Genomic DNA, 57,671 nt, shown 5'->3' with positions numbered 1-57,671 from the left:
GCTGCGCTTTTAGACTTTACCATCAAGACCGCTAATCATATCCGTTATCAGGCTCAAGGTTATATTCATTATAGTTTTGACATCATTCGTTTTAACGGTTGCAACGTACAGCGCATCACTGATAGCAAGACTCAAGATGCCACGCTTGAGAATGTCATTAGCGATATCTTATTAAAGATAGAAGCGGCGACGTTAAAAGACAGTTTTATCAAAGAGCTGCGTCACACTTTAATTAATGAAACCCAAGCACAGCGACTGTCACCTCATTTATCAGTACCAAACATGCCAGCGGCTATTGATAGGCTAACTTACGAGCAACTCGAAGGCTATTTGATGGCCGGGCATCCCTATCATCCTTGTTTTAAGTCGCGTATCGGTTTTGATTTACAAGACAATCATGACTATGGGCCAGAATTTGCTCAAAATATCGAGGTGGTGTGGTTGGCGGTCAAAAAGGATTTGTTGGTCAGTAATACCGCTGCCAATATAGATGTCGATGAGTGGATTAAAGACTATGTGGATATGGATAAGTTTGCTGCATTGCATGACAAGCTAAATCATATCCTTACGACCACGAGTGAGCAAAGTGAAAATGAAGCCATTGTCGCCAATGCCAATACTGATGTTAAAGCCAATGCTTATGGTTTGATACCAGCGCATCCTTGGCAATGGCAAAAAACCTTAATTTTAGCGCTACAACCCCTCATTAAGACACAAGACGTCATCTATTTGGGTAGTACGGGTAACCAATATCGCGCCCAGCAGTCGATCCGCTCCTTGTCTATGTTGCAAGAAGACAAGGCTTACCTCAAGCTCAGTATGCATTTGATGAATACCTCAAGTACCCGTATTTTAGCCAAGCACACGGTGATGAACGCGGCGATCGTGACCAAATGGTTGAATCAATTGGTGGCAGAGGATGCGACAGCGCATGCGCTATCTATTGCCTTTTTGGGTGAAACGGTGGGTATCAGTCTAGATCATGAGGTGCTACAAGAGCGTGGCTATCAGAACCCTCATATCTATGGTGGACTGGGCGCAATTTGGCGTGAAAACGTGAGCCAGTATTTATCGAGCAATCAAACGGCCTTTCCTTTAAATGGGGTCAGCTATGTCAACATGGACGGCTCTATACTTATTGATCCTTGGATTAACAAGTACGGCATTGAGGCTTGGACGGCCCAGCTTATCAAGGTGACGGTGGCTCCGATACTGCATATCTTGTTTGGTCATGGCGTTGCCCTCGAGTGTCATGCGCAAAACATCGTGCTGGTACACGAAGCAGGCTTTCCTATAAAAGTCCTACTAAAAGACTTGCATGATGGGGTGCGCTATTCCCCAAAACATCTGGCTCGACAAGACTTAATTCCCAATTTTCATAGCCTGCCAGCTGTCCACGCGGCATTGAATCGCGGCTCATTTATTGAAACAGATGATACTGATGGCATTCGAGACATGACGGTTGCTTGCTTGTTTTTTGTGGCATTTGCGGACATTGCTATTTTTATGCAAACCCATTATCACTATCCTGAGACCGAATTTTGGCAACAGGTGTCTGACTGCGTCACAGAGTACCAATCTTGTCACCCAGAGCATGAGGCAAGGTTTGAGTTGTTTGATGTCTTCGCTCCGCAAACGCGTATTGAATCTTTGGCGAAGCGTCGCTTGTTCGGTGATCAGGTATTTCCAATCAAATACATCAATAACCCATTAGCCAAAAGCCGAGCACACGCATCATGTTAAGTACTCATTTAAGTAGCGGTTTAATTACTGAGAAAACAGCCAGTATAAAGACAATGCCAATCTTGCCAACTTTATTTCCGGTTCAGACTGATCATCCAGCTATAAAACCAGATGCGGCAAGAATACAAAGTGCATTAATCACATATCTGATCGAGTGTGTCTTGCTTGAGGAGTGGATAAAAGCACCTTTGATTGAGGTAACAACGACAACAGATTATCTTGTAAGTCAAAAGTTGCAACCGCATTTGACGTCATTACCAAGTGCTTATCAAACGTTTTTTGCTGAGGATAATCCACTTTTGGTGATTCAGACAAGCAAAGATGACCGCTTACTATTACCAGTAGAGCCGGGATATACGGCGCCGTGGCGATTGCATAAATCGCGCTTGCCCGTTTTATACCGCCAAAAAAATACGTCTTATCCCAACAGCTCTGACCACGATGGCGATAGCTCTCGCGATTATTCGTTTCAACCACTAAAGCCAGTAGAAACCGTAGAGACGCTGCTGGATATTTTACTGTTTGCGATGGATCGCTCCTCCTTAAGTGAGAGCGGAATACTAAAGCTAAAAGAGAGCTTACAGGCAGCGATCATTGCCAAGACCCAGTCTGCTCGTGCCAACATTACCACGACAGTTTATGGTCAACCACGTTGGTACCAAACCTTAATTGCCGCTGAGCAATGGGGTTCATTGATGGATCGACCTTTTCATCCATTGGCAAAGGGTAAGCTGGGTTTTACGATCACAGAGTATGAGCATTACATGGCAGAGTTTAATCAGCCCATTGCGTTGGCATGGGTAGCGGTTGCCAAAACCCATCTTATGGTGGCGGATCAGGTAGAGAACATTGACCAACAAAATCCAGCAGCTTATTTATTAGATACAGCGCAGCAGAAAAAATTGGCAGAGGAGATGGTAGAGCGTCATTTGAGCGATACGCATGTGGCACTACCTGTCCATCCTTGGCAACTGACTCAATTAAGTGAAGGTGCTTTCGCTACCGATTCTGTTGGCAATGATGCCATGAATAACAATACGGATAGCTATGCCAACGATCTGGTAGATGGCACGATTGTCAAACTCACGTTTGATGCCGCAGTGACTTATGCCAGTGCTTCAATGCGCAGTATGTTATTGAGTGCGGATACACCTCACAGTATCAAGCTACCGATCGGTGTGTATGCCTTAAACTCCAAACGGTATTTGCCAGCTCTAAAACTGATTAATGGTGAAAAAAACCAAGCCATTTTGATGCAGGCAAGACAGATAGACAAAGCATTAGCGGCGACGCTTAGGCTTTGGGATGAGCGTATTTGGTGGGATTATATGTCGCCGCTGCATCTACAAGATAAACGCTCGACCAACCCGTATTTCTATCAAGAAAAACCCACGCATCTGGGTGCAATGCTCAGAAGTTTGCCTGCCGATCTGTGCGAGGATCAAATCCGCCTGATGCCTATGGCAAGCTTAGGTATGTTGGTCTACAAAGATGGCGTCAGTCACCATCCTTTTGATGAGATGATTCAAGCGAAGTATTCAGGTCATCCGTCAGTGTCTAATCAATCAGCCTCCATAAACGCAGGATACATAAAATCTGCGGCTATCAAGTGCTTCAAAAACTTGTGTGATGTGTTTTTGGGTACGATGCTGCGCTGCTTACGTTTGGGGCTTGCACCCGAGATGCATGGGCAGAACGTTGTGATGGTCAGCAAACGCCATCTTTTTACCAGTGTGTTACTGCGCGACCATGATTCGTTACGCATTTACCTGCCGTGGCTTGCGCGTCATCAGATCGCAGACCCTGAGTATTTAAGCCTGCCCAATGTTAAAAACCGATTGTACCGAGACAGCCCGCAAGCACTGATATTTTATTTACAGTCATTGGGTATATTGGTCAATATCCGCGCCATTATTGAAGCCCTGTCTGAACATTATGAGCTTAGTGAAAAGGGGCTGTGGCTTGAGGCAACGAGCAGTCTCGACAATGCGCTGGCAAGTATCGATTTTGATACCGATCAAGCGCAGTTTGTCCGTGAGCAGCTACTGACCAATCCATACTATCCGCATAAAACCTTGCTGTTACCAGTCATTGAGCGTGGTGACGATCCCCATGGCAGTATGCCTGCAGGGGAGAGCAGAACCATCAATCCTTTTTTTAGGGCAAAAAATATTGAAGCAAACCTTATGGTGGATTCAATACAAAAGCATAATGGGGCAAAAATTAATGGATAACATCGATATTGAGACGCTAGTAGAGAGCTACAAAGACATCCCCACCTCGACGATTGGACATCTAAATGAGAGAGGATACTTACCAGATATCAAAGCGCTATATCCTTGTACGCACACGATCGCTGGCAAAATAGTGACAGTGGTTTTGAACTCTGATAACACAGAGGTCATCAATCAAGCCTTGATTCAAGCGCAGCCTAACGACGTCTTATGTATTGATGCCCAAGTATTAGGCAACAAAGCCTGTTGGGGTGCGCTGCGTACTTGCGCTGCTATTTATGAAAAGCTTGCAGGCGTTATTGTTATTGGACAGGCAACCGATTCGTTACAAATTCAGCAACTGGGTTTCCCTGTCTTTGCTCAGGGCGTGAGTGCGGTCACTACGTTTAAGAGTAATGATACAAAAGGCGTGCTGGGAGCTGATATCCGCTATCGTTTTGGCAAGCAAAGTACGCTTATTCACTCAGGTGATATCGCTATTATGGATAATGACGGGGTGTTTGTATTGCCGTTGGAGGTTGCGCAGCAGTTATTACCTAACTGCCAAGATAAGCATCAGCAAGATGAGACTAAGTTCCAGCTATTTTTTGAAGCCTATCAAAACGATCAGCTGGATTCATTGTTCAGACAATAGCCGTACTGTTTTTTAAATGAATAGACTATAAATCAACTGGTTAAACTACTCATGTATCTATCTAAAAAATTTATCAATCAATTATCTGCCAAAACAATGGCTTTGATAAAGAAAGACTAACAGGTAGGTTTGTAAACAAATGTGGAAATGAAAATAATTATCATTTACAATACGGTGTTCACAAACCTAGTACACTTTGTATTGTAAGCTAAACATAAATTTAACCCTTCTCCACTTATTCAGATCATAAGCGAAATAACAATGAAAAGTCATCATCAAGTTGCTCTCTCTCTTCTTACGCTATGTATCAGTCAGCAGTTATATGCACAAACTGATGTCAATGCCTCTACAGCAGACTCAGTTGAAAACGCGGCTATCAGTGACATGCCAAGCACGACATTGGATACCATTACGGTAACCGCGCGCGCTAAAACGGGCACGGCACTGGCACAAAAAATTAGTGAGATGCCAGCGGTCACACAAGTGATTGGTGAAGAAGATATTCAAGCACAGGCTACAGGCAACCGTACCACAGGCGATATATTGGCTCAGCTGATTCCAAGCTTGGGTGCTAGTAGTGGTTCAACCAGTAACTATGGTACGACCATGCGTGGTCGTCCGGTACAGTATTTGCTTAATGGTGTACCGTTATCAGGGTCACGTAGCTTATCACGAGAGCTAAACAGTATTGATCCTGCTCAGCTTGAGCGGGTAGAAGTGCTGTCTGGTGCGACAAGTATTTATGGGTCTGGCGCGGCAGGTGGTCTGATTAACTTAGTGACAAAATCAGCAGCAGGTGCTGGTTTTACAGGTCAAACTCGATTGGGTATCGACGGTAGTCGTGAATTTGAATCCGACTCCCTTGGTTATCACGTGGGGCAGAGCTTGGGTTATGGCGGCGAGCGTGTTTATGGCCGTTTGGATGTAGATTACGCCAGCAAAGGTGGTAAATTTGATAGCCACGGTGACCGTATCAGCTCAGATGTCAATCAAACCGACCAGCAAGATACCGAGTCATTAAGTGTCAATGCCAATTTAGGAATGGACATTGATGATAGCCAAAGCGTGAATCTGGCAGTGACCTATTATAACGATGAGCAAGATACTGACTATGGCCCAGATTACGGTAACAACTTAGGAGTGCTATTACTTGGTACGCCGCCATCCTTAAAAGCGATCGATGGTGCTCATATCGAAAAACAGCCTTCTACTACCAAAAAATCAGTGAACCTGAACTATAACAATGATGATATTTTTGGTTCTAATTTGAGCGTTACGGGTTACTACCGTGATGAACAAGGGCGTTTTTATCCTTCAGGCAAAGATGCCAGAGCGCAAGCTCGTGAAGTGCTGATGGCAAACGGTGCCGACAAAGACACAGCGAAAAAGCAGGCAGGCGGTGCGATATTCATTATGCAATCAGAAGCAGATATCGAAGTGATGGGTCTGCGCGCTGCCATGCAGACTGAAACGGAGCTTGCTGGCAAGCCAGTGCTGTTGAGCTACGGTACGGATTTTGAGCGTGAGAACAGTGAACAAACCTACCATGGTCAAGACTTTAACCAGTTCATAGCCAGTAATGGTCTAATCTCAAAAGCAAATGGCATGACCTATAATAGTGGGCCAGACACGACCATCGATAAAATTGGCGCGTTTGTCAACTCTGACATAGACATCACTGACAAATGGCATGCGAGTGCAGGTGTCCGTTATCAAAAGCTCAAATCAAAGACAGATACCTTTACCCCCTATTATGAGCAGCTGTTAGAAGAGTACTTTGATGGCTCTAATACTGACTACCAAGCAGGTGACGTCGCAAAGGGTAAGACGGATCATGACAAAACCTTATTTAATCTTGGTAGTAGTTATCAGTTAACACCGAACGATCAAATATTTGCCAACTTCTCTCAAGGTTTTACCACGGCTGACATACAGCGCGCGTTACGTGACGTACGCGCAGGTTTTGTGGTCAACTCAGACAACGTGCAGCCTATCGCAATCAATAATTACGATTTAGGGTGGCAAGGCAAGCGTGGTGACACGTCAGCAAGAGTAACGGGTTTTTATAATACTTCAGATAAAACCGTGCGCTTTACCAATGACTATACGGTAGAAGTGGTGGATACCGATGAGCGCGTCTATGGCGTCGAGGGTTCACTCACTCAAGATATCAGCGATAACTGGCAAGTGGGTGGCAGCGTGGCTTACACGCGTGGTCAGTATAAGAAAGATGGCGATTGGTTAGAGCTAGACGCGGTACGTTTGACTCCGCTCAAAGGTACTGCGTTTGCGCAATACAACTTTGATGAAGGCAGCAATATTCGTCTACAAGCACTGGCTATTGGCGGCGATGATAGAGCGTTCAAAGATCAACAAAACGACCCTGATGCTAGTGCGCAGCCAGTCACAGGATACATGACGTTAGATGTATTGGGTCAAGTAAAAATGCCAGTGGGCCGAGTGGGTTATGGGGTTTATAACGTACTCAATAAAGACTATCAAACGGTTTATCATCAAACCACATTTGGTGATTTAAATCGTCTGCCTGCAACAGGCACGACTTATGGTTTGAGTTATACGGTTGATTATTAATATATCTAAAGTACAGATTATAAAAATAAACCCCACCATTTAAACGTCTAAATGGTGGGGTTTTTACATTGCCGTTTATAACCATTAAAACATTAAAGCTTATGCTCTCTTGCTCGTGCAATGTCCAAAATTAATGCTTTTAATAGACTGATTGCCATTAAAATAATGATAAACGAGAAGGGAATTGCTGCCACAATCATGGCTGAGGTAATAGCGTCTAATCCGCCCGCCAGAATCAACGCGCCAACCACAGCAGTAACCGCAATGCTCCAAACGATGATATGTTTTGAGCCATTCTCGACTTGGACTTCACCCGCAGCATTGAGGGTATTAATTACCAGTAATGCAGAATCGGCTGACGTGACCAAATACGTCAATAGCAGCACCACAACCATCGATGATAAGACGCCTGCCATCGCTGGGTTGAGCATGAAACCTATAATTTCGAACAGCTGAGCGGTCAATCCTGAATCAAAAATCTTACCATTTGCAATACCGCTTAATTCTAAATCAATGCCAGTACCACCAATCAAAGAGAACCAAACAAACAACGTCAAACTTGGTGCAACAATCCCAATCAAACCAAACTCGCGAATTGTACGGTTTTTAGAAATACGTGCCAAGAACAGACCAACAAAGGGGGCAAACGCAATCCACCATGCCCAGTAAAAAATAGACCAGCTGGTTTGCCAAGCGCCCAGTTCGGTACTAGGGTCCCAAACTGTTACTGCCATTGCGGGCAGATGTATCACATAGCTAAAAATACCTTTGCCCAGCATCTCTAACGCAAACATCGTTGCGCCAAAGATTAAGAAGAAAGCGAGGAGTAAAAATGACAGTACCATGTTGATGTTACTGAGCCATTTAACGCCGCGTCCAACACCTGATAGGGCTGAAATCATAGAAAGACACATGACCACAAGCAACGACATCAATAATGCGCCTGTGGTTGGTTCAGGATTGACTGCATCCGTGACTAGCCACGAGATACCAGTAATACTATACAAGCCTGAGGCAAAAGAGCTGAGTCCAATACCAATGGTTTGCGCCACGCCAAAGATAGTCGCAATGACGGCAGCCACATCGATGATATTGCCAAGTGGTCCTTCTAAATGCTTGCCAAATAAAGGCGCAAGTGCCGAACGCATGGTGAGCGGCAAACCGCGTGTATAAGCAAAAAACGCCAAACAGATACCAACCAAACAATACGTCTCCCAAGCACCGATACCCCAGTGAAAAAACGCATAACGAAAGGCGGTGTCTAATGCTTCATCGCTTTTGGGTATGACGAGATTATCAATAGGAGCCAATGCGTTAGCCGCGACCTGATCTTGATAAAAGGCAAAGACATCAGCGCCTTGCGGCAGTGCGATACCATTGCTACTCATTGATGACAAAATTATCTCTTTTGACATAATGATGTCAGGGTTATTCATCAAATGCCAAAGGGGTTCTGCCGCACTATAGGTCAAAACACCAATACCAATACCTGCACCAAATATCATCGAGAACCAAGAAAAATTTGAAAATTCTGGTTTTCCATTAGGGTCAGAGCCAAGCTTAATACGGCCGAATGACGGCCATAAAATAACCGTCAGACAGACTAAAATATAAAAGGCGATAGAATAGGTGTAGTAGCCATTTAGATTGGCATACGACCAATTTTTCATGGCATCGAGCATAGCACCAGAACGCTCGATGTCACTTAGAATCCAAATCACCACCAGCGTTACGAAAATCTTCGAGGTCACGGTGACAAAGCGATTGAAACCTTTATAAAAACCTTTGTCATGGGTTTTTATGTTTAACTCTTCTAAAGGAGGACGGATAGCCATAGTTTTTTCCTTAAAACTTAATGTAGCTGACTACACCAGTTGGTTATCTCATGATAAAAGGATTAGCCATCGGCTCCGCCGAGATATTAATCCATGTCGTTTTTGTGCGTGTGTATTGCAGTACAGACTCGCTACCAGCTTCTCGTCCATAACCTGATTGATTGTAACCACCAAACGGTGCGGTTGGAGAGATAGCACGGTATGTATTAATCCAACAAACCCCAGAGTGGATTTGTTTAGAGACACGATGGGCGCGCGCCAAGTTTTGTGTAAACACACCTGAACCCAAGCCATAAACACTGTTATTCGCCATTGCAATGGCTTCTTCTTCGGTATCAAATGCGACCAATGACATAACAGGACCGAACATCTCAATGGTTTGCGTTTCGATGTCCGTATTCGGACATTCTACAAGTGTCGGACAAAAATAGTTGCCGTTTGCCAAATCCGCATCTTCAGGAGCTTGACCACCAAAGCGAATGGTTGCGCCTTGTGCGACTGATTTTGCTAATGTATCTTTGATACGCTCAACCTGTGCTTTGGTACATAAAGGCCCAACGTGTGTCTCGGGATTTAGCGGATTGCCAATAACAATACCCTTGGCTTTTTCTTCTACGCGTTTGATGATTTCAGGCAAGATAGAGCGATGAACGAAGCCGCGAGAGCCTGCCACACAAGACTGTCCAGAAGCGCCAAAGTTGCCAGCGATCAAACCGTTAGCAGCACTCTCTAAATCCGCATCTTCGAAGACAATGATAGGAGACTTGCCGCCAAGCTCTAAGCTTGTGACCGCAAAACTATTGGCAGAGTTTCTGACCACGTGACGCGCCGCTTCAGGCCCACCTGTAAAGGCAATTTTATCGACATCAGGATGACTGGTCAGCGGAATCGCGCAGTTTTCGGCATCTCCTGTGATGACAGAGACCACCCCTTTTGGGAAGCCTGCTTGCTCAATCAATTCAGCAAACGCAAACATCGGACAAGGCGCGACTTCTGATGCTTTTAAAATAATGGTGCAGCCCGCCGCTAGTGCTGGGCCAAGCTTAGTCGATGTTAAGAACATCTGGGCATTCCACGGTACAACAGCGGCGACCACACCGATGGGTTCACGAGTGGTGAAGACATGCATGTCAGGCTTATCAATCGGTAACGTCGCGCCTTCTACTTTATCAGCAAGCCCAGCGTAATAACGATAATAGTCACTGACATAGCGGGTTTGAGCGACCGTTTCGTGAGCCAATTTGCCACTGTCTGTCGTCTCAATCTCACCAAGTCTCTCAGCGTTTTCTTCGATCAGTTCAGCCAAGCGGTACAATAACTTGCCACGCTGAGTGGCGGTCATTTTTGCCCATTCAGGATTGTTAAGGGCGGCTTTTGCGCCGCTGACCGCGCGCTCAACATCTTCAGGACTGGCACAAGCAAACGTTGCCCATGCTTCGCCAGTCGCAGGATTATAGCTGTCTAAGCGTTGGTCGTTACTGCCTTCGCACCACTCACCGTTGATATAGAGCTGGTAATGAGGTTTGGTCATGGTGATTCTCCAAGTTTTTTAAGTTGTCTGCTTAGCCCGCACTAGAGTAAGAGACTCAAAATGTTTATGCAAACGCAGGCATGACATCATCAATAAAACGGCGTAGCGAGTCGCGTTTTTGCTCAAAGGTCATACTAGAGTCGATCCAGAATGCAAATTCGTCATAGCCCAATTCTTCATAGACTTTAAGCTTTTCAATGACTTGCTCAGGCGTTCCTATTGGCATGTTTTCTAACATTTTTTCAGGCGCATACATATCGATTGCTGCCATTTCTTCTTCGCTCAATGGCTCAAGTAATCCTTGACGAATGGGACGTTCGTTTTTGAACCATGCACCAAAATAGCAGTAAAAGCGGCTGATAGATTTTGCTGCTGTTGCCACATCATCGGCATTACTACCCACATAAGCGTGCTGTAGTAGCATGATTTTTGGGTTTTTGCCTTCGCCATGTTCGGCTTTGGCATTCTTAAACGCAGTCATAAGGTTTTGAATTTCTGTCATACCTTGCCACAGCGGGGTGACTTGCACATTGCAGCCGTTTTCTACTGCAAAGTTATGGCTATGAGGGTCACGAGCTGCAATCCACATAGGCACGCCGCCACTTTGTACCGGTTTTGGCGCTGAGGTGGTAGAGGGGAATTGGGTGTATTTGCCATCATGAGCGTAGTCGCCTTTCCACAATTTTTGGACGGCAGGGACAAGCTCTCGCATGCGTCCGCCAGCTTCCATGGCATCCATACCCGGCATCAAGCGCTCATATTCAAAATTATAAGCACCGCGCGCGATACCCAAATCCAATCTGCCGCCTGTGATAATGTCTGTCATGGCAGCTTCGCCAGCCAGTTTGATCGGATGCCAAAAGGGTGCAATCACTGTACCCGTACCTAAGCGCACGTTTTTGGTGTGATGAGATAGATCGATTAGATTTAAGAATGGGTTAGGGGCGATGGTAAAATCCATACCATGGTGTTCGCCTGTCCAGATAGCGTGCATTCCGCCTTGGTCGGCCATTTTTGCCAGCTCAATAAAATCATTATGGAGCTGTTCATAAGATTGTGATTCGTCGAGGCGTTCCATGTGTAGGAATAGTGAGAATTTCATAAGGCATATCCTTTGCTATTTGTTTTTACTGACTGTATTTACAGGTCATGTTTGTTTAAGTGTCGTTTATGTATAAAATTTAGTGGACGCGACCTTGCTCTTCTTGGCCGACATAGACACCATAAAGACCGTTTTCGCTCTCTGCGGCGTAGCGAGTCATCATCGAATTCATGGCTGAGGTCGCAAAATCTTGTTTTTCAATATCATTGATTGCCACGTATTCACCAAGCCCTTTAGTCTCTGGCGAATTTGCAATGGCGCGGTAAAAGATATAGTTGGTATTGGTTTTGGTATTCTCATAGATTGAAAACACAGCGCCCAGTTGCGCATCTATACCGTTATCTGTCAAAAACTGTTTGATGGCGCTGACCGCGTTGGTATTGTCATCGGTTGTCGTATTGGGTAAGACGGCTTTACCTTCGCTTTTGTTGATAATCACTTTACCGTTATGCTCGATAATGACGCCAACACAGACGTGTTTTTCTTGGGTACTGATGTCTGCCGCTTCGCGTTCTAATGCCAAACTAAAATAACCGCCTGATGCATAACCCAAACCATGGCCTTCACGGTTAGAGAAATTCAGTACTTCACCTACCAACAGATTGTGGTCACCTGCGTCGAGGTTACGTTCAGTTTTACAAGAAAAGTGCGTGAGCGCACCATCAATAACAGGGTTGCCTTGCTCATCTTTGTGCCACTCAATCTGACTAAAACGGTCTTCTTTAGAGCTGGCAAATATGTTCGACACGGCCTGTTGGTCTTCACTTAAAATGTTGACAACAAAGCTTTCACAGTTAGCAAATACCTCAAAGGTAGATAAAGATTTTGCTGGGCAAACCAGCAGTAATGGCGGATCAAGCGATACCGAGGTAAAAGAGTTGGCTGTAAAACCGACAGGCGTACCATCTTTACTCACCGCTGTAATCACGGTCACCCCAGTCATATAACTGCCGAAGGCGTTGCGTAGCATTTTAGGATCAAGTTGTTTCATGAGAACCTCTTTTTCAAATTAGGCATATTTTAGATTACACATTGGCCGTATGGTGCGAGTCGCACTGGGCAAAAAACCTTTCCAAGGCACTATTAACGGCATTGGCGTGTGTCATTTGTGTCATATGGCGCGCTTCTGGAACAATAACAGCATTGGCGTTTGGCAAGATATCAGCCATCGTGAGTGACATCTTAGCGCTAGAATTGATGTCCATTTCCCCTGTCAGCAATAATGCAGGAACAGTGATGGTTTTGAGCTCTGCTGCTGGAATACCGCGTAAGTGTGCAAACATTTGATAAGCTTGCGCGTACCCCAAACGGTTACCATTGTTTAGCCATGATCGGCACAGCTCTGCCTCGTTATCATATTGCGGATTACCATCGAACCATCTGGCAATCGGCTTATCAGTCACATTTTGCTCAAGATCATTAAGTAGTGATTCAGCGCGAGTTTGTACATCTTGCGCCGCATTGTCAGGACGATTATAGATGGCATTGAACGCGGCAACGCCTCTAACGATTTTTGGGTAACTGACCGCCGTTTGTAATGCAGTCATTGCGCCTAAAGAGTGTCCAACGATAATGGCAGGCTCTCCAACCACGTTTTGGATAAAGTTGTTTAGAGCCGCGGCAAAGTCTTCTAACGTAAGCGTGGGATTGGGCAATAAATCGCTTTCCCCATGTCCTGGCATATCGATCACATAGCAACGATAACGGTCGTTAAAGGCTGATACCTGCTGATACCAGCTTTCTGCTCGCAAACCCACGCCATGAACAAAAACGATGGGAGTGGTTTTGTCGTTTTCATGATTACTGTCTTGATTACCACTAGAGTAATAAGCAATTCCGTTAGAGATTTCGCGTGACCATTTCATCAGTAGATGCTCCTTAAACGGCGGCTGGATTATTCAAATCATGACCGAGATCTTTTAAATCTTGGTAACGATCACCAATGCGATGATGGGGACGACCACCAGTGGCACCGCCTAACACAATCACCACTTCATCGTCGCGAGGCGCATCAGGAATAGCAAATTGAATCGTCAAATAATGAGAGCGGCGACCAGCATCATCTTTGTCCATCAGTGGAACCATGATAGGAGTGTTGGCTGTGCCGCGTGTATTGGTAAAGGCTAAATACGTATTGGCAGACAAGGCTTCACGATAAAAATTACCAAAATGTAGGGTATGAATCAGACCTGATGCGTGTTCGATTTCGCCATTTAAACCCACTACAGCGGCTTTGCCATAAGCTTCAATCTTGTCAGCACCACCTGCTAAGGCAATGATTTTGTCAGTCAGTAGCTTACCTAAGACAGGTGCGAACGCTTTGATTTCAGGTTGCAAATCTTCAGCATAACGACCAGCCCATGGGTTGGTCACAACAGCTGCAACCGCAAACATGCGTAGAGGTGTGTCGGCTGACTTGTAGCCTTCAATCAAGGTCTCTTCTTCAAAAGTGACAATCTTTCTGATTTCTGGTTTTTGCATGATGACTTCCCTTTAGTAATAATCTCTAGTAATAAATGGTTTCTAACAATATTGGTATACCATAATACGGTATTAAATAAATTACTAGCTTTTTTTGAAAAAAAATATTATGGTATACCATGATACGAGGTACAAGATTACTGCTTTTTTGCGCCATACTCGATATACTTCTTTTTTACATCTAAGAGAGCAGAGACCTTATGTTAGAAAAAGTAGAAAAACCAAAGACCTTAAAAGACACAGCGCTAGAGCAATTGCGCTTGGCTATCATGATTGGACAGCTGGCACCAGGTCAACGATTGGTAGAGCGTACTATTTGCGAGCAGTTGGGCGTCAGTCGCACCGTAGTACGAGAGTGTATAAGGCACTTAGAGAGCGAGCATTTGGTGACTTTTTCTGCAGGTGGCTCTTCAGTGGCTGTGCTCGAGAGCGATGAGATTCGCCAAATCTATCATTTGCGTGCCATGCTCGAGAGTGAAGCGGTTCGTCATTGTGCTGAGCAAGCCAGCCCTGAGTTAGTAGAATTATTGCAAGAAGGGTTGATTCAAATTCGAGACAACTTGCATGCAGGGGATGTGGTCGAAGCACTCGCGCATTCTTATGCCTTTTACGAGCGTCTCTTTGTGACGGCTGGTATGACGGTTGCGTGGGAGTTGACAGAGCGGTTGAATGGTCGTATCGGTCGTTTGCGCTTTATGACCTTATCGACCAAAGAGCGTTCTGTTAAAGGCCCAAACAATCTACAAGAAATCGTCAACAATATTGCCAAAGGTGACAGTAAAGCTGCTGTCAAAGCCTGCCGCAAACATATCGATGAAGCCTGCCGTATGGGTTTGCATCTCAACCAACAATAAATAATAGGGAAGAGTCATGGATAAAACACGATTTGAACTTGGTCTTACCAAGCGTAAAGCCACGTTAGGTGCTGAATATGTAGAAAAAAACCTACAGGCAGCCGATGATTTTAACCGTCCGTTTCAAGAAGCCATGACAGAATGGTGCTGGGGTTTTGGTTGGGGTGATGAGGCCATCGACGCCAAAACTCGTTCGCTGATGAACCTAACCATGATTGCGGCACTCGGCAAAATGCATGAGTGGGAGCTGCATCTAAATGGCGCCATTACTAATGGCTGTTCTGTGGAAGAAATTCGCGCCACAATTCATGCCATCGCAATCTATTGCGGTGTACCACAAGGCGTAGAGTGCTTTCGTATTGCCCGTCAAGTATTGACCACACGCGGATTATTAGAATCCTGAAACCTGCTGGAGAGAGAGATGCAATTAAAAAACGATGCGTTGCTTAGACAACAAGCTTTTATCAATGGGGTGTGGTGTGATGCTGATAATAAGCAAACCCATGAAGTACTGAATCCAGCGACAGGAGAGGTCATTGGTACGGTACCAATGATGGGAGCTAATGAAACTTGCCGTGCCATTGAAGCTGCGGACACTGCGCAATCAACATGGGCAAAAAAAACGGGTAAAGAGCGCAGTATCGTTTTGCGTCGTTGGCACACGCTGATTGCCGAAAACATCGAAGATTTGGCATTGCTGATGACCCATGAGCAAGGCAAGCCAATCGGTGAAGCCAAAGGGGAGATTCAAAGCGGACTGGATTATCTAGAATGGTTTGCTGAAGAAGCGAAACGGGTTTATGGTGATGTGATTCCTGGCCACATGGCAGATAAGCGTCTGATCGTCATCAAACAACCTGTTGGGGTTACCGCAGCCATCACTCCGTGGAATTTTCCGCACTCAATGATTAGTCGTAAGGCAGGGCCTGCCTTAGCAGCGGGTTGTCCAATGATTGTCAAACCTGCGATGGAGACACCGTACTCAGCATTGGCAATGGCGTATCTGGCACAGCAAGCGGGTATTCCTGACGGTATATATAGCGTGGTGACAGGCGATCCGATTGCGATTGGGGAAGAAATGACCACCAACCCGATGGTCAAAAAAATCAGCTTCACCGGTTCAACGCGCGTGGGCAAAATCTTGATGAAACAGTGTGCGGATACGGTCAAAAAAATGTCGATGGAGCTGGGTGGCAATGCGCCTTTCATTGTTTTTGACGATGCAGACATAGACGCTGCCGTTACTGGTGCGATGATGAGTAAATATCGCAACAGTGGGCAAACGTGCGTATGCGCCAATCGCTTATTTGTGCAAGCGGGCGTTTATGAAGCGTTTTCACAAAAACTGGCAGAACAAGTACGCGCCATAAAAGTGGGCAATGGATTAGAGTCAGGTGTAACACAAGGCCCGCTAATTTCAAAAGCCGCTGCTGATAATACCGAAGCGTTGGTTAAAGATGCGAAAAACAAAGGCGCGACGGTACTGTGCGGTGGTCAACGAGTCGATGCGGATAAAAATTTCTTTAATCCAACCATTCTGACCAACGTCAACAATGACATGCGGATTGCCAATGAAGAAATCTTTGCGCCAATCGCGCCGATTTTCAAATTTGACACAGACGAAGAGGCAGTTGCCTTAGCCAATCGTACTGAATATGGCTTGGCGGGTTATTTTTATAGTCGAGACATTGGCCGTGTGTGGCGTATCGCTGAAGCGCTTGAAGTCGGTATGGTCGGCGTCAACACAGGTATGCTGACCACAGAGTTGGCACCGTTTGGCGGGGTTAAAGAATCTGGTATGGGGCGTGAAGGGTCAAAATATGGTATTGAAGAATATGTTGAAACCAAATATATCTGCTTAGATATCAACTGAGATAAATGACAAATATCATAACGTGCGACTGACATATATTTTTCTTGCTTACTGTGCTTTCACCGACAGAGGCTACGTAAAATATATTTCAGCCACGCTGTATTTATTTTATAGTGGATTAAAGATAAGCTTATTATCTTGCGGGTATCGGTTTATCCCAGTAGGGTGGTGACCCGTAATACCCTTCGATAAAATCAATAAAGCATCGGATCTTATGTGGCAGCAGTTTTCTGTGCGCATACACCGCATACAAGCCTAACGTTTCGGGCTCATATTCAGGTAGCACTATCACCAGCTTGCCTTCTACAATGGCTTCACTGGCAATAAAAGTGGGTTGCAGCGCCAAACCCGCACCTGCTATCGCTGCATTGACCAGCAAATCTCCGTTGTTACTACTCAAACCACCATCACGCTGACTGCTCTCTATACTAAGCCATTGATAAATCTCTTCTTTACTGCTTCTTTCCATATAGCTGTAATGTAAATAACGATGGTTTTTTAAATCTTCAGGGTTGCGAGGCACGCCGTATTTTTTAAGATAGTTAGGCGAGGCACATAAGATGACTCGAATAGGCGCTACTTGCTTGGCAATCAATGAAGAGCTTTTGAGCTGTCCAATACGAAGTGCCACATCAAAGCCTTCTTCAACAATATCTACCTTACGATCCCTCAGCTGTAAATCGACATTGACTGAAGGGTAGAGGGCCTGAAAATCTGTGATGAGTTGCGCCATGTGTTTTAATGCAAATGATACAGGCGCGCTGATTCTTAGTGTCCCTTTGGGTTTTTGTTGAAACCCGCCCAGTTTGGACTCCATGTCATCGATACTTAATAATATTTGCTGTGCATGCTGAAAATAATGCCTACCAGCCTCTGTTAGACTGACTTTACGCGTAGTGCGATTGAGTAATCGTATCTCAAGACGTTCTTCTAGCTTTGATACATATTTGCTCACTAACTGCGGCGACAGTTGCATCGCGGTTGCGGCATTACTGAAACTGCCTTCAGTGACGACTGACACAAACGCTCGCATGGCATCGATTCTGTCCATTACTGATGGTTTCCTTGAGACATTCATGAAGATATCATTATCAACATTCTGTTGTTAGTTATTTGCTATTAGTTATCTTACTCTTTTGCTTTGTTGATAGTAAAGTGTATTGCCTTATCGAGACAAACAGACGTCTCCACATACATTTTATAGAGTAACCACAAATGACAAATTCAACCTTAAACAAAATCTTCCTATCAGAGGCTGGCATAGCCGCGCTAGTACTGCGTGTGCCAGTTGGTCTCATTCTAACAGCACATGGTGCGCAAAAGTTATTCGGCTGGTTTGGTGGTAATGGGTTGGCAGGTACTGCTGGATGGATGAGCAGTATTGGTATTGAGCCAGGTTATTTGATGGCCATATTGGCTGGCAGCGCTGAATTTTTTGGTGGTTTAGCATTGGTATTGGGATTATTGACCCGACCAGCAGCAGTGGTTGCCGCATTTACGATGATCGTCGCTATTTTTTCGGTACATATTGGTAATGGTTTATTCGCAAGTAATAACGGTTATGAGTATGCGCTGACGTTATTGGTTGTATTGGTTTCTTTGGCGATACAAGGCGGCGGCTATCTAAGTCTTGACAATCAGTTGGCAAAAAAATAAAACGTCTGCCATTGTTATACTCAATCACAATGATTCAGTCAAAAATTAATCTTATGTACCCAATCAGCCTTTGCACGCGTCTGCACAGATTAGTCGTCTTGCGCCGCGTGTTTTTAGAGCATGATATTATCTAGATAAATCACTTTTGTGATTTCATCCTTTACAAAACTACTCTTACTTCTGCCACAATTAACCTTCCTCATTCTAAGATGGTGATTTTAGCCGTCTCCATAACTGCATGATAATTATATTAAAATATCTTACTATAATTTGTAAACAATAATAATTATCATTATTGTTTGTATTATCCTTACAATGTTGCTAAAGTGTGCACTCTTTATTGCTGAACAGTTAACTGCTGTTCGGTTTTTCTGTTTTAAAATGTGACCTGTATCAATATGTTGACCGTTTAGTGTCTATCAGTTGCAGTCAGAGAAAGACAGTTTTTATTTTTTTGATCAAAATTTTTATTGTTTTTTGGTCAAAATATAAGCGCACTTTAGCCTGACATTATTTATTTTTGCATAATGTGTGCGTGCTATTACTGAGCTTTCCTTGATGGATGACGCTGAAAGGTATTGATAGAAACAAGTACTTTCAGGATTGTTATTTATGCCGATGTTATCAACACCTTCTTATAAAAAACCTGTTCATACAAAAAAATTACCACGTTTTGGCACCAACCAAGCGCTGTTAAGTATGGCTGTTGCCTCCATTCTTAGCACGACAGCAGTTGCGGCAGAAAATAATGCGCTGACAGCGCAGCAAACTTCTGCACAAAACACAGTGGCACAAGATATTGCTGAACAGCAAGAGATGCCAAGCACTGAGTTAGATACCATTGTCGTCTTAGCGGCTAGGGACGAGTTGGTGCAAGCGCCGGGTCTGTCTATCATTAGTGAAGAAGCCATCGAAAAAGCATCGATCTCTAATGACATCTCAGAAATCGTGCGTAAAATGCCAGGCGTGAATCTGTCAGGCTCGTCTACGTCAGGCCAGCGTGGTAATCAACGTCAGATTGATTTGCGCGGTATGGGCCCGAATAACACGCTTATTTTGATCGATGGTCGGCCAGTCACTTCTCGTAATGCCGTGCGTCCTGGTCGTGGCAGTGAACAAGATACTCGTGGCGATTCACAATGGGTGCCACCAAGCGCCATTGAACGTATCGAAGTATTGCGTGGACCTGCAGCGGCTCGCTATGGTTCTGGTAGTATGGGCGGTGTGGTAAATATCATCACAAAGGCGCCGACCAAAAAAGAATTTTCGGTGTCAGGGCATTATGAGTTGCCAGACAGTGATTTTGAAGGCGACGATTGGCGGACTAACATCAATATGGCAGGCCCGTTGACGGATAAGCTGTCCTTCCGTACCACGCTTGGCTATCATGAGAGTGAAGGAGACGATCCTTATATTAATGCAAAAGATGCAGTCATTGTTGATGGGCGTGGTGGTCCAGAAGCCTCTGTTGCGGCAGGTCGTGAAGGGGTCGAAAATATAGACGCTCGCCAGCTTTTTGAATACGCCATGGATGCGATGAATACCGTTGGTGTTGAGGTTAATTACAGTAATCAAAGTAATCGCTGGGCGGGCGACTCACAATTTCAAACAATAAACGATGACTTGGTCAATGCATTAGCTGGTCAAGAAACCAACAAAATGGAGCGTTATGGCGCTGCATTCACTCATCGTGGTGAATATGACAATAGCAGTAGTAATAGTTACTTAGAATATACGCGTACCGTCAATGAGCGCCTTAACGAAGGCAACGCAGGTCGTAATGAAGGCCAAATTTCAGTTCCTGGTGAAGGAGAAGAGTACACTTGGACAGAAGCAACTTATGACACGCTAAATGCAAAATCAGAGTGGGATATCTACTTTGACCGTCATACATTGACCGCGGGTGCAGAATTCCGTGGTGAAAAACTGGACAATCCAGTGGTTTCTACATTAACGTTTGATGAGGGGTTTGAGTTTGGTGATACAGAAACTGATCCTTCTAAGCGTGATTCAAAGACAGATTCGTATCTAGTAGGTGCTTATTTAGAAGACAATTATCAACTTAATCCTGATTGGTATATCACACCTGGCATCCGTTTTGACTATCATGATCAAGCTGGTAGTAACTGGTCACCCAGTATTAATACCACTTGGAATTTCAGTCCGAACTGGTCGGTAAAAGCAGGTGTTAGTCGCGCATTTAAAGCGCCCTCACTTTATCAGCTTGATCCGAACTATATCTACTATACGGGTGGTAATGGCTGTCCATCTAATGTACCGCTCGATCAACGAGGCTGTTACGTCTTGGGTAACTCTGACCTAGAGCATGAAATTTCTTGGAACAAAGAGTTGACCTTTACTTATAAAAACAATGATGGGCTCAATGCAGGATTAACTTACTATCATAACGCCTATGACAATCGTATCGGTGCGGGTGTAGATCGTGTAGGTGTAATAGGTGTCGTGGCTGATGGTATTGCCGCAAACCGCTCTGTATTTCAGTGGGAAAACCAAGGCGATGCAGTCATTGAAGGTCTCGAAGGATTTGTAAAAGTACCTGTTACAGATACCGTCACATGGTCAACCAACTTAACAGGAAACATTCGCTCAGAGCGTAAAGATACGGGCGAGCCGCTATCATTAATTCCTAAATTCACAGCGAACACAAGCGTCGATTGGGATATTACCCCGCGCTGGAATACAGATTTTGGCGTCAGCTATTACGGAACCATCGAGGCACCTAATATCTCTGTGACGACTGGTGATGAGCTTGGTACTGCAAAACTTGACCGTGAACCTTATGCTCTTGCTAATGTGAGTACCCGCTATAATCTGACGGACGCTATCACCATTGGCGCTGGTGTCAAAAACTTATTTGATAAACAAGTCAAACGAGAAGGCACGACGACCAATGCTGGTGCGCGTACGTTCAATGAACCCGGTCGTTACTACATCTTTGATGTCAGCGTTGATTTTTAATACTGATTCACTTTGATAAATAGGTTTTTTGCGAAAATAAAAGGTTTGAGTATATGCTCAGACCTTTTTTGATTGTGCTTTTTAGATAGATTTTTTGCTGTATAAAGCTATTAAGATAGCTTTTTGACATAAGTATAATGCTCAATCTGCAGATTTAGAGGGCTGGGGTACTGATCAACACGCTGGTAGCCATTATTGTCATAGTATTGATAGGTACACAGGCTATCGGTATGCAGTGAATAAGCGGCTGCGCCTTTCGCGATAAGATAATCCTCAAACGTTTGAATCAATGTAGCACCGATACGATGACGGCGGTAATTTGCATCTACACAAAAAAACTGTAACTCACTATCAAAATCTATGTCACGTCGTCGTGCGCTAATCTCGTCTTTTACTTGTAGATCACTCAATACCTGTCGTCCTTGTACTGACATTCGTAGCGTCTCTTTTGCTTGAGCAATCAGTGTCTTATTATCAAACGCTAACGCTCTATACGTGTCGTTCTTGGCGACACCAATGATGACACCGCAGAGTGTATCATTGCATCGTGCAACTTGCATAAAGGTGGCACGGTGAATGTCTTTTGCCATAAAAATAGTGGCCAGTTGCCGCAGCGCCTCATCATCTGTGGCAGTGGCAAACACACTAAGATTCATGTTGCTGACAAACAAGTCAACAATGGCGGTAAAGTCTTCAGGCTCAGCATCGCAATATTGTATGGTTGTCATAAATCGCTCTCTTTTTTTGTACTAACACTAGTCGTTCATACGTCAGTTCTCTAGTACCAAATTCGATAGTCAAACAGCGAGACAGTTGCGTCAACTTGACGCAACTGTACAAAGTCTAAAATAGACTGAATGAGATAATGGTATTTAATACAGAACTACCATTCTATCTCGCCAGTATTCACCTGACTGCTCAATTCTAAATCACTCTCACCCGGTAACGCAGGATAGGCTGATGTCATAATATCGATCACTTTTTCTGATTGTTTACCATCTTGGTTTTTTGTAGCAGCAAGTGCTTGCTCAAAGGTTTTTAGATAGCTGATGGTAAAGTCGACGGCGTAGTTTTGTTGGAGCGGCGTGCCCATATAATGTCCCGGAATGACTATGCTTGGCTTAAGCAGCTTCATACGCTCCAGCGATTCTACCCAAGCACTACGAGCCTCGGTTGTTTGAGTATCCGCTGTCCAGACATGCATGCCTGAGGTCACAGATACGCCACCAAAGACGGTTTTGGACTCTGGTACCCACATGTAGGCTTGCGGGGTGTTTATTTCTTTAATGTCGATTTCATGACCTTCTAGGGTTAACGTTGACTGATTAAGCACTTGTGGCACGGTAATCTTTGTAGGTGCATGTTTACTTAGAATAGGGCCCCAATGTGCTAATTTTGCTTCCTTAGTGGCTTCGATGTGTTTCACAATTGAGGGACTAGAGACAACTTTGACACTGGGGAAGGCTTTGATTAATGGCTGTAGACCAAAGTAATAATCTGGGTCGCCTGCGGTAATGTAGATCATTTTAAGATCTTTATTGCTTTTTTTGATCATATCTACCAAGGCTTTACCGTCACTGACACTAAACTGCGCATCGAATAAGATAGCGTCCTTTTCACCGCTGGCCAGTACTGACGTTACGGGGAATACAGCGTTTTGATCGGGCTTATATTCTTGTAGTGTTAGGTTGGCAGCGTTTGCTTGCGTGGCAAACAGTAGCGCGCTTACGGTAGCAGCAGTGGCGATAAGTTTGTTCATAAGATACCTGTTTTTTTTGAGTAAATGGGTCACGTGATGTGCGGTATTAATTACTGGTATCTATTCTATTTGATTATATTTCGTTGAAATACCTTATAATTCGATATTAACTGTTCCATATTTCGCTCAAATAAGGACAAAACAATGGACAGACTTACCGCCCTACAGGTATTTGTGACGATCGTGGAGCAAGGCAGCTTGAGCCGAGCGGCAGACAATTTAGACATGTCTAGAGCCAAAGTAACGCGATATTTGACAGAGCTTGAGAGTTGGATGGATGTGCGTTTATTGCATCGCACCACTCGACGTTTAGGCTTGACGGCAGCAGGTGAGGAGACGCTGGAAGTGGCGCATCAGCTACTCGGATTGACGAATACTTTGGATGGTATACGCAACCAAAACGCGCTGGTGCTAAAAGGTCAGTTGCGGATTACTGCCAGCTACTCGCTGATTGATAGTCTGCTAATGGATGTGGTTGGTAGCTTTGTATCGCATTGGCCGCAGACAACGGTTGATATTCTTACGACGGACGACTCAGTCAATTTGATTGATGCGCGAATTGACTTGGCCATTCGGATTACCAATGACTTGGAACCAAACGTGGTCGCCAGACGTATTGGCGAGTGTCGCTCTATTGTCTGCGCTGCACCAGAGTATCTACAAAAGCGTGGTAAACCGATCGATGCGCAGTCACTTATGCATCATAACTGTTTGTCGTTTGCTTATTTTGGACGCTCAGCATGGGTTTTTAATGGCCCAAATGGCCCCGAGTCTGTCCCCATCTCAGGCAATATCAGCGCCAATATCTCCGAGGTATTGCTCGCTGCAACGCTGCGCGGTCACGGTATCAGTTTGCAGCCCTCCAGTACGGTCAAGCCGTTGATTGAGTCCGGTCAACTGATTGAACTACTACCTGAATGGCAACCCAAAACGCTGGGCGTGTATGTGGTTTATGCCAATCGAAAACAGGTGACGCCTTTACAAAGGCAGTTTATTGATTTTCTTATAGAAGAGATTAAACGCTCGCCTCATTGGTAATGTCTGACTTCTCTATAAACTTTAAGCACTTAAAACTCTATGCTGTATTTTTGATGTAAAAATAAGCGTTCAATTTACACATGAATAAATTAAAAATACTGTCACAACAACATCTTAAATCTAATTGTATCAAAACGGATACAGCAGCAGCGCTCTTCTTGACAGTGACCAAATGCAAGTATATTTTTAAGGTGGCTGCTTTTAATGGATTAATCATATAGATGCTTGTTTTAAAAGCGGTTATATAGAAAAATAGATTGACTCTGCCTTAAAATTACTGGTTTTCATCATACATAACAATAAAGGATTATAAATATGAGTACCACAGAATATACCGATATTACCGCCGCCGTTACCCGCGAAAAAGGCAGTGATTTCGTCTTAGAGCAGGCCAAAATCCGCGCACCCAAAGCGGATGAGGTATTGGTAAAAGTCGTCGCCACAGGCATGTGCCATACCGACATGATCGTCCGTGACCAAGATTATCCTGTGCCATTACCTTTAGTATTGGGTCATGAAGGCGCAGGCATCGTCGAAAAAGTCGGGCCACTGGTCAAAGATATAGCAGTGGGCGACCACGTCGTATTGTCCTATGGCTATTGTTCAAAATGCAGCTCGTGCCATTCAGGTCATGAGGCGTATTGTAAGGAGTTTTATCCACGTAATTTTGGTGGCAGTGACATGGAAGGTAATAACGCGATTCAAGATGCGGATGGCAACCCGCTCAACGATCATTTCTTTGCCCAGTCTTCATTTGCGACCTATGCGCTCAGTTTAGAGAGCAATACCATTAAAGTGTCAAAAGATGCACCGATTGAGCTGCTTGGTCCGTTAGGGTGCGGTATCCAGACAGGGGCAGGCGCGGTAATTAACTCTCTAAAAGTACGACCGGGCACGAGCTTTGTGACCTTTGGTGCTGGCGCAGTGGGACTGTCAGCCGTACTTGCAGCCCAAGTAGCTGGCGCGACCACTATCATTGCAGTGGATGTGGTGCCATCACGACTTGAGCTTGCCAAAGAGCTTGGCGCAACGCACGTCATTAATAGTAAAGAAGAAGATGTGGTCGAAAAGGTACGTGATATTACAGGTGGCGGTGCATTGTTTGCCTTGGAGTCAACGGGCATTCCAGATGTTTTACGTCAAGGTATTGATTCGCTTGGCACGCTTGGGACTATTGGTGTGGTTGGCGCACCTGCCTTGGGTACGGATGCGGGTTTTGATATCAATGATTTGCTGCTTGGCGGTAAATCCATACAAGGTATTGTTGAAGGCGACTCTACGACCAAAATCTTTATTCCGCAGCTGGTCGAGCTTTATTTACAAGGGCGTTTCGCCTTTGACAAATTGGTTAAATACTATGACTTTGAAGATATTAATCAAGCGGCAAAAGACAGTACTGAGGGTACTACTTTAAAACCCATTATCCGTATTGCTGATCAGGCGTAACGGTAGTTTGTCTATCAAAGATGCGAGCATATTAGCGACAACTTATCGCGTAAATCCGCAACAATCTTAACTTTCTCTCAATAAAAAAGGTCTGAGCCATTCGCTTAGACCTTTTTTATTTATCGATCACTTTTTATTCGTCCGTTATCTTAAGTTTAAAATTATTTTGCCCAAAAAATTTCGAGTTTGGGTTTGATAACTAATGAGAGGATGATTGAAAAGAAAATGCCAATCGGTAGGGCGGTCAATAAACTCGCCATCCACATATAGACAAAATGACGCCAGTCAGAAAAATCATTGATATTCATTGTGGTCACCACCGCCATGATTGACTCCATGATGACAGCCATGCATAGCCCAAAGATAACATTCATTTGTACAGTAGAAATCGTTGGCAATAATGTACGCAATATTTTATTGGTTAGCATGGCAATGACACCGCCAATAGGGGCAATACAAACGACGCAAAGCGCAAAAGAGCTCAGCCAAGCACGTAGAAAACCATCCCCAAAACCAAGGTTATTCCAAGTCATTACAAAGGTCAGTGTCCCGCCGATCACCGCTGCTATACTAAAAATAATACCTATTTTTTTTAAAGTCTTAATCATCTACTGATCTCTATTAAACAATTCGAGCACAGTATAGCCATATATTTTTGATAAAAGCAGTCTTGTTCTTCTGGTTTTTTTCTGTACAAAGTGATGAATTTATTCGACATTTTTAGATAATTTAGAGTGCATGAGCTTTCCGTTTTTCTGCTTCAATCATCCTTTAACTTTGTAATGTGAGGAAGCTTTTAACGTATCACGACCATAGAAAAAGGTTTACCTTTGCATGCTTTCGTTATAACATAACGATTTTTTTGAAATGTTATACTATAACGGAATAGCTTATGAGAAAAGTTGGTTTAATTGCGGTTTTGGTCGCATTGGCAGGAATGGCATGGCATTTCATCGCTGGGGCGAGCACGGCGACAAATTCATCGGCATCAATGTCTACGCCGCAAGGCAATGGCGATGATCAACAGGACTTAATCGTGGTCACCCCGTGGGAGTTGACTGCCATGGACCCAAGCAAGTCTGGTTTTATCTTTCAGCGTCTGCAAATTGCCGAGACGTTGGTGGACGCCAAACAAAACGCAGAGTTGCAGCCCATGCTGGCACAAAGCTGGTCGTCTAATGATAAGGGCGATGTATGGACGTTTGTGCTGCGTGATGACGTCGTATTTCATGACGGCTCGCCATTGACAGCGGATGATGTGGTCAAAAGTTTGCAAGTGGCACTCACTAAACCCACCGCTTTGGAATCTGCTGCAATCTTAAATATCAAAGCCATTGACAGCAAAACGGTTGAGATCACTTTAGACAAGCCGCTCATGTCTTTTCCCGCTTACTTGGCGCATGCCACCAGCATTATTTTGGCGAGCGCATCGTTTGATGAAAATAACGAAGTTACAAAGCTATTGGGTACAGGACCCTATTACGTCACCAAATTTGAGCCACCACAAAAAATCGAGCAAAAAGCCTTTGCTGATTATTGGGGCGAAAAAGCCAAGATTCAGGACATTACTTACCTTGCCAATAGTCGTAGCGAAACGCGCACGCTACTGGCGCAGAGCAAACCCAACTACCTCGTATTTACGCTAGATTCGGCGAGCCTGACACGCTTGCAACAAGACCCAAATCTACAAGTTCAGTCAAAGTCGCTGGCTCGTACTATCGAATACAAAGTCAATGCGGACAATCCTTTATTTCGTGATGTTGCCGTTCGCCAAGCGCTTAGTGATGCCATCGATAGACAGGGTCTCGCTCGCTCTGTGATGCATGCAGAAAATGCCGCCGCCGCGCAGATATTGCCGCCGATTTTTAAAGACTGGCAAATCAAAACTCCCACCCAAACGCCTGATCCAGCAGCCATCAAACAACGTTTGTTAGATGCAGGTTTTACTGTGGATAGTAACGGGATGCTACAAAAAAACGGCAAGCCCTTTAAATTTACCTTACGCACGTTTTCAGATCGTCCAGAGCTACCAATTATTGCGACCGCCTTACAAGCGCAGTGGAAAAAAATCGGGGTGGATGTGGACGTGTCTGTGGGCAATTTTTCAGACATTCCTGCTGGTCATCAAGACGGTACGCTAGAGATGGGACTATATGCCCGCAACTACGGCATGACCCCTGATCCTGTCGGCTCGCTCATAGAAGACTTTGATCCAAACGGTAGCGATTGGGGTGTCATGAATTGGCAAAACGCTGCATTGAGCAAGGACTTATTGACGCTTGAGACAACCAAAGGTAATGATGTAGCGACCAAGAAGCGCGTCTCACAGATTATCTTTGATGAGCGTCCTGTTGTGCCTGTGGTGTATTACCAACAAAACGCTGCGGCCCATAAGTCATTGAAGGGGTTAGAGATTGATGGTTTGGAGCGGAATTTTTATTTAAACAAGCTGTCTTGGTAATTTGAGGTTGCCGTAACTCGTTTTATACATTCAAAAATGGTGACTCATAATTATGTTTAAGTATATTTTGCAGCGTTTGTTACAACTGGTGTTTGTCGTTTGGTCAGTTGGTACGTTGACTTTTATTTTGACCCGTAGTTTACCCGGTGATATGGCTTACCGTATCGCGGCTAGTCGCTACGGTTATGATCAAACCGATGCCGCTGCTGCTGCGATTGTGCGTGCAGAGCTGGGTCTGGATCAGCCGTGGTGGCAAAGCTATACCGATTGGCTGCTTGACTTGGTGCAGCTCAATCTTGGGCACTCCTTGGTCAGTGGCGAGGCTATATGGGCTGAGATCTCGCACCAGTTCGGGCATACGCTGGCACTGGCATTGGTTGCGCTGGTGCTATCGCTACTAATCGGACCGCCTTTGGGGCTGCTTGCCGCGCAAAAACCCAATGGCTTGTTTGATCGGTTTACCTTGGTAATCAGTACCATGCTGCGTTCTGTACCAGTATTTATCATTGGTATTGCGCTCATTACGTTACTCGCGGTGCAGATAAAATGGCTACCAGCGGCAGGATATGGCACGCCGCAACATTATATTCTGCCTGCGTTGACCTTAGCGATTGGACTGGCAGCGGTTTCTATCCGCGTCAGTCGTCATGCCATGGTACAAGTACAAACGTCTGAGTATTATGATTTTGCCAAGCTTAAGGGTTTGAGTAAATGGACGGCGTTTTGTCGTCATGGTCTGCGCAATGTGGCGATTCCGATTTTGGCCTATCACTCAGTGCAGCTGGTGTATTTGGTAGAAGGGGTGGTGATTGTGGAGAGTTTGTTTGCATGGCCGGGCAGTGGTCATGCTTTGGTACACGCGATTGTCGCGCGTGATGTACCCATGATACAGGGCACAGCGCTGATCATGGGCGGTATGTTTGTGGTGCTCAACATGGTAGTGGATTTATTGAGCGGTCTGCTCGATCCACGCATTGACTTGGCACGCTAGGTGTTATCACAAACTTACCTGACAAAAGGAATTTTTATTTTATGACTATTTTTAATCGATTCAATACCCTGTCATTGGGCCAAAAGTTTGGTGGTTTTTTATTGCTATCATTGTTGATCTTTGCGTTTTTGCAGCCAATTTATTATCCCATAGATGCCAATATTCAAGATTTGAGCGGTATGCTGCAATCCTCAAGCGTCAGCCATTTGTTTGGCACGGATCATTTTGGACGCGACATGCTGGCACGCGTGGCATCGGCTATTCGATTGTCGTTTTCGCTCATTGTATTATCAGTAGGTTTTGCGTTGTTTTTCGGGTTATTACTTGGGGTGCTCAGTGGCTATTTTGGTGGCTGGATTGACTTTGTTTGCCGGTTTTTATGCGACATCGTAATGGCGCTACCGGGATTACTATTTGTATTGTTGTTCGCTGCTATCGCGCCCAATAGCTTTTGGTCCTTATATCTGGGTATCTCGCTGGTATTGTGGGTGGAGTTTTTTCGCATGGTGCGCGCCATGACGCAGACGATTGCCAGTAGTCGCGAGATTGAAGCGTCGCGCTTAATGGGGATGGATTTTTTCTACTGCTTTAAGCGTCATTTTTTACCCAAGCTATTGCCCGTTGTCGCCACACTTAGTGCGTTTGCTGCTGGTAATGCCGTGTTGGCACTTGCCACATTAGGCTTTATTAACGTTGGTTTGCGTCCGCCCACCGCTGAGCTAGGGCTGATGATGACGGAGCTGTTTCCTTACTACTATCAAGCGCCCTTTGTGTTTTTGCAGCCTATTATTGCCGTCTTCGTTTTGGTCTTAAGCCTACAATTACTTTCAGGAAAAACAAAATGATAGAACCATCATCAATACAAGACGCATCAACAAAAAAAGTCTTGGTAAAAACCAATAACGTAGCGGTGTTTACCAAATCAGGTCTGAGCTTGGTTGAGCCGATCAGTTTGACGTTGCATCAAGGTCAAAACGTCACGATCTTGGGCGAGACAGGGTCGGGGAAAAGCTTGTTGGCACAGGCCATTATGGGTGCGTTGCCTGATGAATTAATGGCTCAAGGTGATGTTTTGATCGAAGAGCAATTGCTGAGCAAGTCGCAGTTACGCGAATATTGGGGACGGCGTATGGCGATGCTACCGCAAGAACCAAGCCGCTCACTCAATCCCACCATGACCCTGCTCGACCAAGTGTGGGAAAGCCTGTGTTTTGTGGCGAAAAAAGTCAATAGCACCAGCAAACAATTGGCAAAAGAAAAAATCGAGCATTTAGGATTGACAGCATCTGCGGATTATTACCCACATGAGCTATCAGGCGGTATGGCTCAGCGCGCCTCTTTTGCAATTGCCACCTCGGGTGGTGCCTATATCGTCATCGCCGATGAACCTACTAAAGGCTTGGATGAAGCCAATAAACAAGCAGTCATCATGCTACTGAAAAATGTTGCTAAAGATGGAGGAACATTATTAACGATTACTCATGACATTGATGTGGCAAGATCCTTAAGTCATGGTGCCAATGATCGTATGATGGTCATGAAAAAAGGAAAATTGCTGGAGCAAGGCAGTGGCGAGCAAGTGCTCAATCATCCAATATCCGACTACGCCAAACAGCTAATCGCCGCCGCGCCGCATAACTGGGATCGTAAAGACAAGACGACCGCTCTAGATCAGCCCTTGCTGAGTGTCCAAGACTTGAGTTTGACTCGTGGTAAGCGCGTTTTATTTGAAGGGCTAAATTTTAGTCTAAAACAATCTGAGATTTTAGGTGTTATTGGCGGTAGCGGCATTGGTAAAAGCTCACTAGGGGATGCGCTCTGTGGTCTGCTCAAACCTGCCAGCGGTGCCATTACGTGGCAAACCATTCCTAAACGCCATCAGGTACTCAAGCTATATCAAGACCCACCTGCCGCTTTTGCCTCGCACGTGCCACTACAAACCTTGCTAAATGATGTCATCAAAAAACATCGTTTAGATGCCAGCCGCGTGCCTGAGTTATTAGAAAAGTTAAAGCTGGATAAACGGATTCTTGAACGTAACGCGCTCAATGTCTCAGGTGGAGAGTTGCAACGGGTAGCTATTTTGCGCGCACTACTTTTCAACCCTGTGTTGTTGTTTGCTGATGAGGTCACCTCTAGACTCGATCCCATCACTCAAAAAGAAACGCTTGATCTGCTGGTGGCGCAGTGTCAAGCGCAGCATTGTACGCTGGTGATGGTCAGTCACGATCATCACATCATGCGCCATTACTGCCATCAAGTGATCGATTTGGAGGATTTTGCCAAGTCGTAATGCGGTTAAAATAAAGAGATACCAGTAGAACAATCACACAAAAAAATAAGTCCAAAAAACGTGCGCTTTTTGGACTTATTTTTATGCAGGATAGTGCCGTGCTGGTATAGATTGTCTTCGGTACTTAGTTCAGAGAGTTGAGTTTACGCTGCCGAGATTGATAGCGGCTATAATAAAAAATCGCCAAACCAGGTATATATAGCAGCAGGGACAACAGTAGATTTTCAACGCCTGCTGCATAAATCAGCCAAACACCATAGACACTTGCTCCAAGACCGATGGCCTTGATAATCCAGCGCTCTGACTGGGCAAACGAGACTTTGACCAAATACGCCCCTACCAAAAAATAAGGGATAAGAATCATAGAGGTGGAGATAATCACCAAGGTGTTATACCCTTCGCCCGTCCAAAAAATCATCAATAAGCAAAATTGAACGGTCAAACTGGTGAGCATCAGTGAGGCAGTGGGTGTGCCTTGCTCGTTTTGCTTAGTAAAGATACGCGGAAACGCATTGTACTTCGCTGCGGTAAACGGCACTTCAGCTGAGTAGAGAATCCAGCTCAAATAAGACGCCAGTACCGAGACAATGAGTCCAATACTAATGACCCATTTACCCACACTGCCCGTCATCTGTGCCATGATGCCAGCCATCGAAGGATTGCTTAGAGCAGCCACATCCATGCGGCTCATTACCCCAAGCGAGAGCAAGGTGATAGCAATATACAACACTAAAGCAAAAATTACGCCGATATAGGTGGCGCGACCGATATCAGAGCGCTTTTTTGCGCGCTGTGATAAGACAATCGCACCTTCTATACCTGTAAACACCCAAAGGGTAATGAGCATTGTCCCTTTGACCTGTTCCATAAAAGGTACATTCAAAGTCTCGCCTGCACGGTCAGCCGTGAAAGTTTGCATATCAAAAGCGTAGTAGGCAAACACAATAAAAGCAATGAGTGGCAAGCTTTTGGCTAAGGTTGCCAGCAGATTAATAAATGCCGCTTGCTTGACACCGCGCAGTACCAAATAGTGTACCAGCCATAATATGGCAGATTCACCTATAAGCGCCCATAGTGTATTGCCTTCACCAAACACAATACTATCGGGCGTATCTACAAAGCTACCCAATGCGGCAAAAGCCACCACCAGATAACCCACCACGCCAATGGTAGCGCACAGCCAATAACCCCATGCCGAGAAGAAGCCGGCCAAATCACCAAACCCTGTTTTGGCATAGGTATAGATGCCGCCGTCCAGCTCAGGCTTGAGACGTGATAAATGTAAAAAGCAGCCTGCGAGGAACAAAATACCCACGCCTGTGATGAGCCACGCAGTGATGATGGCATCCACACCGGCGACTTCCGCCATGTTTTGTGGCAAGCTAAAAATGCCTGCACCAACCATCGAGCTGAACACGATGGCAGTGAGCATGGTTAACCCAATTTTTTGTCCGTTTTGCATGGTGCTATCTCTATTTTGTCGAAGTATCTGTGAAATGCTGACTTAATTCCTGAATATGCTCAGGGCCAATACCGCAGCAGCCGCCAATCAGTGATGCGCCTTGGGTTTGCCATTTTTGTGCCCATGCCAGATAGGCGGGTGGCGTTAAGTCATCACGTACTTCATCTAGGCCATCGTTGGCAGTGGCGTCTTTTGGCTGCGGCGGGAAGGCATTGGCATAAGCACCAAGTTGGATCTGCGAAGCACCTTTGTTTTGCAAAACTCTTTGCGCCACATCAAGTGCTTGGTCGATCACTTCTGGCTGACAGCAGTTAAACAAGATCGCTTCTACATTCAGATCTGCTAGAGTGGCGACGGCTTCTTCTACCGTTTCGCCTGAGCGCAAGCGTGGTACATCAAGATGCTCACTGTCCTCCAGCGTAAATGACACCCAAAGTGGCTTATTGTCTGTATCTAACGTGGTAAGTAACCCTCGAATAGCCACCGCTTCAGCAATCAAGCTTTGGGTTTCAGCCAGCCAAAAGTCCACATGAAAAGCCAGACCTTTGATAAGCGGGGTTGCGATATCTTCTACGTGCTCCGCATCAAACAAGTCGGCACGGTATGAGCCGAATAGTGGGGGGATAGAGCCAGCTACCTTAGTATCTGTGCCTTCAAGTTCGACTGCCGCACGCGCCATCTCGCCTGCTGAGGTGGCCAGATCCTGAGCTTGATTGGCAAAACGTTCATCGCCAATATGAAACGGTACGAGCGCATAGCTATTGGTAGTGATGACTCTGGCGCCACTTTGGATAAATGCACGATGTACATCGCGGACGACGTCGGGTGCTTCTATCATAGCGAGCGCTGACCATTCTGGTTGACGGAATGGTGCACCGCGTTTTGCCAATTCTCGCCCCATACCACCGTCAAGAATTGTGATTGAATTGGTTGACATAATAAGTCCTTATTTGTTGTAAATAGAAGTCTCTACTAAGGCTCTATTTTGAGAAGTAGAATTATTTCAGGGGCGAAATACTAGGCGTAATAAAGAAGATATGCAACCAAAAGTTTGGCAACATTGAAAACTTATCACCTTTACTGTTTGATTGTTTTGGCAGTGATTTATCTTTTACCATCTCTCTCGGATTTTTCATGATTGTTTTGTAGATTACAAATGGTTAGTAGATGATTCAACACAGCCATGTAACAGCAGATAGTGACTGATATTAGTAGTAGGGCCAAGCGTCTTTATTAGCGTTACTTTTGACCAGCAACGGCGTATAGTTGTAGAGTTAACAGCCCAACTTTCATCTGGGCATTACGTTATCGATCAACCCTCGTTGTGTACACTCATTAAAGGAGTATGATATGAAAGCGGCACGTTTTTATGACAAAGGTGACATCCGTATCGAAAATATCCCAGAACCTACCGTTGAGGCGGGTACTGTGGGTATCGACGTGGCATGGTGCGGTATTTGCGGCACGGATTTGCATGAGTTTATGGAAGGCCCTATCTTTATTCCGCCGTGTGGTCATCCGCATCCTATCTCGGGAGAGTCTGCGCCCATCACAATGGGGCACGAGTTCTCAGGAGTAGTATATGAAGTCGGTGAGGGCGTTGATGATATTGAAGTTGGGCAACATGTGGTAGTTGAGCCATATATCATTGCTGATGATGTTTCTACCGCCGAAGGAGAGAACTATCATTTATCAAAAAACATGAATTTTATTGGTTTGGGTGGACGCGGCGGCGGCTTATCTGAAAAAATCGCGGTCAAACGTCGCTGGGTACATCCTATTTCAAATGATATTCCCTTGGACCAAGCAGCTCTTATTGAGCCATTATCTGTCGGCTATCATGCCTTTGTCCGTAGTGGTGCGCAGGCGGGTGATGTGGCACTGGTCGGCGGCGGTGGTCCCATTGGTCTGTTATTGGCTTCGGTATTAAAAGCCAAAGGTTTGACCGTCATCTTGACTGAGCTGAGCGCCAAGCGTAAAGACAAAGCCCGCGAAAGTGGGGTTGCCGATTATATCTTAGACCCTACCGAAGTCGATTTAAAAGAAGAGGTGATGAAAATCACGGACAATCGCGGCGCGGACGTGGCGTTTGAATGTACCAGTGTCAACGCGGTGCTCGACTCATTGGTTGAGCTGACCAAACCTGCTGGCGTGGTAGTGATTGTCTCTATTTGGAGTCATCCAGCCTCCATCAACGTCCATAGCGTAGTGATGAAAGAGCTAGATATTCGCGGCACCATCGGCTATGTGAACAACCACAAAGACACCATCAAGCTGGTCGAAGATGGTTTGGTTGATCTTGAGCCATTTATTACTCAGCGCATCAAGTTGGATGATCTGATTTCAGAAGGCTTTGAAACGCTGATTCACAACAATGAGTCTGCGGTAAAAATCATCGTGAATCCAAATCTATAAGCGATATATTTGTTCAAAACTGGTTTATTAGATTAGAATCAGGGAAGAAAACCAAAAAGCGCTATCTATTCGGATGGCGCTTTTTTTGTGGTGTTTTTACTGAATGTGACAGGATTACTTAGTAGGAAATTATTGAGCATACTATGCGCTTTTGTGCAGCCCAAGTAATTGATTCAAGAATTTTTAAAGTTTTGAGTCAATTGATTGATTGCTGTGGCTAGGTTGGATAATGTTTGAGCATATTGTCCTTAAAAAGAAAGATTGGGGTGTTATAAGTCATAAAAATAATACAGAATAAGATTTTAGGCAAAAAATAATCGAGTAAATATGAATTTATACATAGAGATAGTAGCTGCACTAACACGAGCGATTACGGGATCCCTATATACGGATGATCAAATAAAGTCAATAACTAAAGGTGCTACAGGCAAATACCTCAAAGAGTTTTTCCCTGAAAATAGGAACGAAAAATTTTCTAAAAATAGAGCTGACTTTGCGCGTAATCACATTGAAGCAGCGTCAACAATTATCCGTGATATGCAAGAGGATCTTGAGGCACAAGATGAAAAGTTGAGTACACTTTTGGAAACTATTAGTGAGAAAAAGAAGCTAGCTGATCGATATCAAACGTTAGCGGATGCAAATAAAGAGGCTCTTGATGCTTTTCGAATTGAAATGGAAGAAGCACTTCGTAAGGAGTTAGTAGAACAAGCTAATAATGGAAAGCGCGTAAGACAGTTAGCTGCTGGAATTATATGGATAATCACACTGATAGCCGGCGCATCACTCAGTACTTACTTTAAAGAAATCCTTAATTGGGTTAGTAATGCCTATTAAAGCAGAACTAAGTTATCGCATGATTTCATACAATATGCCACATAAGATTTTGTATGAAAACTCTTTTGCTTTAGTGTTGCCCAAACAATATTCAATGATATGCTTCAAGCATCTCAGTCTCCACCACTACCCAAGCAACGGAAACTGATACATCTTGGCATAAATAAACGTAGCGACAATCACTGCGACAACACTGAACCATACCGTATATCGCTGCGGTGCTGACCATACGATACGCCAGTCAACTTTACCTCTCGCGGTCAGCCACTCTGTCATACTAATGGCAATCGTCAACCATAATATACCCACCAAAAAGCCACCCATTATATCGCTGAGATAATGCTCATTTAATACAATTCGGCTCAGTCCAATAAGCAAACACAATAAAATAGTGAGCGATAATATTCGCACTTGGCGGACGAAGTGAGTGCTAAAGCGAATCGCCATATAAGCCAAAAACCCATACAGCGCAATACTGATGGTCGCATGACCGCTGGGAAAAGAGTAGGTGTGTTCCATCAGCAAAATATCGATCGGTCGCGACCGCTGAAAAGCCATCTTGCTCAAAAACGTAAAAGTGGTACTGCCGGTGGTTGAGATTAGCAGACCGACCAAAATATAAGGCTGGCGTATCGCTGTGCAGAGGATTGCGGTCAGTAGGATGATTAAGCAAATGATTGGCGTAGAGCCTAAGCTCGTGACAAAAATAAATGCAGGCACGATGCTTGAGTCTTGTAGCACGCTCATATGCTGCGACACAAACAGATCGGTGGTCACAATAGAGTCCGCCTCCACGATATCTTCGACCAAGCCTGCAAACAGCGCCAAAATATATATATTTAAAAGTGTCAAAACGGTGAGTATCAAGCCCGAAAAGTGACCACGGGCAAAGCGCTGTGCGATAAATCCAGACGTTGCTGGGTATTTGTCCTGTAGCTGTACCATCAATGGCAGGCGTACGATATGTCTGCGCAGCCAAAGCTCACTGCGCGACATGAATCCTAATAGGCGCTTACCATAGCGAATCATGAGATGCTGTATCAGCCATAACAATGCCATCGTTAAAATAAGCACAATACCCAAGCTGATTAGCTGAGGGTATTGTTCAATAAGAGCAATCATGGATAGTCTATTCCTTTATTGGGGCTGATAGAGCACTAAATCATGTGCTTATCATTGTGCTTATTATGACGGTTGAATGCGGTGATCGACGCTCAAGGCACATTCCTAGCACCCAGTCCAAATTATCGGCTGATACTGTAGCAAACCAGATACGCATTGCTGTCTGATTTTCTTTACAGTGTGTCGTTATTTGAAAGTTTGAGGCCATTCATTACTATTTTCGCATTAGCGCTAAGCAGATACTTGTTTAAAAATATAAATTGCAAAAAATAGAGTGATAAATGAGTGTCAAAGCTGCTACCTTTAACTCTCATTTTCCTTTTGTTATTCATAGAGAGTGTCGGTAAATATCCAATGAAAATATCATCTCAAAAACCTCTAACCAGTCTAGTATTTAGTCTGCTGGCTGCAACATTATTCATCTCTGAAACGGCTCAAGCAGCATGCTCTGATGCGTGTTTAAAGAGTAAAGTTGATGAGCAAGCCAAACAGTTGATGACGTCGCATAATATCCCAGGCATGGCGTTTGGCGTAATCATTGATGGCAAATCACACTTTTATAACTATGGGTTGGCCGATACACAGCGCAATAAGCCTGTATCAGAGGACACTATCTTTGAGTTGGGTTCGGTGAGTAAAACCTTTACTGCTACACTTGCCAGCTATGCCGAGTTAAACGGCACATTGGCGCTAAATGACACGGCAGACAAATATATTCCTTACCTAAAAAACAGCGCGATTGGCAACACAAAACTCATCAACTTAGGAACCTATAGTGCCGGTGGGTTACCGCTACAAGTACCTGAGAGTATCGAAGACCATAAAATGCTAATGCGATACTACAAGTCTTGGCAACCTGAGTTTCCTGTCAATTCCACCCGTTTGTATTCTAATGCCAGTATCGGATTGTTTGGGTATATAGCTGCGCTGAGTATGGACACGGACTACACTGAACTAATGGAAAACAAAGTATTGCCTTCACTAAGTATGAGCAATACTTTTGTGAATGTGCCTGCTGATAAGATGGGCAATTACGCGTTTGGCTATAATAAGTCAGATGAGCCAATCAGGGTCAATCCCGGTATGCTGGATGCAGAAGCGTACGGCATCAAATCGACCAGTGCCGATATGACACGTTATCTGGCTATGAATATGGGGCTACTGCCTCTGGACAATCAGATACAGCAAGCGCTAGATAACAACAGAAAGGGTTACTATCGTACCAGCTCGTTCACACAAGGGCTTGCGTGGGAGATGTATCCTCTACCGACCACATTGGCAACGCTTTTGGAAGGCAATTCAACAGACACTATTTTAAAACCTCAGCCCATCCAAGTGAATGAGCCACCAGCGCCTGTACGCGATGATGTATGGGTCAATAAAACAGGATCGACAAATGGATTTGGCGCTTATATTGCATATGTACCTGCGAAAAAAACAGGCATCGTCATTTTAGCCAACAAGAACTATCCGAATACAGAACGAGTCAAAGCAGCGTATACGATTTTAGAAAGTGCCATTGGTCAATGATAGGATGAGTCATTGATATGATTGATAAGGCATAACCATGATGCCATGATGCCATGAAGCAGTGATTCTAAAACATCATAGCAGCAGACAAAGAATCCAGTGTTTGTCTGGGTTCTTTGTCGTTTATGTCCGAAACGCTTAAAAGTAATTAAGAACAGCCCTCGACCAAATAAATGGCCTCTGGAATACCGATATCGATACTCTCTACCTCACCTTTTAACGCACGCTTATTGTCTACCGTCCACTCAGTCTCACTAATGATGTTGTTACTGAGCTTCTGACCACCCTTAATATGATACTCAATTTGAATCGGCAAGGTATCATTTGCATCGTTTAGCTTAATATCTTCTTGCTTTAAAAGTGCGCCTACATCGTTGTTATTGGTTACAACAAAGTTGACGTTCGCAGTCAAATTGTAATAATCACCTTCAACCGCGTATTTATCAACGGCATAGGTGAGACTGTCATCATGAGCACTCATGACCGATGTTGCCGTATCACCGACATGTACGCCCGTATAGAACGGTGTTTTGGGATCTCGAATCGTAATCAGCGCTACTTTGCCATCTATTACTTGATATAGGACAGAGGCGCGTTTGCCGTAAGCTTGATCCATATAGTATTGTTTTGAATCGCTCACATAATAGCACTGCTCGTTATCACTCTCTTGTTTGGTTAATCCTAAGTCTGCCAAAAGCGCAGGGGTCACGACTTGTCCAAAGCCCAGCTTTTGATAGCCAGATGGACTTACCACTTGGTCATCGGCAGGACTTGTTTCGGCACCAGTCGGCTCTTGTTCTGCGACAGTTTCATCATTACTCTCAGCAACAAGGACTGGCGTATCCGTTTGCGCTGATGTTGTGTTTTCATTAGCTTGGGCTTCGCTATCATCAGCAGGTGAGGATTGTGACTCGCAGCCTGTAAGCAGTTGTACGCCGCCCACAAGGCAAGCTGAGAATAATAGTGACGTCACTTTTTTGGATAATAGTCGGTTATGAGAATCAAACATGGTCATACTCCTAAAGACAAACTTCATATCGCTTACCTAAATAGCATAATAGCGTAATAGCATATTGTTGCGATATCAATCCTATTAATACAAAACAACATACGCAAATTTGCCGTTCTATCTGGCAATTTATTATTGACTTATAACATATTAATGTTAACCTAACCACTCTTTGGGGAGTAGCCTGCTTTCGTCCTACGAAAGCGTTCACATCAACATACTTGGCCACATGCCATGGTGTGAACACCTCTCGGTTGGCGAGACCATCGATATATACACACTGCAGGTCGAGAGTGTGGGTATGTCGTGGACTCTATACTCGACCGAGAAAATCAAAATGAACCCTATCGCTCTTCTTTTACTTGCTTTTTCTATGTCTACTGATGCCTTTTCTGTGGCAATTAGTAAAGGAGCAGGTCTCAAAAACCCACGTTTTACCGAAGCTTTGAGAATGGGCCTTATTTTTGGCTCTATTGAAGCAATCACGCCTATTATTGGCTGGTTGATTGGTCGTTCTGCCACTACTTTTATAGATGCGTCTTTTATTGAGGCGTGGGATCATTGGGTAGCTTTCGTCATTCTGGCAGGTTTGGGATTGCATATGTTGTATGCAGGACTGAAACCTAGTGATGAAGAACAAGAAGCACCAACACAGCATTCTTTTTTTAAACTGGCGCTCACAGCCTTTGGCACTAGTATTGATGCAATGGCCATTGGTGTCAGCTTGGCATTTATTGAAGTCAATATTTTCTTGGCAGCGGGTTTGATCGGTTTGGCGACTGCCATCATGGTCACATTAGGTGTGATGCTAGGTAAGGCGCTTGGCTCACTGATTGGTCATAAAGCCGAAGCATTTGGCGGTGTCATGTTGGTTGTCATCGGGGCATGGATACTGATAAGTCATCTTTAAGGTCGCGACATTTATTTAAAATCCGTGCACTTGAAAAATTGTACAATACAAAGAGGCTAGTATCATTTTTTGCGTGCTCGGCATCAGTAGCGTACAGAGACAGAGGCATTTAAAGTGTTGAAGGTAAGTGCGCATTCACTACGGATGATGCCAGTGTGTATCATGGCATCATTCGTAATAGAGCGAGCGTTAAACTCGTGCTCGCTTTAAGTGCTTTTTGAGTACGTAGTCAAATATAAATGGTCCAAATGGCAAGAACGAGCCAATAACGCCTGCAGGTATGGCCCAAATAGGCATTTTTATTCTCATTGCAGTCGCAATTAGTACAACGATATAAGCCACAAATAACATACCGTGTGCCATACCGACATATGTCACAGCCTCTGGAATGTCCATCATGTATTTCAAAGGCATGGCGATGCCTAGCAGTAATAAAAAAGAAGTCCCTTCTAGATAGCCCATAATCATAAGGCTTTTTAAAGCAAGGTTTTGTGCCTTATTGAGGTGGGGTATGGGTTCAACGATTGACTGAGAGGGCAACACGGTATTTTCCTTTTGTGACTATTAATAAATAACAGAAAGTAAGATGACGGCTAGAAGCGACATGACGGCGACTTTATGTCATGCCGTTTTTTAGTATTGAGCTTTGCTATTCTATAGCGAGATATCCTGCGTTAGAAAAGTACTGCTGTCCAGTACTTGAGCGTAAATAATTTGAGAAATCGATCGCTATAGATGAATCACTGATAACTATACCGTCTTGCAGAATAGGCGGGTATGATTCCGGCGGTAGAGTATAAAACTGGTCGGGCGTCGCTTTGATTGCGGTCAGCTGTGACTGGGCAACAAACCCATAATCGACACTGCCTGTATGAGCGTACTGAAATGCCTGCCCAATATTTTCAGCTTGTATAAGGCGTTTTTGTTCAGTGAGCGTGTTGTAGAGGTTTTGCGATTGCAAATAAGATTTTGCCGATTCGCCATAAGGTGCAAGTGCTGGATTGGCAATAGTGACTTTTGTGTTTGCTCTAGTCGTCAGTAAGTCGTTTAGGCTTGTCGGATCAAACCCATCTAAAGACTTATTAACGCTATAAAGTGCCAGCTGACCTTGGGTATAAGTGAAGGGTTGTGACATAGCCTTGTCACTAGACAACGCGCTATTCGATTTTTCTTTGACAAGTTTATCAGGAAACGCTTGGTTTGCTGCCAAAAATATATCATAAGGGGCGCCAGAGGTAATCTGAGCATATAGCTTACCTGAAGAAGCGTAGGTAACTTCAATCTCCTGATTGGTCAGGTTTTTGTCGGCTTTATATCCTGCAATGATCTCGGGCAATACATCTGACAGATTGGCTGCCGCTGCAATGCGGATTGTCTCTTGCTGTTCGATAGCATTATTGGTATCCGATACTACAGAATTGGTATTTTGTTCTTTGGTGCATGCCGTTAGCATGAATGCTACACAGGCTGTTGTGACAACTAGGGGTTTGATCATTATTGAACCTTGGTATTTACTCTTATTATTCAGCTTTTACTGTTTCAATAAGATAAATAGGCTTTATAGCAGTATCTCCTCAAATTCTCAACTGTGCCAGTCATATTTCATACAAGTCTTCTGCCTAATAAGATGTTTGCTGAGCACTATTTATTGAGAAAAAGTAAAGCTAATACATGATACGGTAGAAAACTGTAGTCACTACCTGATTTATGTACCAAAAATCTTAATAGCTTGTTTGCAACCGTTTTCAAAATGCAATAATAAACAAACCCTTGTAGCACTAAGCTACAAGGGTTTTTTAATACCTTAATCTGTAAGGCGCTATAGTCATTAACCTGTATTGCGTAAACCTGCTGCTAGAGCATTGATGCTGCGGATTAATGGGTCTTCAACGTCAATATTGCTCTTGTTACTTTCATGGCTTTGCTCATCGCTTTTTTGTCTGGCACGTTTTAACAGCTCAATCTGTATATAATTAATGGGATCTAAATACGCATTTCGCCATTGCAGGGAAGCGGCAAGATTGTGCTGATTTGATAATAAAGACTTTTGCTCAAGTAAAGAATTTAAGCCTGAATAAGTCAGCTCGTGCTCCTCAATAACCGCTGTCATAATCTTATCACGCAAGGCCTCATCGTCGCACAATTGGCTGTAAGCTTGCGCGATACTCATCTCAGACTTGGTAAATGCCATCTCGATATTGCTGATAAACACGCTAAAAAACGGCCAATGAGCGTTCATCTCTTTCATCAAGTCTTCATCTGCTTTCACACTATGCAGCGCACTACCGACCCCATACCAAGCAGGCAACGTAAAGCGGGCTAATGACCAACCGAATACCCAAGGAATCGCTCGTAAAGTGGTTTTGCTTGGCAAGCCTTTTTTGCGATGCGATGGACGTGAGCCAATGTTTAATAAAGAGATCTCTTGTACAGGGGTAACCTGTGAGTAAAACTGATAAAACCCTTCTGTATGGTCGGTCAGTTCGCGATAGCGCCGCTCACCTGCATCTGCCAATTGCGCAAAAAGCGACTCATAATTGGGCAGTTCAGCAGGTTGTACCACAAACCTTGACGAGCAGGCTTTTAACGTGCCTGTGATCCCCATGGTCAGCTCAAACACCGCGGTATCGGTGTTGGCGTATTTGGCATAAAGGACTTCGCCTTGTTCCGTTACTTTGATTTGACCATGCAGCGTACCAGCAGGCTGAGCGGCAATAGCATTGTGAGTCGAGCCGCCGCCGCGACTCACAGAGCCACCACGTCCATGGAACAATCGTGTTTTGATGCCATATGTTTTGGCAATACGATCAATGGTTTGTTGTGCACTATAAAGTTGCCATGCCGAGGTAATGATACCGCCATCTTTTGAGGAGTCTGAATATCCCAGCATAATTTCTTGCGTGTTATCTGAATGCTTCAGTAACCCTCGATACAGAGGGTTGTCTAAAACAGCAGGTAAAATCTGATCGATGTTTTTAAGATCTTCAATTGTCTCAAACAAAGGCGCAACTGGTAAGTCAGCGGATAACTGCCCCTCGTCATCAACTCTGCATAAGCCTGCAAAGCGCATGAGCAGCAGCACTTCTAGTATTTGGCTGGCGTTGTTGGTCATCGAAATAACGTAGCTGCCAAAGGTGTCTTGCCCCACCAGTTTGCGCAATGTTGCCACTGAGTTCATCAAGGCCAATTGTTCGCGGGTTTTATCCGTCAAGTTATCTGTATAAATTAGCGGGGTACCAGGTTTCTCGAGCAAGCACGTCAGCCACTCTTGACGCTCTGTTTCAGTGAGCGTGTAATAGTCGGGCAAGTTTGAGGCGCTAGCAAAAATATCCGCAATGACTTCACCATGATAGGATGATTCTTGGCGAATATCGAGGGCCGCCAGATGGAAGCCGCAAGTTTTGACCAGACGAATCATATCAAGCAATAAGCCTTCGCCATGTGCGGTGTCATGAGTATTGACGCTTTGACGAATGATGCGCAGATCTTCTAGCAGTTCTTGCGGGTTGGTATAAGCGTCTTTTTTGGCGTTGCTGTCATCCCCTTTGCTTTGAATCAGTTGATTGGTGGCTTTGACTTTGTTCAGAATCAAAGAGAGTAATCGGCGGTAAGGCTCGTTGCCATAATCATCAAGATTGTAATCAAACACGCGCTGATCAAGTTCGGCATAGCTGCTAATTTTGTCATAGACTTCGGGCGCAACCGTCACGATGGTGTCGCTATGAATCAGCTGGCGGCGCAGTTTCTTTAGCAGCACTTGGTAGTGGCGTAGTACGGTATCGGCATGCATGAGAACCGCAAGTTCTGTGGTCTCAAACGTCACAAATGGATTGCCATCTCTATCGCCACCGATCCAAGAGCCAAAGCTCATAAAGGCAGGTAACGGGTAGTCTATTAATTCTGGATAGATATCGACAATGGCGGCTTTCATATTGCGATAAACCTTGGGAATGGCATTAAATAAGCTGGCATTAAAATAATGCAGACCGTTATTTATCTCATCATAAACCAAGGGCTTACGGGTACGTACCTCATCAGACGACCAGAGTAGATCGATCGTTTGCGCGGTTTGCGCTTTGGCTTGCTCGTACGAAAAGCTGTTTTCAGCAAAATTATTTAACGCATCACTATGGGTAAACAGACTCTGCAATATATTCATCGTCGTGCGGCGGCGTGCCTCAGTAGGATGCGCGGTAAAGACAGGAATGAATGTTAATTGCTCAATGAGTTCCTGCATTTGCTCAGGTTCAATATTTCTTTCACGGCACTCAAGTAAAGTGCGACGAAACGACCCCTCCCAGCTTTGCTCAGATTGCGCCCGCAGTGCCTGACGTTGCTCTCGTAAGTAGTTTTCTTCACTGAGATTGGCTAAGAAAAAATAAATAGAAAAACTGCGGATGACGTTTTTTAATGTTTGATTGTCTAAAGAGGCGATAAAGTCGATAAGTTGCTGCTTATGGGTGTCATTAGGTGCGCGTCGCTGCTGGATAAATCCTTTTCGCAGTGTCTCAATGGTATTGATGGTTTGCTCTCCAGTCTGGCGAGCAATCGCGTCACCGAGGAACGAAGCCAGTAAGCTGATGCGTTCTCGTAATACGTCGTTATCTATAATCATCCTTAGCCCTTTTATCAAATTGGTTAGCAAAATAGCCGTACTGTTATAACGGCAGTTTTTTCAAAGTGTGGTTGTTATATATGCTGATAGGTATTGTATAAAGCCAATCTTAATGGAGCGTGATACTGATTTTAATGGAGCATGACACCTATAAAATAGAGCGTTTATCAGGTGTCGTCAAGATACTCTCACATGAGCACGTTATTTAATCATAATGATTGAACTCTTTGATGGACCTACCATACAACTGACAGCGATGGCAAAAAATCTTAAGCTTTTTTATTCAATATTATTTAGAGCAGATTCATACACTTAAACTTCATAAATCAAATATGCTTGGTTGTATGAAAGAGAGTAAGAGTCGATGGCGCATTGTAATCTAAAAACCATTCTGTTAACTTCAAATAACGATAATGCGTTTATCAAGACATAAAACACTGCCATGTCAGAGACCTTAATCTGATTTAAAAAGATTTTCGTCTGATAAAAATGATAAAAAAGAAGAGGCTATCATCATGCTGGATTTAGCGAATATGACTCCAGAGCAGGTAAGAGGATTAATCGGAAAAAACCAAATCGACCAGCCCACATCTGGTATGTGTACAGGTCACATTCAAGCAAATGTCGTCATCGTTCCTAAAAGTCTGGCATATGATTTTTTATTATTTGCCCAAAGAAATCCAAAATCTTGTCCCGTACTAGACGTGACAGATATTGGCAGCTCGGAGCCACGTCTCATGGCAAAAGGCGCAGACTTAAAGTCTGAAGTGCCAAAATATCGTATATATAAATATGGTGAGTTAGTAGACGAGGTATTAGACTTAAAAGAGTACTGGAGAGATGATCTGGTTTGTTTTCTTTTAGGGTGTAGCTTTTCTTTTGAGTCTGCATTATTAAACGCCTCCATTCCTATTAGGCACATAGAAGACAATCACAATGTGCCAATGTATCTCACCAATATAGACACTGAGCCTGCAGGTCAGTTCCATGGAAAGATGGTGGTAAGCATGCGTCCAATACCTTATCAGCTGATCACAAGGGCGGTGCAAGCCACTTCTCGGTTTCCTCAAGTGCATGGCGCACCCATCCATATAGGCGATCCAAGCTTAATCGGTATAAAAGACATTCATTCTCCTGATTTTGGTGAGGCATCCATCATAAAAGAAGGTGAAATACCTGTATTTTGGGCGTGCGGTGTCACGCCGCAAAGTATCGCCATGACCAGTAAGCCCGAGCTTATGATCACGCACGCACCAGGCTATATGTTTATCTGCGACCCAAAAGATGAAGACTTGGCAGTGCTGTAATTTCTGTCCACTGCACTCGCTGGCATCAAGGGTTTTAAAAAACCAATCATGACTTATTAAATAGATTAAGGATGTTTGTTTAATGCCTCAAAAGGCTTATCAAAGGCGTTTAAGCACAACGTCTTAACCACGAATCATTGCTCACTTTTACACTAACGGAATAGCCAAGCACATGAATATGAATATTAACTTCACGGATTTAGAAAAACTCATAAAACTGGCCGAAGGCTCAGACATAAAATCTTTAGAACTGACCGATGGCGACACGCGTATCTCTATCGTTTGTCACGCTGATGGCAATGACAATAGTGAACGCCATTCTCCTACCAACGCCTCTCATTCAGAACAGCGCTCAATAACAGACGCTTCTGCTCAGAAAGCCATTACCAATAATGAAACAATAAGCTCTGATACAACTGACGAAACAGTAGCCACTGAGAACGCAGAGAATAACGTAACCGCCCCAATGCTCGGCACTTTTTATCTACGCCCAGAACCGACAGCCGAGCCTTTTTTTAAAGTCGGTGATCAAATAGAAGCGAGGCAGACACTATGCATCATTGAAGCCATGAAAATGATGTATGAGGTCAAAGCAGAAACGAGCGGTACGCTTAAAGAGATTTTGGTAGAAGAAGGTGATGTCGTAGAGTATGAGCAGCCTTTATTTATGATAGCGCCAAACAGTTAAGGTCAAGCAATACCGTGTCCATAACACCGCATAAATACTGTATTTGACATCATACTTTTTAGGAAAACAGACATGTTCTCAAAAATCTTAATTGCCAATCGTGGCGAGATTGCTCTACGTATTATCCGAGCTTGCAAACAGTTAGGTATTCAAACCGTCATTGCTCATTCTGAAGCCGATAAAGACTCACTGCCAGTACGCTTAGCCGACGAAAAAGTATGTATCGGCCCTGCCAATGCAACAAACAGCTATCTCAATCAAAGAGCGATCGTCTCTGCCGCCAAAATAACAGGCGCGCAAGCCATTCATCCAGGCTATGGTTTTTTGTCCGAAAATGCGGATTTTGCGGCTTTGATTGAAGAGTCAGGGCTGATATTTATTGGTCCAACCGCAGATAATATTAGAAAAATGGGTGATAAAGTCGCTGCAAAAGAACAGATGACGATGGCTGGCGTGCCCTGCGTACCGGGCTCCGAGGGTGCATTGCCTACCGACTCGGATCAAGTCATCAAGATTGCCAAAGAAGTCGGCTATCCAGTGATCATCAAGGCAGCTAGCGGTGGTGGCGGTCGCGGTATGCGCGTGGTCGAAAAAGAAGCCGATTTACTCTCGGCTATTGCTATGACGCAAACAGAAGCCAAAGCCAATTTTGGTAGTGCCATTGTTTATCTTGAAAAATACTTACAAGCGCCTCGCCATATTGAAATCCAAGTACTGTCTGACACGCATGGTAATGCCATCTATTTAGGTGAGCGCGACTGCTCCATGCAACGTCGCCATCAAAAAGTCATCGAAGAAGCGCCGGCACCTGGCATTACGGACGAGCAGCGCCAGCAGATTGGGCAGGCTTGTGCGACGGCGTGCCAAAAAATGCAGTATAGAGGGGCAGGTACGTTCGAATTTTTATACGAAAATGGCGAGTTCTTTTTTATTGAGATGAACACCAGAGTTCAGGTAGAGCACACCATTACCGAGATGATAACGGGTGTGGATATTGTTCAAGAGCAAATAAGAGTGGCGGCAGGATTGCCGCTTGCGCACAAGCAAAGCGATATCAAAATCACTGGACACGCTTTTGAATGCCGTATCAATGCTGAAAATGCCAACACGTTTTTGCCCAATGCAGGACGTATAGACTATTGTCATATGCCCGCAGGATTTGGAATTAGAGTAGACAGTCATGTCGAGTCAAACTATACCGTGCCGCCCTCTTATGACAGCTTGATTGCCAAAATATGCGTACACGACCATTCAAGAGAACAGGCCATAGCGAAGATGCAAGCCGCCTTATCAGAGGCGCAAATCACAGGTATCGATACCAATATTGGTTTGCACCAACGTCTATTCAAAGACAAAGTATTCTGTGACGGGCAAATGAGTATTCATTATCTGTCTGAATGGATACAAGACAACATATAACGATGCATAATAAAAATGAGCGCCAAAGCGAACACGAAAGCTGAAACAAAAAATGGAGCGCATACAAATGGAAATACAGTGGCAAATATGCAGTGAAACAAATCTGGCTTTGTTCTTTCCAAAGCCAGTTACCCTAGACAAGCAGCGACAATGCTGGGCGTTAGCGGACATTATAAAAAAAATGCCAGAAGTCATAGAAGTCGTGATTGGCATGAATACGCTCAGCGTATTTACGGTTTCATTGACCCTGACTGAGCTCAGAAATGTAGAACAGGCGTTATCTGAACTACTGAATGACATGCCTTCAAAAACCATAGAGGGCAAGTATGTCGAAATCCCTGTGCATTACGGTGGCAAGTACGGCCCTGATCTTGCTGCCATGGCGAATGATTTAAACCTCTCAGTTGAAGACGTTGTCAATCTGCATACGGAGGCGACTTATACCGTGTATTTCATTGGTTTTCAGCCGGGATTTCCTTATCTTGGTGGCTTATCTGAATCGTTGTATTTCCCAAGACATGCTATACCTCGAACGCAAGTACCAGCAGGCTCAGTCGGTATAGGCGGCGAGCAAACGGGGGTTTATCCTTTTGAATCGCCAGGCGGTTGGCAACTATTGGGGCAAACCGATACCTCATTATTTGATTTAACCAAAGACTCTCCGACGCTGCTAAACGCAGGCGATACCTTGAAGTTTACAGCGATTGATATTCATGAGTAAAGCTAACATGAATAAAAAATATAAATAGGTGGTATCAATGAAAATTTTAGCCGCAAGCGCCCTTGCTAGTATCCAAGATTCAGGACGATTGGGCTACCGAAGCATGGGCGTGGGTAGAAACGGAGCGATGGACAGCTGGTCTTTGCAGGCTGGCAACGCGTTGATGAAAAACAAGCTGAATGAGCCAGCGATTGAGATTGCTTTGGGTAATTTGACTATAGAATTTGAAGAAGACGTCAGTTTTTGCTTAACAGGCGCATTATATGAAGCATATTTAGATGACAAACGCATTCCTTGCTATTGGCGTATCAATGCAAAAGCCAATCAAACGCTCAAACTGGTACGTCCGCTACAAGGTATGTATACCTATCTATGTGTACATGGTGGCTTTGATATTGAACCAGTCTTAGAGTCGACCAGTACCAATACCAAAGCGGGTTTTGGTGGATTTGAAGGTAGGTATCTTAAAGCCGATGACACTTTAAATGTAAAAGTCGCTTCACACTTACCCGTCATTGGCGTGACTCGCCTGACACCAACTCAAATGATTAGAGTCATAAAAAGTAGCGAGTATGAGTGTTTTACCGCTGCTTCCCAAGAAGTGTTTGAGACACAAGCGTGGAAGCTGCAAACTAACAGCAATCGTATGGGCTATCGCTTGGCAGGAAAAGCAGCGCTTGAATTTGCTGAGCCTGTAGAGATGAGTTCGCACGGCGTAGATATTGGTATGATTCAAGTACCACCGCAAGGGCAACCCATTGTTTTGATGGCAGATGGGCAGACGACAGGCGGCTATCCCAAAATTGCTACCGTCATCAATGCAGATATAGGACTGATGGCACAAATTCGGTTCGGTAAAGCGTGTCAGTTTACGCTCGTAGATTTAGAACAAGCATTGCATGAACAACAAAAAAGACACCACTATATTAAGCAAATTAAGGAATATGCTGATGAAAATTGATTTAAATGCCGATGTCGCTGAAGGCTGCGGGCAAGATGATAAATTATTAACCATCGTCAGCTCGGCGAATGTCTGCTGCGGTCTTCACGCGGGTTCTTATGATGAGATGCTGGCTACCTTACAATTGGCCAAAACAAACAATGTAAGAGTAGGCGCGCATCCGGGACTGAACGATAGAGAAAACTTTGGCCGTACCAATCAGAGCTTGAATGAAGCCAGTTACCGCGCTTTGTTATCCTATCAACTGGGGGCAACCAAAGCACTCTGTGATTTGGTTGGTGTACCTTTAGAGTATGTGAAGCCCCATGGTGCGCTGTATAACCAAGCAGCGGTTGATCAAGCATTGTCAGATATCTTGGTGAGTGAAATCAAACGCTTCGACCCAAATTTAAAAGTGATGGGCTTGTCGGGTGGTCACCTTGTCAAATCAGCAAAAAATCATGGTTTAGTGTCAATATCAGAAGTGTTCGCCGATCGCAACTATGAGGAAGATGGCTCATTGGTCTCCCGTAGTAAAGACAATGCATTGATCACTGATACTAATGAAGCAATCAATCATGTATTACAGATGATTACGGAGGGGACTGTTACCAGTGTAAGCGGCAAAAAAATCCCAGTAGAGGCGCAAAGTATCTGTTTACATGGTGATGGGGAACATGCGATTTTATTTGCTCAAGAGATTAAAAAACAACTAGAAATCAAAGGTATTAAGATATCCGCTCAATAGTAATTTGAATCGACTTATTTTGTATAACACAAGGATGTTCATGAGTACCTTAAAAAAACACAATACCGCCATTTTGGGCGCGGCCTTTTTGATGGCCACATCAGCTGTCGGACCAGGGTTTTTGACCCAAACGGCTACCTTTACCGAAAGTCTGATGGCAAGTTTTGGTTTTGTTATTCTAATATCTATTATTATGGATATTGGCGTACAGCTTAATGTTTGGCGCATTGTCGCTGTCTCTAGAAAACGGGCACAGGAAATTGCCAACTTAGTATTCCCAGGCGTCGGTTACTTGCTTGCATTTTTAATCATTGCAGGCGGGCTTGCTTTTAACATTGGTAACATTGGCGGTGCAGGTCTTGGCATGCAGTCTATGTTCAATATCTCGCCTATCACTGGGGCATTGATCAGTGGTGTCGTCGCAGTAGCCATATTCTTAGGCAAAGAAGCCGGCCCCATGATGGATAAGTTTGCTCAGCTGATGGGCTTTATTCTTATTGTATTGATCATTTATGTGGTGTTCAAATCTGACCCACCATTGGCTGAAGCTGTTACTAAAACCATCATGCCCGATAAGATTGATGCAGTGGCTATCGTTACTTTGGTCGGCGGTACGGTTGGCGGTTATATTACGTTTTCAGGTGCACACCGCTTATTAGAAGCAGGCGTGAGTGGAGAAGAAAATCTGGGCGCAGTGACGCGAAGTTCAGTGTCTGGTATTTTGATTGCTTCTGTTATTCGTGTGTTCTTGTTTCTTGCCGTTTTAGGTGTGGTGTCTCAAGGTTTTACCTTGAATCCGGCAAACCCAGCCATGTCGCCTTTTGAATATATATTAGGCAATGCAGGTAAGGTGATTTTTGGTATGGTCATTTGGGCCGCCTCCGTGACTTCTGTTATTGGTGCTGCTTATACTTCTGTGTCTTTTATGACCAATTTTCATCCGTTTATTGAAACGTACAAACGCTATTTTATTATTGGCTTTATCGTCATCTCAACGCTGGTGTTTGCCACTATCGGTAAGCCTGCTCAAGTACTGGTATTGGTCGGTACGTTAAATGGTTTGGTACTGCCTATTGCCATGGTCATTATTCTTATCGCTGCTTATAGAAAAAACATCGTTGGTAACTACAAGCATCCTATTTGGATTGCCGCATTTGGTTGGTTGATTGCCATTGTCATGAGTATTCTAAGCGTGATGACGATCGCTAAATATCTTGGTATGAGTTGATAATTAATTAAGGAATTTATGATGGATATAGAGCAAATAGCGCGTGTGGTTAAGCTGGTTGAGCGCAGTCAGTTGCACGAAATAACAATTGCGAATAACGGGCAATCTATTAAAGTAGTTAATAATGTAGACTCACAGAACAGTGCTAATCCGCTAGAAGCTATGCCGACTCAAGAGCTTGAACAGAAAGACAGTAAACCATTACAAGTATGTGCAACTCATGTGGGAAAAGTTTACTTAAGTGAAGATGATACAACTGACCAGCTGGTAAATGAAGGAGATAGTATCGAAAAAGGCCAAACGATCTGTTTCATTGAGGAGTTGACTCGTTTGCTTCCTGTTATCAGTGATAAAACAGGTATTGTTGACACCATCTTAGTTAAAAATGGACAAAACATCGAATATGGTCAGCCTATTTTAAAATTAACAAGCAGTACATAGCGTGTATGGATTAACTTAGCATTCAGCCAGCAGCTTATTGATTTTTTACTTGGCGGTATCTTGTCTTTATATGGGCTTGGTACCGTTACTTTTATGGGTAATGACTAAAAGTACAATTATTAAGAGGTGCAAAGAGAGTTGACAAGTGACTTCTGTATGAATCAAAACATTTCCATTACAATAACTACTATGACGATAGATAAAATAGAACACGTATCCAAAACTGAAATCATAATTCAAATAATAAGGACGGTTTATGACTATGTATAAAACTATTTTAATCACTGGTAGCACGGACGGCATTGGCAAATTAGCTGCTTTAAAACTGGCAGAAACGGGGCATCAAGTGTACCTGCATGGCCGCGATGCTGACAAACTGGCCAATGTGATTAGTGAAGTCCAAGCAGTAACGACAGGTGAAGCAGTAGATAGAGTTGGTGGGTTTGTAGCGGATTTCTCTGATTTAACTGCTGTACTTAAGATGGCATCCGACGTGAATGAAAAGTTGCCAAAGCTAGATGTATTGATAAACAATGCAGGAATTTATACCGCGTCAGTCGCAACGACCAAAGATGATTTGGACATACGCTTTGTGGTCAATTATTTAGCGCCTTATGAGTTGACTAATGCGCTATTACCGTTACTCAAGCAGTCTGACAAAGCCCGCATCATCAATCTAAGCTCAGCTGCCCAAACGCCGATATCATATGAGGCGTTTGCAGGACAAGCTAGTCTGGATGACAAAGCTGCCTATGCGCAAAGTAAGCTGGCGCTCACGATGTGGAGTATGCACTTAGCGGATAGGGTTGCTGGCGACGATATCAATGTGATTGCTGTGAATCCGGGATCATTGTTGAACACCAAGATGGTTGACGAGGCGTATGGTCATCACTGGTCATCAGCAGACAAAGGCGCAAATATCTTAACGGAACTGGCAATCTCAGATGAGTTTGCTAATGACACGGGTAAATACTTTGATAACGATATCAAAGATGGCATACAAGGTGATGTAAGAGGCGAGTTTGGAAAACCGCATGCTGATGCTTTGAATAAAGAAGCCATTGCAAAGCTTGAGAAGCATACAGAGCAGGTCTTGCAATCGTTATATTAACCATAACTCATTTCATAAGAAGCTTCACTTAAGCTAATTAATGTCCAGATAAAGACGCTACTGACGCTATTTATTATTAGGAATAAAAACAATGCAAAATCAGACAGTAAAAGCCATTGGTTATAAAGACAATTTCGCTATCGATAATGAACAAGCACTACAAGACATTACCCTTGAGAAACCGACTGCTACAGGCCATGATATTTTGGTAGAGGTCAAAGCCATATCTGTAAACCCCGTAGATTATAAAATCCGTCAGTCACGTCCTGCACTAGACGGTAAGTATGCGGTGATTGGCTGGGACGCGGCGGGTATCGTGACGGCTGTCGGCGATGAGGTCAGCTTGTTTTCAGTAGGGGATAAGGTATATTACGCGGGTGATTTGACCCGTTCAGGTAGCAACGCTGAATATCAACTGGTTGATGAGCGCATCGTTGGGCGTATGCCATCATCGCTATCTTTTGCGGAGGCCGCTGCATTGCCACTCACGACGATTACTGCGTGGGAGATGTTATTTGAGCGTTTACAAATACCGGTTTCTGATAGCTCATCAGGTGAGAGCGCAAATGACGTCTCAGTATTGGTCATTGGTGCGGCAGGCGGAGTCGGCTCCATATTAACGCAGTTATTAAAGACACGAACGTCTGCGACGATTATTGGCACCGCGTCAAGAGATGAGAGCGTACAGTGGTTAAAGGATTTGGGCGCAGATCATGTGATTAATCACCGCAACCCTTTATTTGATGAACTACAACAGACAGGCATCAATGAAGTAGATTATGTCATCAGTCTAAATAACACTGACGAGCATTATGAAGAAATCATCAAATGCTTAAAGCCACAAGGTAAATTGGGACTGATTGATGATCCAAAATCATTAGATGCCAATGCGCTTAAAACTAAGTGTTTAAGCTTACACTGGGAGTTCATGTTTACGCGCTCAATGTTCCATACGCCAGATATGCTTGAACAGCATCGTTTACTAAATGACGTGGCAAAATTAATTAATTGATGCGGGTGATATTAAAACCACGGTTGCTCATAATCTTGGCACTATCACGGCTGAGCATGTACGCCATGCACACCAAATGCTAGAAAACCAACAAGCACATGGCAAGATTGTATTAGAAGGTTGGCCTGCTTAGGATCGACATCTTTGGCGGATTGAATGATTAATCCGGCAAAATACGTTACAATGCTAAAACCAACATCACTGCCATATCTTATCCAGCATCCTAAACTAATTTTGTGATGAGCAATATTACTGCAAAACTTAAATGTCAGGTAGCAATAGAGAGAGCAGAAATGCTATTTTTTAGTTTTGGCGACACAAACTCTAAAAAAACTCTCATTTTCTGCGGTAAGTATTTCCGAGTCTTATGAAGCAAGTGTACTGGGATTTTATTAGGCTCAAACTCATTTAATATGATTTGTAGATCGCCTTTATCTATAGCATCTTTAACCTGGTAATGTAGTTGCTGGGTTATACCCACTCCCTTTATTGCAGCCTTGACTGCGGAATCACTATCATTAACCGTTAGTCTTGGCAAAATATCTATATGAGCTGTTAATCCAGAGTCAGGAAAATGGTAGCTCCAATAAGGAGTTGTCATTGCAGTATCTAATGATATGCACGAGAGTTGCGTTAAATCATAAGGTGATTCAATTTTGCCATGGCTTGATAAAAACTGTTGGCTTGCACAGGTCACGATGCGCATACTTCCTACTTGAGTTGCTATCATTGTACTATCCGGCAACTTTCCTATTCTAATCGCCATATCTACGTCATCTTCAAAAAGATTGATATTTTTATCCGATAATAAGAGTTGGACGTTTATATTTGGATATAAAGACAAAAATTCAATAATAGTTGGTAGCACATATAACCTGCCAAACATAACTGGCGCTGTAATCACCAAATCTCCTCTTGGCTCCAAATACTCTCCTTTTGCCTTACTTTCAGCCTCTTCAACCTGTATTAATATTCTCTTACAGGCCTCTATATAGTCGTATCCTGAATATGTCAAAGACAACTTCCTGGTGGTTCTATGCAATAGACGAACGCCAAGTTGGTTTTCAAGCTCAGATATTTTTCTACTTAAGGTCGGTAATGGTACGTTCAAAATTTTGCTTGCGGCAGAAAAACTGCCAACTTCCGCTACTTTAATTAACATAAACATTACTTGTAACCGATCCATAATTATCTCATTTATTGAAAGTATTATTATCAAAATTACAGTATTATCTTTTAAATAGCAAAGTGCCATACTGATTATGTCAAAATTGATATAGGAAATACCTTATGAGCACTTTATCTGATGTAAATACGCAGATTGCGCTTGCCTACGATCATGTTGGTATTAGAGTAAGTAATAGACGAGAAGCAATTAGGTTTTATGAGCGTCTTGGGTTCAAAGAAACCTACCGTATACCTGAAGGAGAGGCTAATGAAATGGTCACCTCGGCTGGCGTGCGCATTAATCTTATTTTCAATGGTGCAAAGAACAGAGATGTAAAGAACCTGCTGCTTGATGAGACGATTAAAAGACCAGGTATCACCCATCCTGCGTTTATTATTCATGACATAGATGAATTTCAAAACTGGCTTCTTAAAGAAGGCATTAAGGTCACGGAAGGGCCTAAAAAATTAGGTCCAAGAAGAGTTGCTCTATTCATCCGTGATCCAGACGGCAATGTACTCGAATTCAATCAACTACTACCTGAGGAAACAAAACATGAAACTATATGATTTAGATGTGTCAGGGAACTGCTATAAAGTAAGGTTATTTGCGTCCTTTATCAACACACCTTTAACGATTGTGCCCGTTGATTTTATGAATGGTGAACATAAAACAGACGCATTTATCCAATTAAATCCTTGGGGAGAAATCCCTGTTTTGGAAGATGGAAATATTGTCTTAAGAGATTCACAAGCCATCTTAGTATATTTAGCCAGTAAGTATGGTGGTGAAGCGTGGTGGCCTAGCGAAGCACACCTGCAAGCTGATGTAATGCAATGGCTATCTGTTGCTGCTAATGAGATAAAACATGGCCCAGGTGCAGCACGTTTGATTAAAAAGTTCGGCTTGGAAGGTGATCGAACTCAATCTTTAGAGCGTTCACATAAAATATTAGCATTGATAGACAGTCATCTTGGTACTCACAATTGGTTGGCTGCTAGCCGTCCTACTATTGCGGACTGTGCAGTTTACCCATACATTTCAATTGCGCATGAAGGAGATGTGGTCATAGACAAGTATAGTAATATTAAAGAATGGATGAATCGCTTAGAGAGACTACCAGGTTATATATCTATGCCTGGGAATCAAGTTTAGTAGCCTAAGAGTAGAAAGTAGGGTTAAGCTGGCTCATCTTTTAAGAATGAGACAGCTTACTAGGTAGAGACATTTGCAATTAAATGTTCTTTGGAGTACTTAGACTTAAAGGTAAAGTGGTTTGGAATAAACATATCGATCATTCAGCTAGGTCTGCTTAAGCAGTTATAAGGTCAATTTAACATCTTATAAATACTTAATGCCAAATTCTACCCAGCACCCTAAACCAGTTTTCTGATGTGATTTTTTTAATCAGCTCATCAGAGAAGTGTCGTTGTTGCATACGCTCAATAAGTCTGGAGATTTGACTAATATCAGACAACTCATCGGG

Annotated in this window: 49 protein-coding genes, 1 pseudogene and 1 riboswitch (2 of these 51 running past the window's edge); of the genes and pseudogenes, 31 read left to right on the top strand and 19 right to left on the bottom strand. The window is 44.0% G+C overall.

What is annotated here, in order from left to right; translation table 11 throughout:
• From CIK80_RS00740 to CIK80_RS00725, 4 genes are all read left to right on the top strand, one after another.
• Positions 1–1,743, top strand: partial view of an IucA/IucC family protein gene (locus CIK80_RS00740; protein ID WP_095568477.1) — the 3' portion only. The gene continues 189 nt to the left of window position 1, outside the view; only the last 1,743 of its 1,932 coding nucleotides appear in the window; its start codon lies beyond the left edge, outside the window; its stop codon occupies positions 1,741–1,743.
• Complete coding sequence (locus CIK80_RS00735; RefSeq protein ID WP_095568476.1) at positions 1,737–3,977, top strand: IucA/IucC family protein; 2,241 nt, start codon at positions 1,737–1,739, stop codon at positions 3,975–3,977. Before CIK80_RS00740 ends, CIK80_RS00735 begins: the two co-directional genes overlap by 7 nt.
• Positions 3,970–4,611, top strand: a complete 642-nt coding sequence (locus tag CIK80_RS00730) for an RraA family protein (RefSeq protein WP_179288299.1) — start codon at positions 3,970–3,972, stop codon at positions 4,609–4,611. Before CIK80_RS00735 ends, CIK80_RS00730 begins: the two co-directional genes overlap by 8 nt.
• 261 nt (positions 4,612–4,872) lie before the next feature.
• Entirely contained in the window at positions 4,873–7,203 is a 2,331-nt protein-coding gene (locus CIK80_RS00725; RefSeq protein WP_095568474.1) for a TonB-dependent receptor, read from the top strand.
• Positions 7,204–7,295: 92 nt separating this feature from the next.
• Here the strand turns inward: CIK80_RS00725 and CIK80_RS00720 are convergent, their stop codons facing one another.
• The 6 genes from CIK80_RS00720 to CIK80_RS00695 form a co-directional block, all read right to left on the bottom strand.
• Entirely contained in the window at positions 7,296–9,038 is a 1,743-nt protein-coding gene (locus CIK80_RS00720; protein ID WP_095568473.1) for a BCCT family transporter, read from the bottom strand.
• Between the two features lie 43 nt (positions 9,039–9,081).
• Positions 9,082–10,569, bottom strand: a complete 1,488-nt coding sequence (locus CIK80_RS00715; RefSeq protein WP_095568472.1) for an aldehyde dehydrogenase — start codon at positions 10,567–10,569, stop codon at positions 9,082–9,084.
• A gap of 64 nt (positions 10,570–10,633) precedes the next feature.
• The gene (locus tag CIK80_RS00710) at positions 10,634–11,671 is read right to left on the bottom strand and encodes an LLM class flavin-dependent oxidoreductase (RefSeq protein ID WP_095568471.1); all 1,038 of its coding nucleotides are present in this window, start codon (positions 11,669–11,671) and stop codon (positions 10,634–10,636) included.
• A 79-nt stretch (positions 11,672–11,750) separates the two neighbouring features.
• Positions 11,751–12,662 (bottom strand): flavin reductase family protein, encoded by a 912-nt coding sequence (locus tag CIK80_RS00705; RefSeq protein ID WP_095568470.1) that lies wholly within the window; start codon positions 12,660–12,662, stop codon positions 11,751–11,753.
• A 34-nt stretch (positions 12,663–12,696) separates the two neighbouring features.
• Entirely contained in the window at positions 12,697–13,536 is an 840-nt protein-coding gene (locus CIK80_RS00700) for an alpha/beta hydrolase (protein WP_062844484.1), read from the bottom strand.
• A gap of 13 nt (positions 13,537–13,549) precedes the next feature.
• A complete protein-coding gene (locus tag CIK80_RS00695; RefSeq protein ID WP_062844485.1) occupies positions 13,550–14,152 on the bottom strand; it encodes an amino acid synthesis family protein in 603 nt (200 codons plus the stop codon).
• A gap of 200 nt (positions 14,153–14,352) precedes the next feature.
• On the opposite strand from CIK80_RS00695, the gene CIK80_RS00690 reads away from it, so the two are divergent.
• The 3 genes from CIK80_RS00690 to CIK80_RS00680 are packed head-to-tail and all read left to right on the top strand — an operon-like array spanning position 14,353 to position 16,879.
• Positions 14,353–15,006, top strand: a complete 654-nt coding sequence (locus CIK80_RS00690; protein WP_062844486.1) for a GntR family transcriptional regulator — start codon at positions 14,353–14,355, stop codon at positions 15,004–15,006.
• Positions 15,007–15,022: 16 nt separating this feature from the next.
• The gene (locus CIK80_RS00685; protein ID WP_062844487.1) at positions 15,023–15,409 is read left to right on the top strand and encodes a carboxymuconolactone decarboxylase family protein; all 387 of its coding nucleotides are present in this window, start codon (positions 15,023–15,025) and stop codon (positions 15,407–15,409) included.
• Positions 15,410–15,427: 18 nt separating this feature from the next.
• A complete protein-coding gene (locus tag CIK80_RS00680; protein WP_095568469.1) occupies positions 15,428–16,879 on the top strand; it encodes an NAD-dependent succinate-semialdehyde dehydrogenase in 1,452 nt (483 codons plus the stop codon).
• Between the two features lie 133 nt (positions 16,880–17,012).
• Here CIK80_RS00680 and CIK80_RS00675 read toward each other — a convergent pair whose 3' ends face one another.
• Positions 17,013–17,930: a LysR family transcriptional regulator gene (locus tag CIK80_RS00675; RefSeq protein ID WP_095568468.1), complete on the bottom strand. Its 918-nt coding sequence runs from the start codon at positions 17,928–17,930 to the stop codon at positions 17,013–17,015.
• 164 nt (positions 17,931–18,094) lie between these two features.
• On the opposite strand from CIK80_RS00675, the gene CIK80_RS00670 reads away from it, so the two are divergent.
• Together CIK80_RS00670 and CIK80_RS00665 are read left to right on the top strand one after the other, a co-directional pair.
• Complete coding sequence (locus CIK80_RS00670; RefSeq protein ID WP_095568467.1) at positions 18,095–18,535, top strand: DoxX family protein; 441 nt, start codon at positions 18,095–18,097, stop codon at positions 18,533–18,535.
• A 612-nt stretch (positions 18,536–19,147) separates the two neighbouring features.
• Complete coding sequence (locus CIK80_RS00665) at positions 19,148–21,514, top strand: FepA family TonB-dependent siderophore receptor (RefSeq protein ID WP_218830297.1); 2,367 nt, start codon at positions 19,148–19,150, stop codon at positions 21,512–21,514.
• Between the two features lie 110 nt (positions 21,515–21,624).
• On the opposite strand, the gene CIK80_RS00660 is transcribed toward CIK80_RS00665, so the two are convergent.
• Positions 21,625–22,242 carry a GNAT family N-acetyltransferase gene (locus CIK80_RS00660; protein ID WP_095568466.1) on the bottom strand — a complete coding sequence of 206 codons (618 nt, stop codon included), beginning with the start codon at positions 22,240–22,242 and terminating at the stop codon, positions 21,625–21,627.
• A gap of 155 nt (positions 22,243–22,397) precedes the next feature.
• Entirely contained in the window at positions 22,398–23,273 is an 876-nt protein-coding gene (locus tag CIK80_RS00655) for an MBL fold metallo-hydrolase (protein ID WP_095568465.1), read from the bottom strand.
• A 144-nt stretch (positions 23,274–23,417) separates the two neighbouring features.
• On the opposite strand from CIK80_RS00655, the gene CIK80_RS00650 reads away from it, so the two are divergent.
• Positions 23,418–24,311, top strand: coding sequence for a LysR family transcriptional regulator (locus tag CIK80_RS00650; protein ID WP_095568464.1), 894 nt, complete (start codon positions 23,418–23,420; stop codon positions 24,309–24,311).
• A gap of 315 nt (positions 24,312–24,626) precedes the next feature.
• Positions 24,627–25,757: an NAD(P)-dependent alcohol dehydrogenase gene (locus CIK80_RS00645; protein WP_095568463.1), complete on the top strand. Its 1,131-nt coding sequence runs from the start codon at positions 24,627–24,629 to the stop codon at positions 25,755–25,757.
• A 161-nt stretch (positions 25,758–25,918) separates the two neighbouring features.
• On the opposite strand, the gene CIK80_RS00640 is transcribed toward CIK80_RS00645, so the two are convergent.
• On the bottom strand, positions 25,919–26,365 hold the full coding sequence (locus CIK80_RS00640) for a DUF2798 domain-containing protein (protein ID WP_095568462.1): 447 nt from the start codon (positions 26,363–26,365) through the stop codon (positions 25,919–25,921).
• A 284-nt stretch (positions 26,366–26,649) separates the two neighbouring features.
• On the opposite strand from CIK80_RS00640, the gene CIK80_RS00635 reads away from it, so the two are divergent.
• From CIK80_RS00635 to CIK80_RS00620, 4 genes are read left to right on the top strand one after another with little or no spacing between them, the layout of a single operon-like run.
• Positions 26,650–28,218 (top strand): ABC transporter substrate-binding protein, encoded by a 1,569-nt coding sequence (locus tag CIK80_RS00635; protein ID WP_095568461.1) that lies wholly within the window; start codon positions 26,650–26,652, stop codon positions 28,216–28,218.
• A 52-nt stretch (positions 28,219–28,270) separates the two neighbouring features.
• Entirely contained in the window at positions 28,271–29,209 is a 939-nt protein-coding gene (locus CIK80_RS00630) for an ABC transporter permease (RefSeq protein ID WP_095568460.1), read from the top strand.
• A 41-nt stretch (positions 29,210–29,250) separates the two neighbouring features.
• Positions 29,251–30,054, top strand: coding sequence for an ABC transporter permease (locus tag CIK80_RS00625; protein WP_095568459.1), 804 nt, complete (start codon positions 29,251–29,253; stop codon positions 30,052–30,054).
• The gene (locus tag CIK80_RS00620; protein WP_095568458.1) at positions 30,051–31,502 is read left to right on the top strand and encodes an ATP-binding cassette domain-containing protein; all 1,452 of its coding nucleotides are present in this window, start codon (positions 30,051–30,053) and stop codon (positions 31,500–31,502) included. Before CIK80_RS00625 ends, CIK80_RS00620 begins: the two co-directional genes overlap by 4 nt.
• A 124-nt stretch (positions 31,503–31,626) precedes the next feature.
• Here CIK80_RS00620 and CIK80_RS00615 read toward each other — a convergent pair whose 3' ends face one another.
• Positions 31,627–32,964: a basic amino acid/polyamine antiporter gene (locus tag CIK80_RS00615; protein WP_095568457.1), complete on the bottom strand. Its 1,338-nt coding sequence runs from the start codon at positions 32,962–32,964 to the stop codon at positions 31,627–31,629.
• A 10-nt stretch (positions 32,965–32,974) separates the two neighbouring features.
• Positions 32,975–33,886, bottom strand: coding sequence for a homocysteine S-methyltransferase family protein (locus tag CIK80_RS00610; RefSeq protein WP_257011706.1), 912 nt, complete (start codon positions 33,884–33,886; stop codon positions 32,975–32,977).
• A 428-nt stretch (positions 33,887–34,314) separates the two neighbouring features.
• Here CIK80_RS00610 and CIK80_RS00605 point away from each other — a divergent pair, with 428 nt between their 5' ends.
• Positions 34,315–35,379, top strand: coding sequence for a 2,3-butanediol dehydrogenase (locus CIK80_RS00605; protein ID WP_095568456.1), 1,065 nt, complete (start codon positions 34,315–34,317; stop codon positions 35,377–35,379).
• A 327-nt stretch (positions 35,380–35,706) separates the two neighbouring features.
• Complete coding sequence (locus CIK80_RS00600; RefSeq protein WP_095568455.1) at positions 35,707–36,216, top strand: hypothetical protein; 510 nt, start codon at positions 35,707–35,709, stop codon at positions 36,214–36,216.
• A 126-nt stretch (positions 36,217–36,342) separates the two neighbouring features.
• Here the strand turns inward: CIK80_RS00600 and CIK80_RS00595 are convergent, their stop codons facing one another.
• Positions 36,343–37,338 (bottom strand): phosphatase PAP2 family protein, encoded by a 996-nt coding sequence (locus CIK80_RS00595; RefSeq protein ID WP_095568454.1) that lies wholly within the window; start codon positions 37,336–37,338, stop codon positions 36,343–36,345.
• A 354-nt stretch (positions 37,339–37,692) separates the two neighbouring features.
• Here CIK80_RS00595 and ampC point away from each other — a divergent pair, with 354 nt between their 5' ends.
• Entirely contained in the window at positions 37,693–38,868 is a 1,176-nt protein-coding gene (gene ampC / locus CIK80_RS00590; protein WP_095568453.1) for a class C beta-lactamase, read from the top strand.
• Positions 38,869–39,016: 148 nt separating this feature from the next.
• On the opposite strand, the gene CIK80_RS00585 is transcribed toward ampC, so the two are convergent.
• Positions 39,017–39,877 (bottom strand): hypothetical protein, encoded by an 861-nt coding sequence (locus CIK80_RS00585; protein WP_095568452.1) that lies wholly within the window; start codon positions 39,875–39,877, stop codon positions 39,017–39,019.
• A 162-nt stretch (positions 39,878–40,039) separates the two neighbouring features.
• Positions 40,040–40,206: riboswitch (yybP-ykoY riboswitch) on the top strand.
• Between CIK80_RS00585 and CIK80_RS00580 the strand changes: the two genes are divergently transcribed.
• Entirely contained in the window at positions 40,179–40,787 is a 609-nt protein-coding gene (locus CIK80_RS00580) for a manganese efflux pump MntP family protein (protein WP_257011645.1), read from the top strand. Its footprint overlaps the riboswitch before it by 28 nt.
• Before the next feature lie 189 nt (positions 40,788–40,976).
• Here CIK80_RS00580 and CIK80_RS00575 read toward each other — a convergent pair whose 3' ends face one another.
• From CIK80_RS00575 to ppc, 3 genes are all read right to left on the bottom strand, one after another.
• Positions 40,977–41,255, bottom strand: coding sequence for a DUF3817 domain-containing protein (locus tag CIK80_RS00575; protein WP_095569479.1), 279 nt, complete (start codon positions 41,253–41,255; stop codon positions 40,977–40,979).
• Between the two features lie 181 nt (positions 41,256–41,436).
• Positions 41,437–42,282: a molybdate ABC transporter substrate-binding protein gene (modA, locus tag CIK80_RS00570; RefSeq protein WP_095568450.1), complete on the bottom strand. Its 846-nt coding sequence runs from the start codon at positions 42,280–42,282 to the stop codon at positions 41,437–41,439.
• A 333-nt stretch (positions 42,283–42,615) separates the two neighbouring features.
• Positions 42,616–45,402, bottom strand: coding sequence for a phosphoenolpyruvate carboxylase (gene ppc / locus CIK80_RS00565; RefSeq protein ID WP_095568449.1), 2,787 nt, complete (start codon positions 45,400–45,402; stop codon positions 42,616–42,618).
• 515 nt (positions 45,403–45,917) lie between these two features.
• Between ppc and CIK80_RS00560 the strand changes: the two genes are divergently transcribed.
• The 10 genes and pseudogenes from CIK80_RS00560 to CIK80_RS00515 all read left to right on the top strand — a co-directional run bounded on the left by CIK80_RS00560 (position 45,918) and on the right by CIK80_RS00515 (position 55,150).
• Positions 45,918–46,709: a putative hydro-lyase gene (locus CIK80_RS00560; RefSeq protein WP_095568448.1), complete on the top strand. Its 792-nt coding sequence runs from the start codon at positions 45,918–45,920 to the stop codon at positions 46,707–46,709.
• Between the two features lie 178 nt (positions 46,710–46,887).
• Entirely contained in the window at positions 46,888–47,397 is a 510-nt protein-coding gene (gene accB, locus CIK80_RS00555) for an acetyl-CoA carboxylase biotin carboxyl carrier protein (RefSeq protein WP_095569478.1), read from the top strand.
• Between the two features lie 72 nt (positions 47,398–47,469).
• Positions 47,470–48,816 carry an acetyl-CoA carboxylase biotin carboxylase subunit gene (gene accC, locus CIK80_RS00550; RefSeq protein WP_095568447.1) on the top strand — a complete coding sequence of 449 codons (1,347 nt, stop codon included), beginning with the start codon at positions 47,470–47,472 and terminating at the stop codon, positions 48,814–48,816.
• Positions 48,817–48,883: 67 nt separating this feature from the next.
• Positions 48,884–49,537, top strand: coding sequence for a 5-oxoprolinase subunit PxpB (gene pxpB, locus CIK80_RS00545; RefSeq protein WP_095568446.1), 654 nt, complete (start codon positions 48,884–48,886; stop codon positions 49,535–49,537).
• Positions 49,538–49,574: 37 nt separating this feature from the next.
• Entirely contained in the window at positions 49,575–50,498 is a 924-nt protein-coding gene (locus tag CIK80_RS00540) for a biotin-dependent carboxyltransferase family protein (RefSeq protein ID WP_095568445.1), read from the top strand.
• Entirely contained in the window at positions 50,488–51,225 is a 738-nt protein-coding gene (gene pxpA / locus CIK80_RS00535) for a 5-oxoprolinase subunit PxpA (protein WP_218830296.1), read from the top strand. The genes CIK80_RS00540 and pxpA overlap by 11 nt, the downstream gene beginning before the upstream one ends.
• A 40-nt stretch (positions 51,226–51,265) precedes the next feature.
• The gene (locus CIK80_RS00530) at positions 51,266–52,453 is read left to right on the top strand and encodes an NRAMP family divalent metal transporter (RefSeq protein WP_062844514.1); all 1,188 of its coding nucleotides are present in this window, start codon (positions 51,266–51,268) and stop codon (positions 52,451–52,453) included.
• A 21-nt stretch (positions 52,454–52,474) separates the two neighbouring features.
• Positions 52,475–52,894, top strand: a complete 420-nt coding sequence (locus CIK80_RS00525; RefSeq protein WP_095568444.1) for a biotin/lipoyl-containing protein — start codon at positions 52,475–52,477, stop codon at positions 52,892–52,894.
• Between the two features lie 256 nt (positions 52,895–53,150).
• Positions 53,151–54,005: an SDR family NAD(P)-dependent oxidoreductase gene (locus CIK80_RS00520; protein WP_218830295.1), complete on the top strand. Its 855-nt coding sequence runs from the start codon at positions 53,151–53,153 to the stop codon at positions 54,003–54,005.
• Positions 54,006–54,096: 91 nt separating this feature from the next.
• Positions 54,097–55,150: pseudogene (locus CIK80_RS00515) on the top strand (zinc-binding alcohol dehydrogenase family protein).
• A gap of 135 nt (positions 55,151–55,285) precedes the next feature.
• On the opposite strand, the gene CIK80_RS00510 reads toward CIK80_RS00515, so the two are convergent.
• Positions 55,286–56,203 (bottom strand): LysR family transcriptional regulator, encoded by a 918-nt coding sequence (locus CIK80_RS00510; RefSeq protein ID WP_095568443.1) that lies wholly within the window; start codon positions 56,201–56,203, stop codon positions 55,286–55,288.
• A gap of 104 nt (positions 56,204–56,307) precedes the next feature.
• Between CIK80_RS00510 and CIK80_RS00505 the strand changes: the two genes are divergently transcribed.
• Together CIK80_RS00505 and CIK80_RS00500 are read left to right on the top strand one after the other, a co-directional pair.
• Positions 56,308–56,754 carry a VOC family protein gene (locus tag CIK80_RS00505; RefSeq protein WP_095568442.1) on the top strand — a complete coding sequence of 149 codons (447 nt, stop codon included), beginning with the start codon at positions 56,308–56,310 and terminating at the stop codon, positions 56,752–56,754.
• Positions 56,741–57,340, top strand: coding sequence for a glutathione S-transferase (locus CIK80_RS00500; protein ID WP_095568441.1), 600 nt, complete (start codon positions 56,741–56,743; stop codon positions 57,338–57,340). The genes CIK80_RS00505 and CIK80_RS00500 overlap by 14 nt, the downstream gene beginning before the upstream one ends.
• Before the next feature lie 196 nt (positions 57,341–57,536).
• On the opposite strand, the gene CIK80_RS00495 is transcribed toward CIK80_RS00500, so the two are convergent.
• A protein-coding gene (locus CIK80_RS00495) for a dipeptidase (protein ID WP_179288297.1) crosses the window boundary here: on the bottom strand, positions 57,537–57,671 show its final stretch. It continues 915 nt past the right edge of the window; the window shows 135 of its 1,050 coding nt (coding positions 916–1,050); its start codon lies beyond the right edge, outside the window; it ends in the stop codon at positions 57,537–57,539.

This window comes from Psychrobacter sp. JB193 (assembly GCF_002285555.1).
Classification (GTDB): domain Bacteria; phylum Pseudomonadota; class Gammaproteobacteria; order Pseudomonadales; family Moraxellaceae; genus Psychrobacter; species Psychrobacter alimentarius.
This window is presented reverse-complemented; position numbering and strand designations above follow the sequence as displayed.

Coding starts and splice junctions, on each gene's coding strand:
- CIK80_RS00705 (WP_095568470.1), bottom strand. CDS start 12,662: ATGAAACAACTTGATCCTAAAATGCTACGCAACGCCTTCGGCAGTTAT.
- CIK80_RS00650 (WP_095568464.1), top strand. CDS start 23,418: ATGGACAGACTTACCGCCCTACAGGTATTTGTGACGATCGTGGAGCAA.
- CIK80_RS00600 (WP_095568455.1), top strand. CDS start 35,707: ATGAATTTATACATAGAGATAGTAGCTGCACTAACACGAGCGATTACG.
- CIK80_RS00625 (WP_095568459.1), top strand. CDS start 29,251: ATGACTATTTTTAATCGATTCAATACCCTGTCATTGGGCCAAAAGTTT.
- CIK80_RS00735 (WP_095568476.1), top strand. CDS start 1,737: ATGTTAAGTACTCATTTAAGTAGCGGTTTAATTACTGAGAAAACAGCC.
- ampC (WP_095568453.1), top strand. CDS start 37,693: ATGAAAATATCATCTCAAAAACCTCTAACCAGTCTAGTATTTAGTCTG.
- pxpB (WP_095568446.1), top strand. CDS start 48,884: ATGGAAATACAGTGGCAAATATGCAGTGAAACAAATCTGGCTTTGTTC.
- CIK80_RS00665 (WP_218830297.1), top strand. CDS start 19,148: ATGCCGATGTTATCAACACCTTCTTATAAAAAACCTGTTCATACAAAA.
- CIK80_RS00510 (WP_095568443.1), bottom strand. CDS start 56,203: ATGGATCGGTTACAAGTAATGTTTATGTTAATTAAAGTAGCGGAAGTT.
- CIK80_RS00525 (WP_095568444.1), top strand. CDS start 52,475: ATGGATATAGAGCAAATAGCGCGTGTGGTTAAGCTGGTTGAGCGCAGT.
- CIK80_RS00660 (WP_095568466.1), bottom strand. CDS start 22,242: ATGACAACCATACAATATTGCGATGCTGAGCCTGAAGACTTTACCGCC.
- accB (WP_095569478.1), top strand. CDS start 46,888: ATGAATATTAACTTCACGGATTTAGAAAAACTCATAAAACTGGCCGAA.
- CIK80_RS00505 (WP_095568442.1), top strand. CDS start 56,308: ATGAGCACTTTATCTGATGTAAATACGCAGATTGCGCTTGCCTACGAT.
- accC (WP_095568447.1), top strand. CDS start 47,470: ATGTTCTCAAAAATCTTAATTGCCAATCGTGGCGAGATTGCTCTACGT.
- CIK80_RS00635 (WP_095568461.1), top strand. CDS start 26,650: ATGAGAAAAGTTGGTTTAATTGCGGTTTTGGTCGCATTGGCAGGAATG.
- CIK80_RS00640 (WP_095568462.1), bottom strand. CDS start 26,365: ATGATTAAGACTTTAAAAAAAATAGGTATTATTTTTAGTATAGCAGCG.
- CIK80_RS00605 (WP_095568456.1), top strand. CDS start 34,315: ATGAAAGCGGCACGTTTTTATGACAAAGGTGACATCCGTATCGAAAAT.
- CIK80_RS00670 (WP_095568467.1), top strand. CDS start 18,095: ATGACAAATTCAACCTTAAACAAAATCTTCCTATCAGAGGCTGGCATA.
- CIK80_RS00540 (WP_095568445.1), top strand. CDS start 49,575: ATGAAAATTTTAGCCGCAAGCGCCCTTGCTAGTATCCAAGATTCAGGA.
- pxpA (WP_218830296.1), top strand. CDS start 50,488: ATGAAAATTGATTTAAATGCCGATGTCGCTGAAGGCTGCGGGCAAGAT.
- CIK80_RS00675 (WP_095568468.1), bottom strand. CDS start 17,930: ATGGACAGAATCGATGCCATGCGAGCGTTTGTGTCAGTCGTCACTGAA.
- CIK80_RS00530 (WP_062844514.1), top strand. CDS start 51,266: ATGAGTACCTTAAAAAAACACAATACCGCCATTTTGGGCGCGGCCTTT.
- CIK80_RS00685 (WP_062844487.1), top strand. CDS start 15,023: ATGGATAAAACACGATTTGAACTTGGTCTTACCAAGCGTAAAGCCACG.
- CIK80_RS00560 (WP_095568448.1), top strand. CDS start 45,918: ATGCTGGATTTAGCGAATATGACTCCAGAGCAGGTAAGAGGATTAATC.
- CIK80_RS00630 (WP_095568460.1), top strand. CDS start 28,271: ATGTTTAAGTATATTTTGCAGCGTTTGTTACAACTGGTGTTTGTCGTT.
- CIK80_RS00500 (WP_095568441.1), top strand. CDS start 56,741: ATGAAACTATATGATTTAGATGTGTCAGGGAACTGCTATAAAGTAAGG.
- CIK80_RS00725 (WP_095568474.1), top strand. CDS start 4,873: ATGAAAAGTCATCATCAAGTTGCTCTCTCTCTTCTTACGCTATGTATC.
- CIK80_RS00620 (WP_095568458.1), top strand. CDS start 30,051: ATGATAGAACCATCATCAATACAAGACGCATCAACAAAAAAAGTCTTG.
- CIK80_RS00700 (WP_062844484.1), bottom strand. CDS start 13,536: ATGAAATGGTCACGCGAAATCTCTAACGGAATTGCTTATTACTCTAGT.
- CIK80_RS00730 (WP_179288299.1), top strand. CDS start 3,970: ATGGATAACATCGATATTGAGACGCTAGTAGAGAGCTACAAAGACATC.
- CIK80_RS00695 (WP_062844485.1), bottom strand. CDS start 14,152: ATGCAAAAACCAGAAATCAGAAAGATTGTCACTTTTGAAGAAGAGACC.
- CIK80_RS00690 (WP_062844486.1), top strand. CDS start 14,353: ATGTTAGAAAAAGTAGAAAAACCAAAGACCTTAAAAGACACAGCGCTA.
- CIK80_RS00595 (WP_095568454.1), bottom strand. CDS start 37,338: ATGATTGCTCTTATTGAACAATACCCTCAGCTAATCAGCTTGGGTATT.
- CIK80_RS00615 (WP_095568457.1), bottom strand. CDS start 32,964: ATGCAAAACGGACAAAAAATTGGGTTAACCATGCTCACTGCCATCGTG.
- CIK80_RS00720 (WP_095568473.1), bottom strand. CDS start 9,038: ATGGCTATCCGTCCTCCTTTAGAAGAGTTAAACATAAAAACCCATGAC.
- CIK80_RS00715 (WP_095568472.1), bottom strand. CDS start 10,569: ATGACCAAACCTCATTACCAGCTCTATATCAACGGTGAGTGGTGCGAA.
- ppc (WP_095568449.1), bottom strand. CDS start 45,402: ATGATTATAGATAACGACGTATTACGAGAACGCATCAGCTTACTGGCT.
- CIK80_RS00575 (WP_095569479.1), bottom strand. CDS start 41,255: ATGATTATGGGCTATCTAGAAGGGACTTCTTTTTTATTACTGCTAGGC.
- CIK80_RS00655 (WP_095568465.1), bottom strand. CDS start 23,273: ATGAACAAACTTATCGCCACTGCTGCTACCGTAAGCGCGCTACTGTTT.
- modA (WP_095568450.1), bottom strand. CDS start 42,282: ATGATCAAACCCCTAGTTGTCACAACAGCCTGTGTAGCATTCATGCTA.
- CIK80_RS00585 (WP_095568452.1), bottom strand. CDS start 39,877: ATGTTTGATTCTCATAACCGACTATTATCCAAAAAAGTGACGTCACTA.
- CIK80_RS00645 (WP_095568463.1), top strand. CDS start 24,627: ATGAGTACCACAGAATATACCGATATTACCGCCGCCGTTACCCGCGAA.
- CIK80_RS00520 (WP_218830295.1), top strand. CDS start 53,151: ATGACTATGTATAAAACTATTTTAATCACTGGTAGCACGGACGGCATT.
- CIK80_RS00710 (WP_095568471.1), bottom strand. CDS start 11,671: ATGAAATTCTCACTATTCCTACACATGGAACGCCTCGACGAATCACAA.
- CIK80_RS00580 (WP_257011645.1), top strand. CDS start 40,179: ATGTCGTGGACTCTATACTCGACCGAGAAAATCAAAATGAACCCTATC.
- CIK80_RS00680 (WP_095568469.1), top strand. CDS start 15,428: ATGCAATTAAAAAACGATGCGTTGCTTAGACAACAAGCTTTTATCAAT.